This is a genomic window from Acidobacteriota bacterium, assembly GCA_039028635.1.
In the GTDB taxonomy this organism is placed as follows: Bacteria; Acidobacteriota; Thermoanaerobaculia; order Multivoradales; family JBCCEF01; genus JBCCEF01.
In genome coordinates this window covers 1-57,671 of record JBCCHV010000004.1, presented here as the reverse complement: position 1 = coordinate 57,671, position 57,671 = coordinate 1, and the positions used below count along the sequence as shown (strand labels likewise).

43 protein-coding genes are annotated in these 57,671 nt (G+C 68.3%); 22 read left to right on the top strand and 21 right to left on the bottom strand.

The window, feature by feature from the left end; all coding sequences use genetic code 11:
- Window positions 1-28: 28 nt before the first annotated feature.
- The 14 genes from ftsZ to AAF604_02760 form a co-directional block, all read right to left on the bottom strand.
- A complete protein-coding gene (gene ftsZ / locus AAF604_02825) occupies window positions 29-1,360 on the bottom strand; it encodes a cell division protein FtsZ (protein ID MEM7048560.1) in 1,332 nt (443 codons plus the stop codon).
- Between the two features lie 124 nt (window positions 1,361-1,484).
- Window positions 1,485-2,720 carry a cell division protein FtsA gene (gene ftsA, locus AAF604_02820; GenBank protein ID MEM7048559.1) on the bottom strand — a complete coding sequence of 412 codons (1,236 nt, stop codon included), beginning with the start codon at window positions 2,718-2,720 and terminating at the stop codon, window positions 1,485-1,487.
- A gap of 25 nt (window positions 2,721-2,745) precedes the next feature.
- Entirely contained in the window at window positions 2,746-3,567 is an 822-nt protein-coding gene (locus AAF604_02815) for an FtsQ-type POTRA domain-containing protein (protein ID MEM7048558.1), read from the bottom strand.
- Entirely contained in the window at window positions 3,564-4,961 is a 1,398-nt protein-coding gene (gene murC / locus AAF604_02810) for a UDP-N-acetylmuramate--L-alanine ligase (protein ID MEM7048557.1), read from the bottom strand. The genes AAF604_02815 and murC overlap by 4 nt, the downstream gene beginning before the upstream one ends.
- The gene (murG, locus tag AAF604_02805) at window positions 4,958-6,076 is read right to left on the bottom strand and encodes an undecaprenyldiphospho-muramoylpentapeptide beta-N-acetylglucosaminyltransferase (GenBank protein ID MEM7048556.1); all 1,119 of its coding nucleotides are present in this window, start codon (window positions 6,074-6,076) and stop codon (window positions 4,958-4,960) included. Before murG ends, murC begins: the two co-directional genes overlap by 4 nt.
- Window positions 6,073-7,158: a putative lipid II flippase FtsW gene (gene ftsW, locus AAF604_02800; protein ID MEM7048555.1), complete on the bottom strand. Its 1,086-nt coding sequence runs from the start codon at window positions 7,156-7,158 to the stop codon at window positions 6,073-6,075. The genes murG and ftsW overlap by 4 nt, the downstream gene beginning before the upstream one ends.
- Entirely contained in the window at window positions 7,136-8,569 is a 1,434-nt protein-coding gene (gene murD / locus AAF604_02795; protein MEM7048554.1) for a UDP-N-acetylmuramoyl-L-alanine--D-glutamate ligase, read from the bottom strand. Before murD ends, ftsW begins: the two co-directional genes overlap by 23 nt.
- Window positions 8,566-9,651, bottom strand: a complete 1,086-nt coding sequence (mraY, locus tag AAF604_02790; GenBank protein ID MEM7048553.1) for a phospho-N-acetylmuramoyl-pentapeptide-transferase — start codon at window positions 9,649-9,651, stop codon at window positions 8,566-8,568. The genes murD and mraY overlap by 4 nt, the downstream gene beginning before the upstream one ends.
- Entirely contained in the window at window positions 9,651-11,045 is a 1,395-nt protein-coding gene (gene murF, locus AAF604_02785) for a UDP-N-acetylmuramoyl-tripeptide--D-alanyl-D-alanine ligase (GenBank protein ID MEM7048552.1), read from the bottom strand. The genes mraY and murF overlap by 1 nt, the downstream gene beginning before the upstream one ends.
- Window positions 11,038-12,525, bottom strand: coding sequence for a UDP-N-acetylmuramoyl-L-alanyl-D-glutamate--2,6-diaminopimelate ligase (locus tag AAF604_02780; GenBank protein ID MEM7048551.1), 1,488 nt, complete (start codon window positions 12,523-12,525; stop codon window positions 11,038-11,040). Before AAF604_02780 ends, murF begins: the two co-directional genes overlap by 8 nt.
- Window positions 12,522-14,279 (bottom strand): penicillin-binding protein 2, encoded by a 1,758-nt coding sequence (locus AAF604_02775; GenBank protein MEM7048550.1) that lies wholly within the window; start codon window positions 14,277-14,279, stop codon window positions 12,522-12,524. Before AAF604_02775 ends, AAF604_02780 begins: the two co-directional genes overlap by 4 nt.
- On the bottom strand, window positions 14,276-14,572 hold the full coding sequence (locus AAF604_02770; GenBank protein MEM7048549.1) for a hypothetical protein: 297 nt from the start codon (window positions 14,570-14,572) through the stop codon (window positions 14,276-14,278). The genes AAF604_02775 and AAF604_02770 overlap by 4 nt, the downstream gene beginning before the upstream one ends.
- Window positions 14,573-14,628: 56 nt before the next feature.
- Window positions 14,629-15,537, bottom strand: coding sequence for a 16S rRNA (cytosine(1402)-N(4))-methyltransferase RsmH (rsmH, locus tag AAF604_02765; protein MEM7048548.1), 909 nt, complete (start codon window positions 15,535-15,537; stop codon window positions 14,629-14,631).
- Between the two features lie 111 nt (window positions 15,538-15,648).
- A complete protein-coding gene (locus tag AAF604_02760) occupies window positions 15,649-16,089 on the bottom strand; it encodes a division/cell wall cluster transcriptional repressor MraZ (protein ID MEM7048547.1) in 441 nt (146 codons plus the stop codon).
- 277 nt (window positions 16,090-16,366) lie between these two features.
- Between AAF604_02760 and AAF604_02755 the strand changes: the two genes are divergently transcribed.
- The 9 genes from AAF604_02755 to AAF604_02715 all read left to right on the top strand — a co-directional run bounded on the left by AAF604_02755 (window position 16,367) and on the right by AAF604_02715 (window position 24,736).
- A complete protein-coding gene (locus AAF604_02755) occupies window positions 16,367-18,052 on the top strand; it encodes a hypothetical protein (GenBank protein MEM7048546.1) in 1,686 nt (561 codons plus the stop codon).
- Window positions 18,053-18,082: 30 nt separating this feature from the next.
- Complete coding sequence (locus AAF604_02750; GenBank protein ID MEM7048545.1) at window positions 18,083-18,469, top strand: RidA family protein; 387 nt, start codon at window positions 18,083-18,085, stop codon at window positions 18,467-18,469.
- A 423-nt stretch (window positions 18,470-18,892) separates the two neighbouring features.
- Window positions 18,893-19,294, top strand: coding sequence for a thioredoxin domain-containing protein (locus tag AAF604_02745; GenBank protein ID MEM7048544.1), 402 nt, complete (start codon window positions 18,893-18,895; stop codon window positions 19,292-19,294).
- Window positions 19,295-19,306: 12 nt separating this feature from the next.
- Window positions 19,307-19,771, top strand: coding sequence for an RNA polymerase sigma factor (locus AAF604_02740; protein MEM7048543.1), 465 nt, complete (start codon window positions 19,307-19,309; stop codon window positions 19,769-19,771).
- Window positions 19,768-20,373: a hypothetical protein gene (locus AAF604_02735; GenBank protein ID MEM7048542.1), complete on the top strand. Its 606-nt coding sequence runs from the start codon at window positions 19,768-19,770 to the stop codon at window positions 20,371-20,373. The genes AAF604_02740 and AAF604_02735 overlap by 4 nt, the downstream gene beginning before the upstream one ends.
- Window positions 20,374-20,543: 170 nt before the next feature.
- Window positions 20,544-21,602 (top strand): WG repeat-containing protein, encoded by a 1,059-nt coding sequence (locus tag AAF604_02730; protein ID MEM7048541.1) that lies wholly within the window; start codon window positions 20,544-20,546, stop codon window positions 21,600-21,602.
- An 11-nt stretch (window positions 21,603-21,613) separates the two neighbouring features.
- Entirely contained in the window at window positions 21,614-22,546 is a 933-nt protein-coding gene (locus AAF604_02725; GenBank protein MEM7048540.1) for a hypothetical protein, read from the top strand.
- A 14-nt stretch (window positions 22,547-22,560) separates the two neighbouring features.
- On the top strand, window positions 22,561-23,940 hold the full coding sequence (locus AAF604_02720; GenBank protein ID MEM7048539.1) for a M23 family metallopeptidase: 1,380 nt from the start codon (window positions 22,561-22,563) through the stop codon (window positions 23,938-23,940).
- Window positions 23,941-23,956: 16 nt separating this feature from the next.
- Entirely contained in the window at window positions 23,957-24,736 is a 780-nt protein-coding gene (locus AAF604_02715) for a cobalamin-binding protein (protein ID MEM7048538.1), read from the top strand.
- A 176-nt stretch (window positions 24,737-24,912) separates the two neighbouring features.
- On the opposite strand, the gene AAF604_02710 is transcribed toward AAF604_02715, so the two are convergent.
- Complete coding sequence (locus tag AAF604_02710) at window positions 24,913-25,641, bottom strand: hypothetical protein (GenBank protein MEM7048537.1); 729 nt, start codon at window positions 25,639-25,641, stop codon at window positions 24,913-24,915.
- 127 nt (window positions 25,642-25,768) lie between these two features.
- On the opposite strand from AAF604_02710, the gene AAF604_02705 reads away from it, so the two are divergent.
- Window positions 25,769-27,952 carry a prolyl oligopeptidase family serine peptidase gene (locus tag AAF604_02705; protein MEM7048536.1) on the top strand — a complete coding sequence of 728 codons (2,184 nt, stop codon included), beginning with the start codon at window positions 25,769-25,771 and terminating at the stop codon, window positions 27,950-27,952.
- A gap of 166 nt (window positions 27,953-28,118) precedes the next feature.
- Here the strand turns inward: AAF604_02705 and AAF604_02700 are convergent, their stop codons facing one another.
- The 5 genes from AAF604_02700 to AAF604_02680 all read right to left on the bottom strand — a co-directional run bounded on the left by AAF604_02700 (window position 28,119) and on the right by AAF604_02680 (window position 38,997).
- On the bottom strand, window positions 28,119-31,259 hold the full coding sequence (locus AAF604_02700) for an efflux RND transporter permease subunit (protein MEM7048535.1): 3,141 nt from the start codon (window positions 31,257-31,259) through the stop codon (window positions 28,119-28,121).
- A 17-nt stretch (window positions 31,260-31,276) separates the two neighbouring features.
- A complete protein-coding gene (locus AAF604_02695; protein MEM7048534.1) occupies window positions 31,277-32,947 on the bottom strand; it encodes an efflux RND transporter periplasmic adaptor subunit in 1,671 nt (556 codons plus the stop codon).
- Window positions 32,948-33,060: 113 nt separating this feature from the next.
- A complete protein-coding gene (locus tag AAF604_02690; GenBank protein MEM7048533.1) occupies window positions 33,061-36,171 on the bottom strand; it encodes an efflux RND transporter permease subunit in 3,111 nt (1,036 codons plus the stop codon).
- 152 nt (window positions 36,172-36,323) lie between these two features.
- Entirely contained in the window at window positions 36,324-37,862 is a 1,539-nt protein-coding gene (locus AAF604_02685; GenBank protein MEM7048532.1) for a right-handed parallel beta-helix repeat-containing protein, read from the bottom strand.
- A 298-nt stretch (window positions 37,863-38,160) separates the two neighbouring features.
- Entirely contained in the window at window positions 38,161-38,997 is an 837-nt protein-coding gene (locus AAF604_02680) for a DUF2520 domain-containing protein (protein MEM7048531.1), read from the bottom strand.
- 17 nt (window positions 38,998-39,014) lie between these two features.
- Here AAF604_02680 and hrcA point away from each other — a divergent pair, with 17 nt between their 5' ends.
- The 10 genes from hrcA to alaS all read left to right on the top strand — a co-directional run bounded on the left by hrcA (window position 39,015) and on the right by alaS (window position 51,477).
- Complete coding sequence (gene hrcA / locus AAF604_02675; GenBank protein MEM7048530.1) at window positions 39,015-40,091, top strand: heat-inducible transcriptional repressor HrcA; 1,077 nt, start codon at window positions 39,015-39,017, stop codon at window positions 40,089-40,091.
- Between the two features lie 137 nt (window positions 40,092-40,228).
- Window positions 40,229-40,795, top strand: coding sequence for a nucleotide exchange factor GrpE (gene grpE, locus AAF604_02670; GenBank protein MEM7048529.1), 567 nt, complete (start codon window positions 40,229-40,231; stop codon window positions 40,793-40,795).
- 42 nt (window positions 40,796-40,837) lie between these two features.
- Window positions 40,838-42,652 (top strand): molecular chaperone DnaK, encoded by a 1,815-nt coding sequence (dnaK, locus tag AAF604_02665; protein MEM7048528.1) that lies wholly within the window; start codon window positions 40,838-40,840, stop codon window positions 42,650-42,652.
- 89 nt (window positions 42,653-42,741) lie between these two features.
- Window positions 42,742-43,863 (top strand): molecular chaperone DnaJ, encoded by a 1,122-nt coding sequence (gene dnaJ / locus AAF604_02660; GenBank protein ID MEM7048527.1) that lies wholly within the window; start codon window positions 42,742-42,744, stop codon window positions 43,861-43,863.
- Between the two features lie 39 nt (window positions 43,864-43,902).
- Window positions 43,903-44,751, top strand: a complete 849-nt coding sequence (locus tag AAF604_02655; protein ID MEM7048526.1) for a 50S ribosomal protein L11 methyltransferase — start codon at window positions 43,903-43,905, stop codon at window positions 44,749-44,751.
- A 13-nt stretch (window positions 44,752-44,764) separates the two neighbouring features.
- Window positions 44,765-45,463 (top strand): RsmE family RNA methyltransferase, encoded by a 699-nt coding sequence (locus AAF604_02650; protein ID MEM7048525.1) that lies wholly within the window; start codon window positions 44,765-44,767, stop codon window positions 45,461-45,463.
- A 147-nt stretch (window positions 45,464-45,610) separates the two neighbouring features.
- Window positions 45,611-46,714: a Fic family protein gene (locus AAF604_02645; GenBank protein MEM7048524.1), complete on the top strand. Its 1,104-nt coding sequence runs from the start codon at window positions 45,611-45,613 to the stop codon at window positions 46,712-46,714.
- A gap of 417 nt (window positions 46,715-47,131) precedes the next feature.
- Window positions 47,132-48,298, top strand: coding sequence for a type IV pilus twitching motility protein PilT (locus tag AAF604_02640; GenBank protein ID MEM7048523.1), 1,167 nt, complete (start codon window positions 47,132-47,134; stop codon window positions 48,296-48,298).
- Window positions 48,295-48,759, top strand: a complete 465-nt coding sequence (locus AAF604_02635; protein ID MEM7048522.1) for a regulatory protein RecX — start codon at window positions 48,295-48,297, stop codon at window positions 48,757-48,759. The genes AAF604_02640 and AAF604_02635 overlap by 4 nt, the downstream gene beginning before the upstream one ends.
- 75 nt (window positions 48,760-48,834) lie before the next feature.
- Complete coding sequence (gene alaS, locus AAF604_02630) at window positions 48,835-51,477, top strand: alanine--tRNA ligase (GenBank protein ID MEM7048521.1); 2,643 nt, start codon at window positions 48,835-48,837, stop codon at window positions 51,475-51,477.
- 71 nt (window positions 51,478-51,548) lie between these two features.
- On the opposite strand, the gene AAF604_02625 is transcribed toward alaS, so the two are convergent.
- Window positions 51,549-54,188, bottom strand: coding sequence for a hypothetical protein (locus AAF604_02625; protein MEM7048520.1), 2,640 nt, complete (start codon window positions 54,186-54,188; stop codon window positions 51,549-51,551).
- Window positions 54,189-54,383: 195 nt separating this feature from the next.
- Between AAF604_02625 and AAF604_02620 the strand changes: the two genes are divergently transcribed.
- Window positions 54,384-54,725, top strand: a complete 342-nt coding sequence (locus tag AAF604_02620; GenBank protein MEM7048519.1) for a PadR family transcriptional regulator — start codon at window positions 54,384-54,386, stop codon at window positions 54,723-54,725.
- On the top strand, window positions 54,725-57,361 hold the full coding sequence (locus tag AAF604_02615) for an ADOP family duplicated permease (protein ID MEM7048518.1): 2,637 nt from the start codon (window positions 54,725-54,727) through the stop codon (window positions 57,359-57,361). The genes AAF604_02620 and AAF604_02615 overlap by 1 nt, the downstream gene beginning before the upstream one ends.
- The last annotated feature ends 310 nt before the right edge of the window (window positions 57,362-57,671 follow it).

Genomic DNA, 57,671 nt, shown 5'->3' with positions numbered 1-57,671 from the left:
CCCTGCTCACCTCCTGCCGGGCGGCGGCTCAGTCCATCTGCTTGCGCAGTACGGTCGGAATGTCGTAGTCGTCGACACTCGACCAGTTGGGTCCATAGCCACCGCTGTCGTCGCCGCGGTTGTGGGCGATGGCCTTGCGGTAGAAGGGCACCTCCGGAGCCTCCGCCGCGACCACCTCTTCGAGCTCCGGCTCGGCTGCCGGAGCCGGCGCCGGCTCCGGCGCGCGCGCCGTCTGCACCGGCCGCTGGGCAGCCGCCGGAGTCCGGGGCTGGGGCTGCGGGATCGGCTCCGCCTCGGTGAACACTGGTTCCTGGCGCAGGCTCGGCCGCGCCTTGGCGGCCCGCTCCTCGCCGTCATGGTCGAAGCCGGTGGCGATCACGGTCACCTTCATGGCCTCGTCGAGGGTCTCGTCGATCACCATGCCGGAGATGATGTTGGCCTCCGTGTCGACGGACTCCTGGATGATGCGCGCCGCCTCGGCGACCTCGTGCAGGGTGAGGTCGTGACCGCCGGAGATGTTGAGCAAGACGCCGCGCGCGCCCTGAATCGAGGTCTCCTCGAGGAGCGGCGACGAGATCGCCCGCTGCGCCGACTCGATGGCGCGGTTCTCGCCCTTGGCGATACCGGTGCCCATCAGCGCCATGCCCATTCCGGTCATGATGGTGCGGACGTCGGCGAAGTCGACGTTGATCTCGCCCGGCACGGTGATCAGATCACTGATGCCCTGCACCGCCTGGCGCAGCACGTCATCGGCGATGCGGAAGGCCTCCGACAGGGGCGTGCCGCGCTCGACGAAGGACAGCAGGCGCTCGTTGGGGATGGTGATCAGGGTGTCGACGGCGGAGCGCAGCTCTTCGACCGCCTGCTCGGCGTAGCGCATGCGGCGCTTGCCCTCGAAACCGAAAGGCTTGGTGACCACCGCCACCGTCAGGGCGCCGATCTCAGCCGCCAGGGAGGCGATGATCGGCGCGGCGCCACCGCCGGTGCCGCCGCCGAGACCGGCGGTGAGGAAGATCATGTCGGCCCCGTCGAGGAACTCGAGAATCTTCTCGGTGTCCTCGAGGGCCGCCTTGCGGCCGATCTCCGGGTCGGCCCCGGCGCCGAGGCCGCGGGTGAGCTGACGCCCGATCTGCAGCTTGGTGGGGGCGCGGCACTTCTGCAGCGACTGCAGGTCCGTATTGGCGGCAATGAACTCGATGCCGCGCAGCTCGGCGTCGATCATGCGGTTGACGGCGTTGCCGCCGCCACCGCCGACACCGATCACGCGGATCTTGGCCGGAAAGGTCTCGCCGGTGTCCTCGTCCAGGCTGATCGCCAGGTCGAGATCCTGCAGCGCGTCCTCGTCTTCGAAAAGGATCATGGGTTAACCCCCTCTCGGGTCGATAATTGCGAAGTCGAAAGCCATGGGCCGCGCCGAGGGCACGGCGAATGCTGGAAGAAACGAAGCTGCGGCGCGGTGCGCCGAGCGAGATCGTGGGCCGGGCTCACAGCAAGTCCTCGAACATGCCCCGCAGGCTGCCCATCATGCCCTTGACGCTGAAGGTCGGTCGGCGCTTCGGCTCGCGCCGGCGCTCGGCGTCGCGACCGTAGAGCAACAGTCCGGAGGCGGCACACCAGGCCGGTGAATTGATCACGTCGACCAGACCTCCGAGCCCCCGCGGCAGGCCGTAGCGCACGCCGGTATCGAAGATCTGGGAGGCCATCTCGGCCAACCCGTCGAGCTGGGCACCGCCGCCGGTGAGCACCACGCCGCCGCGCAGGCGCTCATCGAAGCCGTGCTTGCCGAGATCGTCCCGCACCAGGCAGAAGAGCTCCTCGGCCCGCGGCTGCAGGATGCCGCAGAGCTCGCGCTTCGGCACCACCCGTTCGGCACCGCCGGCGACGCTCGGCACCGCCACGCCCTCTTGATCGGTGACCATGGTGGCGAGGCAACAGCCGCTTTTCACCTTGATGCGCTCGGCTTCGGCGAAGGGGGTGCGCAGCACCATCGCCAGGTCATTGGTGAAGTGGCCGGCGCCGATCGGCAGGACGGCACTGTGGTAGGGCTCGGCATCGAGGAAGAGGGCGTACTCGCTGGTGCCGCTGCCGATATCGAGCAGCAACACGCCGAGCTCGCGTTCGTCCGGCGTCAGCACCGCCGACGCCGAAGCCAGCGGCTCGAAGACCATCTCGATGACCTCGATGCCGGCCCGGTTGACGCAGGTCAGCAGCGTCTTCGAGCGGGTGACGTTGCCGGTCACCAGGTGGACCGTCACCTCGAGGCGGCTGCCGAGCATGCCCAGCGGATCGCCGATGCCGCCCTGCTCGTCGACCAGGAACTCCTGCGGGATGGCGTGCAGGATCTCGCGATCGGAAGGCAGGGCCGCCGCCTGGGCGGCATCGAGCACCCGCTGGATGTCCTGGCGGGTGATCTCGCGGTCGCGCCGCGCCACCGACACCATGCCGCGAGCGTTGACGCTGCGGATGTCGGCCCCGGCAACCCCGACATAGGCGCGCGAAATCTCCACCCCGGCCATCACCTCGGCCTCTTCGCTGGCTGCTTTGAGGGCATCGACGGTCGCCTCGACATTGACGATGTTGCCCTTGCGGGTGCCGCGATTGGGCGCCTCGCCACGGCCGACCACCTCGAGGGCGCCCTGATCGTCCATCTGACCGATCAGCACACCGACCTTCGAAGAGCCGATGTCGATGCCTACGTAATAGTCCTCAGGCTTGCTCATGAGCCCACCCCGTCTCGTGTTCCAATCATGCTTCGTTCCCCGCCGGCCGGAGCACGATGCGCTCCGCGTATCGCAAATCCAGAGCCACCAGACCCGGATATCGCAGTTCGATTTCCCCAACCAAGGACGCCAGGCGTCCCGCCTTCGGCGCGATCTGCCCGGCCCGCACCAGCAGCGGGAAGGGCAGCGACTCGGTGTGCAGCCGAGCCCCACCGTCAGACAAAACCTCGACCGCCGTCACTCCCTCGGCCCAGCGCGGCTCACTGGCCTCGAGCTCGGCGAGCACCTCGAGGGCCCGGGGCACCGCGTCTCCGCCGCCGGAAACCCGCGGCAGGCGGGCGGCGGCGCGGCCGGCGAGGGCCTCGATCGGCTCGCCGGAGGCATCCGCCAGCCAGTCCTCGCCCTCCCGTTCGATCACCGCCACCGGCTGCCGTTCGACCACCGCCACGACCAGCCGGTGGGGCAGCTCCTTCGACACCTCGAGGCCGGCAATCCAGGGATGACGCGACAAAGCGGTATCGACCTCGGCCAGCGAGAGGGTCAGCAGATTGCGACCCACCAAGGGCTCGAGGGACTGCTCGATCCAGCCGTCGGTGACCTGGGCGGTGCCCTCGACCACCGTTTCGCGCAGTGCGAAGTGCGGCGAGCTCAAGGCCCAAGACCCGGTCGCCACGGGCAGCCCGACGAGCAGCACGGCGAGGGAGAAGGGCCGCCACAGGGAGAGCGCCAGGCTGCGCTTCTTGCGCTTCGGCTTGACCGCCCGGCGGCGGAAGGGCAGCACCTGACCACCGGTCGGGCGCACCGGCCCGAGGACGGTACTCGGCCGCTGCCGCGGATCGTCGCTCACGACGAGCCTCCTTCCTCTTCGACCAGGGCGATGCCGAGCTTGTAGATATCGCCGGCGCCGAGGGTGATGACCAGATCGCCCGCGGCGATGTCGTCGGCGAGCAAAGCCGGGGCGTCCTGCCAGCGCGGGCAGTGCACCACCTGGCGGTGACCGCTGGCCTTGGCGGCGTCCAGGATGAGCTGCGCCGAGACCCCCTCGAGGGGGTCTTCGCGCGAGCCGTAGATGTCCGTCACCAGAGCCCGGTCGGCTTCCAGCAAGGCGCGTCCGAAGGCTTCTCCCTGGTCGCGGGTGCGCGAGTAGAGATGGGGCTGGAAGACCGCGTGGACGCGCGCCTTGGGATAGCTCTGGCGCGCCGCTCGCAGGGTCGCCACCACCTCCGTGGGATGGTGGGCGTAGTCGTCGACGACGTCGGCGCCGCGCCAGCGGCCGAGACGCTCGAAGCGACGGTGGACCCCTCCGAAGGTCGACAGGGCCTCGCTGATGCGAACGAAATCGAGCTCCATGGCGAGGCCGACGCCGACCGCCGCCAGGGCGTTGCGCACGTTGTGCTCGCCGGGCATGGGCAGGTCGACCCGCCCCAGCAAGCCGTGCTGCGAGCTGCGCACCTTGAAGCGCATGCCATGACCGATGGCCTCGAGATCGAAGGCGGCGAGCTCGGCCTGCGGCGACAGGCCGTAGGTGACGACGCGGCGCTCGCGCAGGGCCGGCAAGAGCGACTGAATGTTGGGATCATCGAGGCACAGGATGACGCGGCCGAAGAAAGGCACGCGGTTGGCGAACTCCTCGAAGGCGTCGCGAATGGCATCGAGATCGGGGTAGGTGTCGAGGTGCTCGCGATCGATCGAGGTCACCACCGCGATCACCGGATGGAGGCGCAGGAAGCTGCGATCGAACTCGTCCGCCTCGGCCACCAGATAGTCGCTCTGGCCGAGACGTGCGCCGGTGCCGAGGGCGCGCACCCGACCGCCGACGATCACCGTCGGATCGAGGCCGGCTTCGGTGAGCACGGTGCCGACCAGCGAGGTGGTGGTGGTCTTGCCGTGGGTGCCGGCGACGGCGACGCCGTACTTGAGGCGCATCAGCTCGGCGAGCATCTCGGCCCGCCGCACCACCGTGATGCCGCGACCGCGGGCAGCGCGCACTTCCGGGTTGTCCTCGGAAACGGCCGAGGAGATGACCAGCAGATCGACACCACCGTTGAGGTTCTCGGCCGCGTGGCCCTGGCAGATCCGGGCTCCGAGGCGCTCCAGCCGGGCCGTCACCTCGGACGCCACCAGATCGCTGCCGCTGACCTCGAAGCCGTTGTCGAGGAGAACCTCGGCGATGCCGCTCATGCCGGTGCCGCCGATGCCGACGAAGTGCAGCCGGCGCAGGCCGAAGCGCTGAAAGATCATGCCGCCCTCCGATCGTTGGCGAGGGCGTCGATGTGATCGGCGATGGCACCGGCGGCCCCGCGCGGGGCGAGCTGGCGCGCCGCCCGCCCCATCACCGCCAAGCGCTCGGCATCCGCCAGCACCGGGGCCAGCACCTCCGCCAGGCGGCCACCGTCGGCGTCCTCGGAGGACACCACCAGCGCGGCACCGGCATCGGCGAGATGGCGGGCGTTGTTCATCTGATGGCCCCCCGCCAGGGACAGGGGCACCAGCACCGAGGCGCGGCCGGCGGCACAGATCTCGGCCGTCGTCATCGCCCCGGCGCGCGAGATCAGGAGATCGCTGGCGGCCATCTCGGCAGCGACATCGGCGAGAAAACCGGTGATCTGGAACTGCTTCTCCGAGCCGGTGCCGGCGTCGAGACCGGCTTCGCCGTAGGCCTCGAGGGCGGCTTCGACCTTCTCGCGACCGGCCTGGTGGAGAACCCGCAGGCCAGCAAAGCGCTCGCCGAGGGTCGCCAAGGCGCGCGGCACCTCGCGATTGAGCTGCACCGCTCCCTGACTGCCGCCGAGGACCAGCAGGCGCAGCGCCGAAGGATCGACGGCACGGTCCGGAACGTCGTGGAAGACGCTCCGCACCGGCACTCCCGTCACCCAGGCCGGACACTGCAGCCGGTCGACGGTCTGGGGGAACGCCACCACCGCACCACTCGCCCAGCGCGACAGCCAGCGGTTGGCCACGCCGGCCTCGGCATTGGGCTCCACCAGCAGGCTCGGCCGGCCGGCGAGGCGACCGCCGATCATCGCCGGCGCCGAGACGTAGCCGCCGGTGCCGACCACCACCGCCACCTGGAGGCGCCGGATTCGGCCGGCGGCCTTGAGGGCCGAGCGCCCGACGGTGAACAGTGCCTTGACCTGGCTCCACGGCCCGCGTCCGACCAGGGGCCGCGCCGGCAAGGCGTCGAAGACCCCGCCGCGCTCCTCCACCAGGCGCGCCTCGAGGCCCTGGGGCGAGCCGGTGAAGCGGGTGCGCCAGCCGCGCGCCTCGAGCTCGTCGGCGATCGCCAGGGCCGGGAAGACGTGCCCGGCGGTGCCGCCGCCGGCAAAGTAGGCCAGCTTGTCCGGCGCCGCCGTCATGAGTGCTCCGAGATGTTGAGCAGCAGACCGCAGGCGGCCAGGGTGGCCACCAACGACGATCCGCCATAGGAGATCAGCGGCAGAGGAATGCCCTTGGTGGGCAGCAGCGCGACGGCGACGCTGGCATTGATCATCGCCTGGATGACGATGGTGGCGGTCAAGCCCCAGGCGAGGTAGCGGCCGAAGGTGTCCGGCGCCCGCAGGCCGGCGCGCACGCCGCGCCAGAGGAAAACCATGAACAGCGCCACCAGCCCGAGAGCGCCGATCAGGCCGAGCTCCTCGGCGACGATGGCGTAGACGAAGTCCGAATGGGGATGGGGCAGGAAGTACTGCTTCTGCATGCTGTCGCCCAAGCCAAGCCCGAAGACTCCGCCGGAGCCCACCGCGATCAGCGACTGCAGGGCCTGGAAGCCACTCCCCAGGGGATCCTTCTCGGGGTCGAGGAAGGCGAACAGGCGCTGCCGCCGGTAGGGCACCGAGATCACCAGGAACCAGATCAGCGGCGCCAGCACCACCCCGGCGGCGAACAGGTAGCGCCAGGCGAGACCGGCGAGGAAGACCAGCACGAAGGTCACCGTCAACATCAGGACGGCGTTTCCGAGGTCCGGCTCCAGCAGCACCAGAAAGGCGCACAGCCCCGCCACCAGACCACAGGGCACCAGTAGCTGAGGCTGGTTGACGCGCTCGATCTTGCGATCGAGCTGGTAGGCCAGAAACAGCACCAGCACGATCTTCGCTCCCTCCGAGGGCTGAAGCGAGAAGGGACCGATGAAGAACCAGCGGCTGGTGCCGTTGAGCTCCGGCGAGAACAGCACCGCCACCAGCGAAGCCAGCGACAGGCAGAGCAGGCCGTAGACCACCACCATCGGCCGGAAGCGGCGATAGTCGAAGTGCATCAGGGCCACCATCAGCAGCAGACCAACGACCGCCGCCACCCCCTGCTTGAGGAGGAAGGGATTGATCCCCTGACCGTGATCGCGCGCCACCGCAGCACTGGCCGAATACACCATGATCAAGCCAAAGCCGAGGAGCGCAACGATGACGGTGAAGAGCCATTTATCAAAGGCGAGCTTTTTCGCCATGGGGCCCTCCTACCCGTCGTTCGGTGCCGGCGACCACTTCGGCGACCAGCTGCTGGAAGCGCTCGCCGCGGTGGGCGAAGCTGCGGAATTGATCGAAGCTGGCACAGGCCGGCGAAAGCAGCACCAGATCGCCGGGCTGAACCCGCGACGCGGCCGATGCGACGGCCCGCTCGAGGGTGCCGCAGGGCTCGAGGGGAGCCGCCCCGTCGAGGGCCACCGCCAGCTGCGACGCGGCCTCGCCGATCAGATAGACGCGCCGAGCCTTGCGCGCCACCATCGGCGCCAACACCGCCGGATCGTCGCCCTTCGACTGACCGCCCAAAATCAGATGAACAGCCCCGTCGGGCAGATCTTCGAGGGACTTGAGGGTCGCCGCCGCGTTGGTGCCCTTGGAGTCGTCATACCAGGCGACGCCGCGCTGGTGGGCGATGCGCTGCATGCGATGGGGCAGCCCCCGGAAGCTCGCCAGGCCACGCCGGACCGCCTCCGGCGAAGCGCCAACGGCGCGCGCCAGCAAGGCCGACGCCATGGCGTTCTCGAGGTTGTGCAGGCCGGCGAGGGGCACCTCGGAGCGTCGGAAGAGCTCGATCGGCTCCTCTCCCGGGGCCACCTCGAGGATCCGATCGTCGTCCAGACAGCAGCCGTCTTCGACCCGCCGTCGCGACGAGAACCAGCGCAGTCGTGGCCCCTCGCCGCCGGCGAGATCGGCAGCGATGCGCTGTCCGTAGGAATCTTCGGCGTTCAGCACCGCGAGATCGCCGCGGCGTTGGCGGCTGAAAATGCGGGCCTTGGCGGCGGCATAGGCGTCGAGATCGGGATAGCGGTCGAGGTGGTCCGGAGCCACGTTGAGGAGCGCCGCGGCAGCCGGCCGGAAGCGCTCGACGGTCTCGAGCTGAAAGCTCGACAGCTCGACCACGAAGGCGCGCTCGGCGGTGCCCTCGACGCGCGCCGTCAAGGGCTCGCCGATGTTGCCGCAGACCTCCGTCTCGCGGCCGGCGGCGCGCAGCATGGCGCCGGTGAGAGCGGTGGTCGTGCTCTTGCCGTTCGAGCCGGTGATCGCCACCAGCAGTCCGCTGACCAGCGGATAGGCGAGCTCGACCTCCGCCAGCACCGGCACCCCCTGCTGGCGAGCCGAGGCCAGCAAGGGACGATCGAGGGGCACGCCCGGGCTGAGGATCACGGCATCCACCGAATCGGGCAAGGTCTGCGGGTCGCAGCCCGCCAGCAGCCGGAAGTCCGGTCCCTCCTCGAGGGCCAGGGCCTCGGCGCTGCGGCGGTCGACACCGATCACCGCGACGCCGTGGGCGCGCAGCAAGCGCATGGCGGCGACGCCGGAAACACCCAGGCCGTAGACCAGCACTTGCCGCCAGTGGGCGGGAGGCCAGGACGGGGAGGAGCCGTTGGTGTTCATCGCAGTTTGAGGGTCGAGAGGCCGAACAGGGCGCAGAGGCCGGCCAAAATCCAGAAGCGAACGATGATCTTGGGCTCGGCCCAACCGGCGAGCTCGAAATGGTGATGCAGGGGCGCCATGCGCAGCACCCGTTTGCCGGTGAGCTTGAAGGACGCCACCTGCAAGATCACCGACAGGGCCTCGAGAACGAAGATGCCGCCCACCAGCACCAGCACGATCTCCTGCTTGGCGAGCACCGCCACGATGCCGATGGCGGCCCCGATGGAGAGCGAGCCGACATCCCCCATGAAGACTTCCGCCGGATGGGCGTTGAACCACAGGAACCCGACCCCCGCCCCGACCAGGGCGGCGCAGAAGATGGTGACCTCCCCGGCACCGGCGACGTACTCGACCTGCAGATAGCTCGCCACCACGCGGTTGCCGGCGACATAGGTGAAGACGGCGTAGGTCGACGCCGCGATCAGGGTCACGCCGATGGCCAGGCCGTCGAGGCCGTCGGTCAGGTTGACGGCGTTCGACGAACCCACCAGCACGAAAGCGACGAAGGGCACATAGGCCAGGCCGAGGGGCAGCACCACCTGCTTGAAGAAGGGGAAGGCGAGGGTGTCGCTGAAGTCGTAGGGATGGGGCAAGGCGCGCAACGCCACCGCCGCCAGGCCCGCCGCCAGCACCTGCAGGATGAACTTGCTGCGTGCCGTCAGGCCGAGGTTGCGACGGTTGCGCACCTTCATGTAATCGTCGGCGAAGCCCACCGCGGCGAAGGCCACCGTCACCCCGACGGCGATCCAGACGTAGTAGTTGGTGAGGTTGGCCCACAGCAGCGTCGACACCACCACCGAAAAGATGATCAGGAGGCCGCCCATGGTGGGCGTGCCGGCCTTGATGTGGTGCTGCTCCGGTCCGACGTCGCGAATGTTCTGGCCGACGCTCAATCGCCGCAGGGTGCGGATGAAGCGCGGCCCGAGGAGCAGCGAGATCAACAGCGCCGTCACGATCGCCCCGGCGCCCCGGAAGGTGATGTAGCGGAAGACATTGAAGATCGCGAACTGCTCGCTCAGCGGATAGAGGAGGTGGTAGAGCATCAGGCCTCCCCTCCGGCCAGGCGCAAGCGCTCGACCACCGCCTCGAGGGCGACGCCGCGAGATCCCTTGATCAGCACCGTGTCGCCGGCCCCGAGCTCGGCGGCGGCGAAGGACGCGGCGGCGGCGGCATCGGCGAACCAATGAGTGACCGCTCCGGCCTCCTTGGCGCCGGCCACCAGGTCGCGCGCCAGCTCCCCCACCCCGATCACCGGCGAGAAGCCCGCCTCGGCGGCGTGGCGGCCGGTCTCGCGATGGAACCGGGGCGTTTCCGGCCCGAGCTCGCGCATCTCGCCGAGCACCGCCCAACGGCGCCCGGAGCCCAACGCGGCCACGGCACTCAAGGCGGCAGCCGCCGCCTCCGGATTGGAGTTGTAGGAGTCGTCGATCAGCCGACCACCGCCGGGCAGATCGTGGACTTCGCCGCGGCCGGCGGCGGGCTCGGCTTCACCGAGGGCGACCGCGATCTCCTCCATCGGCACCCCGAGGGCAGAGGCACAGGCGGCCGCGGCGACCGCGTTGTCGACGTTGTGGCGACCGATCAGCGGTAGCTCGACAGCGATCTCGCGCTCGCCCAGGCGCAGCCGAAAGCGGCATCCCGGCCGATCACCGGTCAGCGGTGCCAGATCCTCGGCCCAGGCGCTGAGGGTCTCCGGCGCCCCCGGGCTACCGAACCACACCACCCGACTCGGCACCTCGCCGCTGTCGGCGAAACGACGCACCACCCGCCGCACCTGGGGATCGCTGGCATTGGCCACCACGATGCCGCCTCGGGTGAGGCCTTCGAGGATCTCCGCCTTGGCTTCGGCGATCGCCTCGAGGGTGCCGAAAAACTCCAGATGGGCCGGTCGGACATTGGTCAACAGCACCACCTCGGGCTTCCCCAGGCGGCTGATCTGGCCGAGCTCGCCGGGGGTCGACATGCCCATCTCCGCCACCATCCACTCGCTGTCTTCGGGAATGTTGAGCAGCGCCAGCGGGAAGCCGTAGAGGTTGTTGAGGTTGCCGGGGCTCTTGGCGACCCGGAACCGCTTCGCCAACACTCGCGCCAGCAGCTCCTTGGTCGAGGTCTTGCCGGCCGAGCCGGTGATCGCCACCAGCCGTTCGGGCACCTGCCGGCGCACCGCCCGAGTGAGATCGTGGAGCGCCTGGTAGGTGTCCTCCACCTGGATCAGCACCGCATCGGACGGCGCATCGACGGGGCGATGCACCACCGCCGCGGCGGCTCCGGAGCGCAGCGCCGAGGTCACGAAACGATGGCCGTCCGTCTGCTCGCCGGCGAGGGCGAAGAACAGCTCGCCGCCGCGGATGCGCCGGGAGTCGATCGCCACCCCTTCGTAGACCGCCCCGGCCATGCTGACGCCGGTCGCCCCCATCGCTGCTGCCGCCTCAGCCACGGACCGCCTCACCGCACCTCCCTTCGAGAGCCCGTCGGGCCTCTTCGTGGTCACTGAAGCGAATCTCGCGGTCGCCGATCGTCTGCACCTGCTCGTGGCCCTTGCCGGCGATCAACACCGCCTGATCGTCGCGCGCCACGGCGATCGCCCGGCGAATCGCCTCGCGCCGGTCGGGCACCACTCGGTAGGACCGATTGCCACTCTCGGCCAGTCCCTTCTCGACCTCCGCCAGGATGTCGTGGGGATCCTCGCCGCGTGGGTTGTCGGAGGTCACGATCGGGAGCTCGGCGAGCTCGCCGGCGATGCGTCCCATGGTGTGGCGCTTGCCGCGGTCACGATCGCCGCCGCAGCCGAAGACCACGATCAACGAGCGGCCGGTGATCTCCGCCAGCGAGCTGAGGGCGGCGCGCAAAGCCTCTTCGGTGTGGGCGTAGTCGACGAACACCGGCAGATCGTCCGGCGCCGAAACGCGCTCCATGCGGCCGGTGATCGGCGCCACCTCGGCGAGGCCGTCGGCGATCACCTCGTGGGCCACGCCGAGGGCTTCGGCACCGGCGGCGGCGGCCACCAGGTTGGCGAGGTTGAAGCGCCCGAGGAGGGGCGAGCGAAAGGCCAGATCGCCGCGCGGCGTCCGCAGGGTGGCGCGGGTGCCGGTGAGGTCGAGATGGGCATCGACCACGGCGACATCCGCCGCCGCCCCCTGGGCCGAGTAGGTGCGCAGGCCGGGACGCTCCTCGACCATCCGCCGGCCGAAGGAATCGTCGACATTGACCACCCCGACACCGCCATCGCGCAAGCGATCGAAGATCGCGGCCTTGGCCTGGAAGTAGCTCTCGAGATCGCCGTGGAGGTCGAGATGGTCGCGGGTCAGGTTGGTGAACACGGCGAGGTCGAGGGCGAGCTCTCCCAGGCGCCCCAGGGCGAGGGCGTGGGACGACATCTCCATCGCCACCGCGGCGGCGCCAGAATCGGCCATGCGGCGCAGCAGGCGGAAGAGGTCGGACCCTTCCGGCGTGGTGCGGGCAGCGCTCTCGACCCATTCGCCGAAGCCGTAGCCGAGGGTGCCGAAGATGCCGCACGGCCAGCCGGCTCGGGTCAGGATCGACTGCAGCAGGGCGACCACCGTCGACTTGCCGTTGGTGCCGGTGACGCCGGCGACCCGCAGCTCACGCCCAGGCCAATTCCACAGGCGGTCCGCCAGCGGCGCCAGCAGGCGATGGGGATCATCCGCCGTCAGCCAGGGCACGGCCTCGGTGCCGGCGGGCCGGGCGCTGGCGGTGGCGGCGAGCACGGCGCGAGCGCCGGCAGCGATCGCCTGGGGCGCGAACTCGGCACCGTCGAAGCGCTCCCCCTGCCAGGCGACGAAGAGGTCCCCCGGCGCCACCCGCCGGGAGTCGTGACTGACCCCCGTCACCTCGGTGTCGGCGGCCTGGTCGCGGCCGACGACGGGCTGGTCGGCGAACAGCTCGCGAAGCTTCACGACGGCTGTCCTCCCGCGCCTTCGGCCACCCCCTGCGCCGCCACCTCCGGAGTCTCGCCGGGCCAGCGCTGCGGCCGCGGGCGCTCCGGCGGCACCCCGAGGTAGAGCAAGATCGGCTCGATCATGGCCGAGAACACCGGCGCCGCCACGTCACCGCCGTGGTACCAAGGCGGCTGCGGCTCGTCGACCACCACCACCGCCACCACCGCCGGCCGGCGCGCCGGAGCGAATCCGGCGAAGCTCGCCACGTAGCGCCCCGGCAGATACTGGCCGTTGGGCGACACCTTCTGGGCGGTGCCGGTCTTGCCGGCCACCGTGTAGCCAGGGATGGCCGCGGCCTTGCCGGTGCCGCCCTCGAGAACGACGCCTTCGAGCAAGCGCTCGACCTCGCGGGCAATGCCCGAAGACACCGGCCGACCGATGATCTCGGTCTCGGCGCGATGCGACACCCCCGCCGGCGAGCGGCCCTCGGCCACGATGTACGGACGGTAGAGAACGCCGCCGTTGGCGATCGCGGCGAAGGCCGAGGCGAGCTGCAGCGGCGTGATCGAGATCTCGTGGCCGAAGGAGACATAGGCCTCGCTGAGATTCCACCAACGCTCCAGGGGATGGACGATGCCGGAGCTCTCGCCGGGCAGATCGATCCCCGTCTTGCGACCGAAGCCAAAGGCTCGCACCGCCTCGTGGAGGCCTTCCTCCCCGACCCGCAAGCCGGTCTTGATCGCCCCCACGTTGCTCGACTTCGCGATCACCTCACGGAAGGTGAGCTCACCGAAGGGCTTGTGGTCCTTGATGCGCGTGCGGCCGAAGTTGATGCCACCCATCTCGCAATCGAGGACGTCACCGGGGTCGATCAGGTTGGCCGACAGGGCGGCGGCGGCGGTAACCATCTTGAAGGTCGATCCCGGCTCGTAGGCGGTCTCTATGGCGTTGTTGCGGCGCTCCTCGGCAGTGGCCTCGCCGAAGTGGTTGGGGTCGAAGGCGGGCAGCGAAACCAGCGCCAGCACGGCACCGGTCGAGGGATCGAGCACCACCGCCTGGCCGGCGCGAGCCTTGAAGCGCGCGATGGCCTTGCCGAGCTCGCGCTCGACGTGATGCTGGATCGAAGCGTCGAGGGTGAGCACGAGATCGTTGCCCGGCCGAGCCGCCGAGCCGTCGAGATTCGGCGACACCGCCGCCTGCCGCCGGGCATCGCGCAGCACCGTGCGATGGCCGACCTCACCGGTCACCGAGCTCTCGTACTCGAGCTCGAGGCCGGCGAGCCCCTGATTGTCGGTGCCGACATACCCCAGAACCGACGCCGCCAGACGCCGGTTGGGGTAATAGCGCTTGCTCTCTTCCTGGAAGCCGACGCCGGGCAGGTCGAGCTGGCGAAGCTCCGCCACCCGCGGCGGGTCGAGCTTGCGTGCCAAATAGACGAACTCCCGGTCTTCGGCGAGCTTGGCCGCCACCTTGGCGGGGTCGAGCTCGAGCACCGCGGCGATCGAGCGCGCCACCTGCGGGCGATCCTGATCCGAGATCTTGGCCGGATCGGCCCACGCCGAGTGCACCGGAACGGAGACCGCCAAGGAGCGCCCCCGGGCGTCGAGAATGGCGCCGCGGGCCGGCGCCGTCTCGACCACCCGCTGCTGCTGCCGACGCGCCTTCTCGCCATATTGGTCGTGCTGCACCACCTGCAGCGCCACCAGCCGAGCGGTCAAGGCGACGCACCACAGCACCACCCCCACCACCAGAAAGCGCAGGCGACCCTTCACCGCAGCTCTCCCCAGAACAACACCTGGTCGACGGAGGAAGGCACCATGCCGAGCTCCTCGCTGGCCCGCGCCTCGACCCGATGGGGACTCGACAGATAGGTCGCTTCGAGCTCGAGCTGCTTCTGGCGACGGGACTTCTCGTGCAGCGCCTTTTCGAGGCGATCCACCCGATAGCCGGTTTCGAGCACCTGGAGATGCAGCCAGGTGAAGGCCAGCAGGCCGAGGCCGAGGGGCACCACCAACGCCAACACCACCGCCAGCTCGCGCAGCCGGCGGCGATCGCGCTCACGCACGAGATAGTCGTTCTCGACCGGACGCCGGTAGGCGTAGGCGTTGGCGTTGGCCAGGGTCAGATCCTCCGTGCCGCTCGCAGCCGCGCCGAGCGCGAGCGGGGATTGAGCGAAACCTCTTCGCCGCTCGGACGAATCGGCTTCTTGGTCAAGGTCTCGATCAAGCGGGTCTCGGCGAGGGGGCGCCCGGTGACCTGATCGACCTCGCCGCGGCTGTGGTCGCGCAGCCCGTTCTTGACGATGCGATCTTCGAGGCTGTGGTACGAGATCACCACCAGGCGCCCGTCCTGATCGAGCAACCGCACCGCCTCGTCGATGAAGTCGCGCAGTCCTTCGAGCTCGCGGTTGACCTCGATCCGCAAGGCCTGGAAAACCTGCGTCGCGGCATCGATGCGGCCTTCCCGGCGCTTGGCCTCGCGAATCACCTCGGCAAGCTCGGTGGTGGTGCGAAAAGGCTTGCCACGGCGCGCCTCGACGATCGCCCGCGCCACCCGCTTGGCCTGCCGCTCTTCGCCGTACTCCTTGAAGATTCGAACCATGTCCGCCTCCGAAGCCCGGTTGACGATGTCCGCAGCGGTCATTTCGCTACCTCCCATGCGCATATCGAGCGGACCTTCCCGCCGAAAGCTGAAACCGCGCTCGCCGCGATCGAGCTGCAGCGACGAAACGCCAAGATCGGCGAGCACTCCGGCGGGTCGCTCGGCAGCGCCCACCAGCTCGCCGAAATCATGAAAGTTCCCCGCGACGAACCGCACCCGTTCGCCGTAAGGAGCCAGTCGCCGGGCTGCCAGATCGAGCGCCTCCTCGTCCCGGTCGATACCGAGGAGGCGAGCTTCCGGAAAGCGCGCCAAAAGGGCCTCGGCATGCCCACCGAGGCCCAAAGTGCAGTCGACGAAAAGGCCTCCTCGCTCCGCGGCCAGGAACGACAAGCTTTCCTCCAGCAACACCGGCACATGCTGATCATCCAAGGCCTCGAATCCTCTTCCGGGGGCCTTCCCCCAGGCGGCCGAGAAAAGCGTCTGCCGCCGTCGGCTGATCCGAGGGCGCGGATCGCTCCGCCCACCCCGAGCGACGACCCGCTAAATCCCCAGCTCGCTCAATTCACCAAAGTCCTCCTCGGTCATCGGCTCCTCCAGCAGACGGCGCTCGAAGCGCTCGCGATTCCAAACCACCAAATGATCGATCTGCGCACTAACCACCACTTCGCCGCTCATCTCGGCGCTATCGCGCAGGATGGGCGGCAGCACGATGCGACCCTGGGCATCGAGTCGGCCCTGTTGGCCGAAGTAATTGACCCGCTCCAAGTACCTCGCCTTGGCGCGGTGCGTCGAGGGCAGTGCCTGCAGCTTGTTTTCGATTTCTTCCCACACCGCCAGGGGATAGAGGAAAGCGCAATCCCCCTGAATCGACGTCACGAAGAGATCGGCGCCGAAACGCTCTTCGATCACCCGCCGAAAGGCCGTCGGCAGCTTGAGCCGGCCCTTGACGTCGATCTTCGCTGGAGCACTACCTCGGAACATAGAAATCGCCCACCGTATAAAGGTGATTACGCCGCACCGTAGCAGGTAACTCCACTTTTGTCCACAATAGTCCACTCTCGGCCCCATGGCGCCTCATCGCGCCCCTCGCGGGTCCACTTTCTGCCCGAATTCAGCCCGATTCACCGGCAAAAGTCCCACTCGACGCGTAAATGAGGCGTAAAAAAAACCCAGGAGCTGCTCACCTCGACATGCCCCTCCCGCCTCGTCCTCCGGAGACCGAGAATCCCACCCAGCCGCAGGCTAAGATCGACCGATCATGTTGCGCTCGTTGCTCACCCTCGGCCTCCTCTTCGGCACCGTCGCAACCGCCTTCGCGGCGCAATGCCCGAGCGGCAGCAGCCAGCCCCGCGCTCTTCTCGCCGGCGATAGCTGGGCCAACTTCATGTGGACGGACGGCTCCTACAACCAGCTCTTCGACCACTTCGGCCACGCCGACCAGGCGATGCTCAGCCGCGCGGCGGACAATCAGGATCCGGGGTACGACGGCCCGGAGTACGCCATCTCCGGCAGCGAGGCCCGCGACTGGGCCAATCGCCAGGACTTTCCCTGGATCTCGAATGTGGTCGACGAGCTGGTCGCCAACCCGACCATCGACCTGGTGGTGTTGAGCATCGGTGGCAACGACGTCCTGGCCGGCCGCACCGAAGGAGGCTGGTACAAGGACATGGACCTCGACGCCCCCGGTTCGGAAGCGGCCCTGTTCCAGCGCCTGGAGGACGACACCCGCGCCATCGCCGATGCGGTACAGGCGGTGCGGCCGGATATCGAGGTGCTGCTCAGCAGCTACGACTACCCCAACCTCAACGTCAGCTTTCTATGGTGCTGGGCCTTCGCCTGTCCGCTGCGCGATCGTCTCAGTCGCGATCCAGTGGGCGATGAGATCAGCGACGCCGAGATCAACGCCATGATGGTCGATGTCGAAGGCCGGCGCATCGGCTGGTCGAATGCCGACCCGCGAATGAGCTTCGACAACGCCCTCGGCCTGATGCACGCGCTCTACGGCGACGGCGTCGCCGCCCCCGGCGTTCTCCCCCGTCCCGGACTCACGCCGCCGGACTACTCCCCCTTCCCGGGCGGCAACCCGGCCCTGCCGACGCTGCGCCAGAACTTCCGCCCTTTCCTCGGGGCCGACGCCGACCCGATCCACCTTTCGGTGGCGGGCTATCGCGACAAGATTCGCCACCAGATGGAAGGCTTCTTCCTGCCGCGCTTCCGGGGCCAACCGGATCTCACGGTCTCCTCCGAAGGCCAGAGCCGCGATGGCTGGAGCAACGGCGCCACCGCCGGCACGGACGCTGTGCGCGTCGGTGACGACGCCACCGGCCCGGTGGCCGGCATCGCCTCCTTCGACCTCTCGGACCGGCCGGCCGGCGCCCGCATCACCGCCGCCAGCCTCTACCTGCAGCGCCGCGGCCAGCGCGGCGACAACCCGTTCGCCAGCGGCGACCTCGGCACTCCCATTCTCGACCTCGTCGCCGGCACCTTCGGGGCGCCCGAGGTTGAAGCCGGAGATGCCACCGCTGCCGCCGACGCCAGCGACGTCGGCTGCTTCCACGGCCGCGTCGAGGAAGACGGAGCAGCCCTCCGCATCGACCTGACCGGCCCAGCCCTCGACTTCCTCGAGTCGGCCCAGAGGGTGCAGATCCGCATCACCTTCCCAACCATCGATGGCGGCGAGGACGGCGTCGACTTCGCCACCGGCGACGACCTCCTCGGCCCGCCGACGGAGTGGCGCACCCTGGTGGTGCCGCAAACCCTCGCCGATGGCCGCGTCGAGATGGTGGAAACGGTCCTGGAGCTGCCGCGCGAGCGCGGCCTGGGAGACGTGCTGGGCTCTCCGGCGCCGATTCTCGACCTCTACTTCGAGGCCGGCAGCGGTCCGCTGTTCGCCGATGGCTTCGAAAGCGGCGACCTCGGCGCCTGGAGCGCCAGCCTGCCCTGATGCTGCGCCCACCCGAGGAGTAGCCCGATCATGAGCCAACGCCGATTCATCGCCGACGGCCCCGGCCTGCCCGCCTGGAGCAACCCGATCAGCCACGCCGTGGTGGTCAACGGCCTGTGCTTCATCAGTGGCCAGCTCTCCGTCGATGCGGCCGGTCAATACGTTCCGGGCACGATCCGCGAAGAGGCCGAGCGCGCCTTCGGCAACCTCTTCGCCGCCGCCCGCGCCGCCGGATTTTCGAAGGAAGAGATCGTCTTCGTCGACCTGGCCTTCGCCGACCTCTCCGAGCTCGAGCCCGTCAACCAGCTCTATTGCGAGCTCTTCCCGGCCGGCCGGCGCCCCGCCCGCACCATCTACGAGGCCGCCCGCCTACCCTTCGACGGCAAGATCAAGGTCACCGCCACAGCCGCCCGCTAGCAGACTGCTGAAAAAGCCGCGTGGCGGCTTCTTCAGCAGTCTGCTGTTTATTTCAGGGGCGCCCGGCCAGGGGGGCTAAAAGGCGCCCCCCTCAGGCCTACGCGGCCCGGCTTCGCGCATGTCGCGCGCCTTCACCCCCGTCCAGGATTGGACCGAGGACGGGGCCGCCTGCCGGCAGTAGGCACCGTCTGCTACTCCAGCAGACGGTCTCCGAGCCCAAAGGGCGAGGCGGCGGCGAAGGCGCCGAGGTCGGGGGCGCCCGGCCAGGGGTGAGAGCCAACGACATGTGCGTTGGCTCGAGGGGGGCGCCTTTTAGCCCCCCTGAGACAGCCTGCTAGCAGGTCGCAATCAAATGGCAGCCTGGCTCGTTCTGCCTACGAGGGAATGATCCCTCGACTTTTCCGGCATCGCCAGGAGGCCGTTATGGCTCGATCGATCCTTCTTTCTCTCGTGTTGCTCGTGGTCGCACTTCCTTTGGCGGCGGCCGATGGTCCGGCGGAGCCGGAGATCGTCGCCGTCAAGTTCCACGCCGACTGGTGCGGTAGCTGCAAGAAGATGGGCAGCCTGTTCGAGGACCTGACCAACAAGTACGACGGCAAGTCGGTGCTCTTCGTCACCCTCGACCTGACCAACGGCACCACTCGCGCCCAGGCCGAGTACCTGGCGGCGGCCCTCGGCTTCGGAGAGGCCTTCGCGGCTCATCCCGGCACCGGCTTCGTGCTCCTGCTCGACGGCGAGACCCGCAAGCCGCTGGTCAAGCTGACCGCCGATCAGAACATCAAGCAGATGGGCGCCGAGCTGCTGCGCCAGCTCGAGAGCAGCTAGACTTCCCAATCGATGAGCGACCAGGAGCTGCTCCAGCGGGGATACCGCTACGCCCTCTCCCTGTGCGGAGAGGCGGCCGAGGCCGAGGACCTCGTGCAGCAGGCCTGGCTGCGCATCTACCAACGCTACGGCAAGGGTCGCCGGCTGGCGGCCCTGTTCCCGACCCTGCGGCGCCTGTTCATCGATCGCTACCGGCGCGATCGGGTGGTCGAGTTCGTTCCCCTCGAAGAGGTGGCGGAGGAGCCCGAGACCCTCGCGGTGCCGGTGCTGGCGCGGGTCGATCTCGAGCGTCACCTCGCCGCCCTGCGCATGGCCGAGCGGGAAGCGCTCTTCCTGCAGGTGGTGGAAGGCTGGACAGCGGCCGAGATCGCAGCCTTGACGGAGCAGAGCCGAGGCACTGTCCTGAGCTTGTTGTTTCGCGCCCGCCGCAAGCTGGCCGCGGCCCTCGAGGCGCCGGCCCGGGGAGAGGCGCGATGAGGCGCACGATGGGCGAGCAGCGGCCGATCGACGATCAGGTGCGAGACTTCTATCTCGCCGAGGGTCTCGACGACGAACGGCTCGCGTCCCTGCTGGCGGGGGCCCGTCGTCGGCGTCGTCGGCGGGTGCTGCGATTGGCCGCGGCGGCGGTGGTCACCGCCGTCGTCACCAGCCTGCTGTGGTGGCTGCCGGGCTCCGACCGCGCCGACGCGGTGGCCGCCGAGGTGCTGCTCAATCATCAGAAGAACCTCGACTCGGACTTCGAGGCGGCCTCCTGGACCGCCCTCGATCGCGGCCTCGACCGTCTGCCTTTCACCTTGGTGCGGCCGCGGGCGCCACAGAATCGCCTCGCCGGCTTCGAGCTCCTCGGGGGGCGTTACTGCTCGATCCAGGCGCAGCTCGCGGCCCAGGTCAAGCTCGCCGGCGATGGTGGTCGGCGCGCCACCCTCTATGTCACCGAACGCTCCGGCGCTCTCGACGGGCTGGATGGCAAACGGCGGCCCCAGGAAGGTGCCGTGATCGACTTCTGGGTTCAGGGCGACCTGTTCTACGCCCTGGCCATCGATCAGCCCGCCGCCACGAGCGATCCCGGAAGTACCTGACGGCCCTGCCCGCTCGGCGGCTCGACGGGGGCTCGAGGGCGGCCTGACGGCGGCAGTCGCCGACGCGGCAATTTTCTGCCCGCGACGACGGTTGTGGACGAGGTGCGTCGAAGAGCGATAATGCCCTTCGACCGACCGTCCGAACTCATCCGACCCGCGGAGCAGACTCCATGGCCCGATTCTTCTCGATCGCGTTTCTCGTCTTTCTGGCGCTCAATCTGGCGTGCGCCGCGCCACCGCCGGCGGAGCCGCCTTCGGACCTGCTCTTCCCGGTGCGGGTGAATGGATCCGTCGGCCTGATCGATGCCCTCGGCCGGATGGTGGTCGAGCCTCGCTTCGAGGTCGCGGGCACCATGCACGAGGGCTTGATCGCGGCCGCCGAGGGTGGCGTTTGGGGCTTTCTCGACCGCTCCGGCAACTGGGCTATCGCCCCGACCCTGGGGGACGTCGATCGCTTCCAGGAGGGGCGCGCGGCTTTCGTCTCCGGCGGCTCGCAGCGCATCGAGCATCGCGACGGGCAGGTCATGGACCTCACCGGCGTCTCCACCCGGGCGCGGCGCGGTGGTTACATCGATACCGGCGGTGAGGTGGCGATCGATCCCGCCTTCGAGGGCGTGACAGCCTTCTCCGAGGGGCTGGCGGCGGTCAAGGCCGGCGGACGGTGGGGCTTCGTCGATCCGGACGGCCAGTTCGTCATCGAGCCGACCTATGCCGAGGCGGGGCCGTTCCACGATCGTCGGGCGGCGGTCAAGCGGCAGGACGGCGTTGCCGGCTTCGTCGATCCCGAGGGGCGATTCATGGGCGACTTCACGCAGGTCTACCGCTTCGGAGAAGGGCTGGCGGCGGCGCGCGTCGAGGACGGCACCTGGGGCTTCGTCGATGCCGAGGGGGAGTGGGTTCTGGAGCCCGGTTACTACTGGGCCGGGCACTTCTCGGAGGGCCTCGGGGCGGTCCGCATCGGCGCCAATTGGGGCTATGTCGACCGCCAGGGCACGGTGATCATCGAGCCCCAGTTCGAGCACGTCACCGCCTTCTCCGAAGGTCTGGCGGCGGTCAAGGTGCGAGGCAAGGAATGGGGCTATGTCAATATGTCTGGCGAGATGGTGGTCGAGCCCGTCTACCAGCGCGCCGAGCCCTTCGTCGGCGGCTTGGGGGCGGTCAAGGAAGGGGCCAGTCTATGGGGCTACGTCGGACTCGATGGCTCGGTGGTTTGGGAGCCGTCGAGCTGAGGTCGCATGCGATGGCGGGATTGGCCCGGCGCTGCGCTCGCCGATGGCTCGGCCTGCTGGTGACCGCGGCGCTGGCGACCGCGGCGCTGGCCCCGGCGGCCTTGGCCGTTCCGCACCTCGACATTCGGACGCCGGAGCGTTTCGAGCGTCAGGCCGAACGCATCCGGAACTTTGATCCGCAGCGTTTGCGCGTCGCCATGCGCCTGGCCGGCCTCGAAGAGCCGGGCGCGCCGATTCCGGTGATCCTGGCGCCGGAGGACAGCCCCCAGGCTCGGATGGTGCGTTCCTGGGTGGCGGGCTATGCCCTCGGCGACCAGGGGCCGATCGTGCTCTTTCCGACCCGCAGCCCGACCTACCCGGAAAGCTCCCTCGAGGAGTTGCTACACCACGAGGTGGCGCATATCCTCATCGCTCGCTCGGCGGCCGGCCACGAAGTGCCCCGGTGGTTCAATGAAGGGGTGGCGATGGTCGCCGGCGGGGCCTGGAATCTGGGGGATTCTTCGCGCTTTTCCCTCGATGTCATGCGGCGCGGCGAGACGCCGCTGCACGTTGTCGATCGGCTGTTCCAAGGTGGTGGTGGGGCGGCATCGCGCGCCTATGCCATTTCCGGGGCCTTCGTCCAGGGATTGCGTGATCGCCATGGCCCCTGGGTGAGTGGCGACATCCTGCAGCGGGTCGGTCAGGGAGTCGAGTTCGAAGCCGCCTTTCGCGAGGTCATCGGGCGCGATCTGGCGACCGAAGAGGAAGCCTTCTGGCGGCGGCAGACCTTGTGGCGCCGCTGGCTGCCGTTCTTGAGTAGCGGGACGGCCCTGTGGCTGGGGGTGACCCTGCTGGCCCTGTGGGCCTTCAAGCGGCGACGCGATCGCGATGCCGCCCTCGCCGCCGAGTGGGAGCGGCACGAGCGTGGAATCTGGCGGGAGGATCCTCCCGAGTGGATCAACTGAGAATCGAGAAGACCATGGAACGAAGCACGAAGAAGCGACCGCTACGGCGGTTTCTCTGGCTCGGTGGGCTGGTGGCTCTGGTGTTCTGTGGCCTGGCCGGACTGCGTTCCGGCGCCGCCCCGAAGATCGAGATCGCCCCAGAGCTGCCCGGTATCGGCCCGCGAACGCCGGTGATCGTCACCCTCGAGGAGCCCAAGCGCGGCCTGGTGAAGGCCGCCGTCGACCTGATCCAAGGGGAACGCACTCATCGCCTTTTGGAGCAGGCTTGGAAGCCGCAGGCGGCCTGGAAACCGTGGGGCGCGAAGACGGTGCGCGACGAGCTGCGCTTCGAGGTCGGGGGCGAAACCCTGGCCGACCTCGAGTCCGGCGAGGCCACTCTGCGGGTGATCGCCGAGCGCGCCCCGAGCTGGTTCCGGCGGCCGGTGCCGCAGATCGCCGAGAAGGTACTGCCGGTGCACCTGGCGCCGCCCGCCATCGGCTTGGTTTCGGACCAGCACAACGTCATGCAGGGGGGCAGCGGGGTGGTGGTCTATCGCCTCGGCGCGAGCGCCAGCGAGAGCGGCGTGATGGCCGGCGAGCGCTGGTTTCCGGGCTTCGCTCTGCCCAATGGCGACCACTTCGCGCTCTTCGCCCTGCCCTATGACCTCGACGACTCGGCGCGAGTTCGCCTGGTGGCCGGCGACGCCCTGGGCAATCGCGCCGAGCGCCGCTTCCTCGACAGCTTCACGCCGCGACCCTTCGCCGAAGGCACGATTCGCCTCGACGACGACTTCATGGCGCGGGTGGTGCCGGAGATCCTCGCCAACACCCCCGAGCTGCGGGCCGGGGACACGGTTCTCGACAGCTACCTGGCGATCAACGGCGAGCTGCGCAAGGCCAATCGGGCCTACCTGGCGGAGCTCGCCGACTCCAGCGCCGAGGAGTTCCTCTGGCGGCAACCCTTCCTGCCGATGCGCAACGCCAAGGTGATGTCACCCTTCGCGGTGCGGCGCACCTACTCTTACGACGGCAAGGCGGTGGACGAGCAGTTCCACCTCGGCTTCGACCTCGCCTCGGTGCGCCGGGCGCCGATCGAAGCGGCCAACGACGGCGTCGTGTTGGCGTCTCGCTACCTCGGCATCTACGGCAACGTGGTGGTGCTCGATCACGGCTACGGTCTGATGACCCTATATGCCCACCTGTCGTCCCTGGAAGTCGCCGAGGGCGATCGGGTACGACGCGGTCAGGTGGTCGGGCGCAGCGGCGAGACCGGCCTCGCCGGCGGCGATCATCTGCACTTCGGCATCCTGATTCGAGGCCTGCCGGTCAACCCGGTCGAGTGGTGGGACGGCCGCTGGATCCGCGATCGGGTGGCGTCCAAGCTGGGTTCGGCCCTGACCTTCGATGGCCCCTGATTCGGCGGGCTCCACGATGCGCATCGTCTCCCTGGCCTGCTCGAACACCGAGATCGTTTGCGCCCTGGGCTGCGCTCACCTGCTGGTGGGGGTCGACGATCACTCGGACTACCCGCCGGAGGTGGTCGCGGAGCTGCCCAAAGTCGGTCCCGACCTCGGCATCGACATCGATCGCGTGGCGGCCCTCGAGCCGGACCTGGTGCTGGCGACCCTCACCGTCGACGGCCACGAAAAGGTGGTCGCAGGGCTCGAGCAGGCGGGCTTGCCCTACATCGCTCCGGAGCCGGTGTCTCTCGACGACGTCTACCGCGACATCGCGGATATCGCCGATCGCCTCGGAGTGCGCCCGCGAGGGGACGACCTGGTCGCCCGCATGCGGGCGACGCTGGCGGCGGTGCCGCCGGTCGAGCGGCCGCCGCGCATTCTCCTCCAGTGGTGGCCCAAGCCGGTGATCTCGCCGGGGCGGCTGAGCTGGATGACGGACGTGATCGCCGCCGCCGGTGGAGTCAATCCGCTGGCGGAAGAAGAGGTCAAGAGCCGCCCCCTGAGCCTCGATGAGGTGGCGGCCCTCGAGCCGGACGCGATGGTCCTCTCCTGGTGTGGCGTCGCGCCCGACAAGGTGCGGCCGGAGGTCGTGCGGCGCGAGGCTGCCTGGCAGGACTTGCCGTTTCTGCGCCGGGACCACATCTATTGCATCCCGGAGGCGGTCACCGGTCGCCCCTCTCCTCGTCTGATCGAGGGTTTTCGTGCCTTGCGTCAAGTGGTGGCGGCGGTCTCTTCGGGTTCGAATTCCTAACCCGCCCTTCTCACGAGCTTTCCGCTGCGCGTCCGTATGTCCCGGAATCTGCTGCGTTATCCGTCGCCTGCTCTCCTCGCAGTACGGCGAGTACGGCGTCGTCGTGGCAGCGACGGATGCCTTGCATCTTCAAGAACCCAAGGCCTCTCGCGAGGAAACTTCGTGAGAAGGCCGGGCTAAACGAGCAGACTCTCGAGGTGGCGATCGAGCCACCTGCGGGCGGCCTCGGCAGCCGGGAAGGCCTGCTCGTGGGCGCGAAACTCCGCCGTGTGGATGCGGCGCCGACCGCTGGCCGTCTCCTGGGGCGGGAATGCGGCATGCAACATTTCGTGGTGAATCACCGTCTCCAGCACGTAGCCCGGCACATGGGGAGCATCGAGCGCCGGGTGGATACGAATCACGCGGTCGATGGCCTGATAAGAGCCCAGGCGAATGCTGCGCCGCCGGCGCCGCCGAGGCGGCCGCCGGCCCCAGGTGATGGCGGCCGTGATGGTGCCTGCGAAGTGATCGCCGTTGAGGCGGTCGAAGACCTCCTGCAGGTCGAAGTGGTGGCCGGTGGTTCGCAGCCGCGGACGGCGGCGCGGTGGTGGTGCGACGTGGGTTTCGAAGTGGCTCCTCACGGTCGCCCGGTCGGCTGATCGTGGCGCTTCCGGGCGGCACAGGCGGGCCACCGCGGCGAGCACCTCGCAAGGGGCGTCGAGAAAGCACTCGTGGAGGCGAACGACCAGGCCGGGGACCGTGCGGCGCGGTCGCGCCGAAAGGATTCGCGACCGGTTTCGCGTCATCGTGAGCGACACCGGCTGGTCGTCGAGCCGTGCCGAGAGGTGCTCGGCGAGCTGTCGCGGAGAGCGCCCGGTGGACTGCGGAGTCGAAATTCGCTCTGCGGGGTTGCCGGAAGAGTTCACAGGATCGATACTATGTCTCTTTACTCGCAATCGGGGCTGGGCGTCGGGTCACGCATCAAGGTCTTCGAAAAGAGAGACATAGAACATTATTTAAGGCTACAATTGCTGACGATGGGGAGAACACGACATGAACACGAGAACGGCAATCCGTTGGCTTCCCCTGGTGGTCGCCGCTGAGATGGTGGCGTTCACGGGTTTGGCGTCGACCCCGTCGACGGAAGTGGAGCCGGTGAAGTCCTCCCTCCATGGGGTGGTCGTGGAAGATCCCTATCGCTGGCTCGAAGGCAGTGCAGCGCCGGAGCTGGGCGCCGATGACCCGGCCCTCGATCGCCGCGTGTCCGACTGGACCGACGACCAGAACTCCCACACCCGCCGCGTGCTCGACGCCCTGCCCGGGCGTCAAAAGCTCGAAGAGCGTCTGCGCGATCTCATGGAGGTGGGCTCGGTGAGCTCGCCGACCATGCGCCAGAATCGCTATTTCTACTGGCAGCGGGACGGCAACCAGCCGCAATGGGTGGTCTACATGCGGGAAGGCCACGACGGCGAACCGCGGGTTCTGATCGATCCCAGTCAGCTCGACGATGAGGGGCTGACCAGTATCGGCTGGACCTCGCCGAACCACGACGGCACCCTGCTGGCCTTCGGCCTCTTTCGCGCCGGCGACGAGAACACCACCCTGCACGTTCTCGATGTCGATCGCGGTCGTTGGCTGGCCGACGAGATCCCCGGCAAGGTGCAGCAGGCGAGCTGGCTGCCCGACTCCTCGGGATTCTTCTACCGTCGCCTCGGCGACATCGAGAACCCGTACTCGGGGCAGATCAAGTTTCATCTCTTGGGCGACCACCATCGCCAGGATCCGGTGCTCTTCGAGCAGTACAAGGAGGGGCCCCTCGCCACCACCTGGGGGCCCTATGCCTCGGCGAGCCGCGATGGTCGCTGGCTGACGCTGATCTACTGGACCGGCACCGACTCCAACGACCTCTGGGCGGTGGATCTCGATCGCTGGCGGCGCACCGGCGAGTTCGAGCGCATCGAGATCGTCACCGGTGCCGACGCCCGCTGCTTCGGCGATGCGGTCGGTGACACCCTCTACCTGCACACCACCCTCGATGCCCCCAACGGTCGAGTGGTGGCCGTCGATCTCACCGACCCGCGACCCTCCGAGTGGCGCGAGATCGTTCCCGAGAACCCGACGGCGGTGCTCGAAGCGGTCTCCCTCGGCCGGGGCGTGGTGGCGGCGAGCTATCTCGAGAACGCGGTCAGCCGGATCGAGCTCTTCGACCTCGACGGGGAATCCCTCGGCGCCCTCGATCTGCCGGGTATCGGCTCCGCCGACGTGGTCACCGAGCTCGATCGCACCGAGGCCTTTCTCTCCTTCACCAGCTACAACGAGCCGGCGAGCATCTACCGCATCGACCTGAAGAGCCGCGAGCGCGCTTTGTGGGCGCGTCCCGAGGTGCCCGTCGATCCCGACCAGGTCGAGGTCAGGCAGGTGCGCTTCCGCTCGAAGGACGGCACCCTGGTACCGATGTTCGTGGTGCACAAGAAGGGCTTGAAGCTCGACGGCAACAACCCCACCCTGCTCTATGGCTATGGCGGCTTCAACATCTCGATGACGCCGTCCTTCACGGCCACCTTGTTCCCCTGGTTCGAAGCCGGCGGGGTCTACGCGGTGGCCAATCTGCGGGGTGGCGGCGAGCTGGGCGACGACTGGCATCGGGCAGGGATGCTGGAGCAGAAGCAGAACGTCTTCGACGACTTCATCTCGGCGGCCGAGTACCTGATCGGCGAGGGCTACACGCGGCCGGAGCGGCTCGGCATCACCGGCGGCTCGAACGGCGGCCTGCTCACCGGCGCCGCCCTGACCCAGCGGCCGGAGCTGTTCGCGGCGGTGATCTCGAATGTCCCGCTACTCGACATGCTGCGCTATCACCACTTCCTGATGGCCAAGTTCTGGGTTCCCGAGTACGGCTCCGCCGATGTCGCCGATCAGTTCGAGGTGCTGCGCAAGTACTCGCCCTACCACAACGTTCAGAAGGGCACTCGCTATCCCGCCGTGTTGCTCACCGCCGGCGAGAACGATGCCCGGGTGCACCCCCTCCATGCCCGCAAGATGGCCGCCCTGCTGCAGGCCTCGACCACCAGCGACCGGGACCAGGATCCGGTGCTGCTGTGGGTCGAGCGCAGTGCCGGCCACGGCGCCGGCAAGCCCTTGGCGGACCGCATCCGCGAGACCGCCGATCAGCGCATCTTCATGATGTGGCAGCTCGGCATGCTGCAGCCCGCCAAGGCGGCCCCGGCCAGTCGCTGAGCGAGCCCCAGAAAGACGAGCGGGCGAACATCCCGGAGGCCGATTCGGCAGAGAGGCCGGAAGTCGGTATGAAAGGGGTGTTTCATTCCCGCGAGGCAATTGAAATTTTTGGGTGAACGTCTTTAATTGAAGGTTGAATTCGCGCTGCTCGAACTCCTGAGGAGGTCTACTCGCCCCGCTCGACCAGGCGATAGAAGGCCGGCAGCACGATCAGGGTCAGGGCGGTGGAGACCAGCAGGCCGCCGATGACGGTGAGGGCCATGGGGGAGCGCAGCTCGCTGCCTTCGCCGACGCCGAGGGCCATCGGAGCGAGGCCGAGGACGGTGGTGGCGGTGGTCATCAGGATCGGCCGCAGGCGGGCCTTGCCGGCGGCGATCAGCGCCGAGTCGACGTCGTCGCCGTCGCGGCGCAGGCGGTTGGCCGTATCGACCAGCAGGATGGCGTTGTTGACCACGATGCCAGCGAGCAGGACGACGCCGATCAGCACCACGATGCTGATACTGACGCCGGCGATCCACAGGGTCGCCAGGACGCCGACCAGGGAAAACGGCACGCTGCACAGAATCACCAGGGGATGGATGAAGGACTCGAACTGGGAGGCCATCACCAGGTAGACCAGGAAGACCGCCAGCAGAAGAGCTGTCGCCATGCTGCCGTAGGAGGTCGCCATCTCTCGCCGCTGACCACCCAGCTCCCAATCGAAGCCGGCCGGCAGGGCCAGTCCTGCGAGCAGCTCGCTGAGCTGCTTCGAGACCGACGCCAGATCGCGGCCGGCGAGGTTGGCGGTGATCACGGCGACGCGCTCGCCCTCGGCGCGCCGGATCTCGGCGGGACCTTCGATCTCCTCGACGGTGGCCACGGCGGATAGCGGGATGGCGGTCTTGCCCTGACGATCGACGGCGAGCTGGAGCAGGTCGCCGCTGCTGTCGCGGTAGCGCTCGTCGGCGCGCACCCGGATGTCGATGGTGCGGTCGCGACGCTGGATGTCGGTGGCGACGGTGCCGTTGACCTTGGTGCGGATCGCCGCCGAGGCCTGCGCCAGGGTGATGTCGAGGGTGGCCAGGCGCTCGCGATCGAAGCGGATGCGCAGCTCAGGATTGCCTCCTTCGGTGGAGCTCTTGACGTCGCGCAGGCCCGGAATCTCCTGCATGCCGCGAAGGACATTGCCGGCGAGGCGCTCGAGCAGCTCGAGGTTGTAGCCGCGGAGCTCGAGCTCGAGGGGCGTTTGGAAGCTGAAGTAGCTGGGCCGGCCGAAGCGATAGGCCAGGCCCGGCTGGCGATCGAGGATCGGCCGGAGGTCGGCCATCAGGGCCTCTTCCCGTTGGCGCGCCACCGGTGGCGTCAGGCGAAGGGTGAGCTGGCCGAGATTCTCGCGCAGCTCGCCCGCCACGCCGCCCTGCTCGTTGGAGGTCCCGGCGAGGGCGTAGACGGAAGCCACCGCGGGATGATCGTCGGCGGTGGCTTCGATCTCTCGCAGCGTGTTGGCGGTGGTTTCGAGGGGAGTGCCGGGGGGCAGCTCGAGGTCGAGGTAGAGCTCGCCCTGGACCAGCTCCGGAATCAGCTCTTGGCCGAGGCGCGGGAACAACGTCAAGCTAGCCGCCAGCCCCAGCAGGGCGGCGAGGAGCACCCGGCCAGGACGCTTCAACACCGGCGGTAGCAGTTGGCCGTAAAGCCCGTTGAGAGCGTCGAAGGCACGCCGAAAGAGCCTTGCCAGCGGGTGGATGAGGGCGTGGATCAGCTGGCCGATGGCTCCGAACAGGGTGCGCAGCGCCCGCACCAGCCGGACGGCCAGGCGAAACAGCACGCCACCCTCCAAGTCGGCCTGAGCTGGTTTCGGCCGAGAACCCCGCGAGACCGCCATCGGCAACACCGTCAAAGCGACGGCCAAGGAGACCACCAGGGAGAAGGTGACGGTGAGCGCCTGATCCCGGAAGAGCTGGCCGCCGACCCCTTCGACGAACACGATGGGGAGGAAGACGCACAGGGTGGTGAGGGTGCTGGCGACCACCGCGCGGCCGACCTCGCTGGTGCCCCGACGGGCCGCTTCGATGAGCTCGAGGCCCTGATCGCGGCGGCGCTGAATGGCTTCGAGGACGACGATGGCGTTGTCGACCAGGAGGCCGATGCCGAGGGTGAGCCCTCCCAGGGACATGATGTTGAGGGAGACGCCGAAGGAGAACATCAGGAAGAAGGTGGCGACGACGGAGATCGGGATCGCCAGCGCCACCATCAGGGTGCTGCGCCAGTTGCCGAGGAAGAGATAGAGCACCAGGACCGCCAGCAGGCCACCGAAGAGCGCCGCTTCGAGCACTTGTCGCACCGCGCTGCGGATGAAGCCGGCCTGATCCGAGATGATGGTCAAGGAAAGGTCCGGGGCGAGCTCTTCGAGGCGGCCGCCGAGGCCGGCGAGGCTCTCCTGGACCGTGTCCGAGACCGTCACCGTGTTGGTGCCACCTTCCTTGAAGATGGCGATCTCGACACTCTCGCGTCCGTCGATGCGGGTGATCACCTCGCGCTCGCGGTGGCCTTGGCGGACCTGGGCGACGTCCTCGAGGAGGATGTTGGTGCCGTCTTCCCGCGCCACGATCAGGCGCCGGAGATCTTCCGGCCGCAGCAGCTCGTTGACGGTGCGCACCAGGAACTCGGCGTTGCCTTCGCGTAGGCGGCCGCCGGTGAGATTGATGTTCTCTTGCCCCAAGCGCTCGGCGATGCGCTCGGCCTCGAGGCCGAGGTTGGCCAGCCGTCGTTCGTCGACCTCGACCTGGATCTCCTCCTCGAGGCCGCCGCTGACCACCACCGCGGCCACCCCTTCGAGCCGTTCGAGGTGTCGCTGGACCTCTTCCTCGGCGATGCGGCGCAGGCGGAAGAGGTCGTCCTCGCCGGCGAGGGCGAGGCGCAGGATGGGATCGAGGGAGGGGTCGTAGCGCAGCAGGATGGGGCGCTCGGCGTCGTCCGGCAGGTCGAGGACGTCGAGGCGTTCGCGCACTTCCAGGCCGGCGATGTCCATGTCCGTGCCCCAGGCGAACTCGAGGGTCACCTCGCTGCGGTCGGCGCGCGAGCTCGAGGTCACCCGGTTGACGCCGTTGACCACGCCGACGACGTTCTCGACCGGTCGCGTCACCAAGCTCTCGACCTCGAGGGGGGCCGCCCCTTCGAAATCGGTGCGCACGGTGAGGGATGGGTAGGTGAGATCCGGCAGCAGGTCCGTGGGCAGGCGCGAGAAAGCGACGCTGCCGAAGACGATGCCGGCGAGGGCGCAAATCGCCACCGTCACCGGTCGGCGAATCGAGAAGTCGACGATCTTCACGCTGGAATCGGCACTCGCTAGCGGGGTGGTTGCGGCGCCGGTCGGCGGTTGCCGCCTTGGCGCAGGCGTTCCAGGCGCTGCTCGATCTGTTCCGGCGTCAGGCCGCGCTCTGCCATGCGGCGGCGCATGCGCTCGAGCTCGGCGGCGTCCGGACCTCCACCCTCTCCGGCGTTCCGAAAGCGCTCGATGCGCTGCTCGATCTCCTCTTCCGAAAGGCCTCGCTGGCGCATGCGCTCGCGGGCCTGTTCGATGCGTTCCGCGATCGGCGGTCCATCTCCGGTGGGAAGTCGCCTCGGCGCTTCGTCGGCGGCCGCAGGTCCGCTGCTGGCGGGCGCTTCCGGCCGGCGGCCGGCGCCTTCCCGGAAGCGCTCGATGCGCTGCTCGATCTCCTCCTCAGAGAGGCCTCGCTGGCGCATCCGCTGGCGGGCTTCTTCGATCCTGGCGTCGCGGTCTTCCCCGGCGCGCGGTCCGGATCGCGGCGGGCCGCGGCGCTCGCCTCGCGCTGTCGTCGGATCGTTCGCTGCTGCGCTGTCGGTGGCTGGACGCTGGCCAGTGTCGGAGCCTTGGGCCTGTTGCGCTTGCGGATCCGCATCGCCGCCGCCGGACAGGATCTCGACCGGCGTGCCGTCGGCGAGGCCGTCCTGGCCGACCACCACCACCTGGTCCCCGTCAGTGAGACCGTTGAGGACCTCGACCGAGTCCCTCTCGCGAAAGCCGAGGTCGATCTCCTGCCGAACCGCCAGCCCCCCCTCGACGACGTAGACCGAGTCCCCGAGGCGGTCGAGGGCGAGGGCGGCGAAGGGAATCACCAGGGCGTCGGCGCGGCGGTCCGTCTCGAGAAAGACCGAGGCGAACATGCCGGGGCGCAGCAGACCGCGGCCGGTGACCTCGAGGGTGACCTCGACGGTGCCGGTGGCGGCGGCGATCACTGGGCTGATGCGTAGCACCCGGGCCGCGAAGCTCTCGCCGGGCCAGGCCTCGACCTCGAGGCGCGCCGGCTGGCCCTCGCGGAGCCGCGACAGCTCTCGCTCTGGAACCTGGATCGGGCACAGCAGAGGGTCGAAATCGGAGAGGCGAAACAGCGGCGTGTTGACGCCGACATTCTCGGCCTGCTTGACGTAGCGCCGGACGATCAGGCCATCGAAGGGCGCCCGCACCTCGGTGTAGGCGAGCTGGATCTCTCGCCCCTCGAGCTGAGCACGGGCCGACTCGGCCCGGCCACGCGCCTGCTCGAGCTGCTCGAGGCTGACCAGGCCGCCGTCATAGAGGCGCTGCAGCCGTTGATAGGTGAGCTCGGCCTCGTTCTTCTCGACCAGGGCGATCTCGCGTTCGGCACGCACCTCGTCGGGATCGATGCGGGCGAGGAGATCGCCCCGGCGCACCCGACGACCCTCCTCGGTGGCCACCTCCACCAGCGGTCCGCCGATGCGGGCCACCAGATCGACCTCGTTTTCGGCTTCGAGGGTGCCGTGGGTTTCGAGATAGGCGGACACCGCCCGCCGCACCACCGGTGCGACCTCGACCGGCACGGCGGCGTTGGCGACCGCGCTGCCACCACCCCAGGCGCCGCGGCCACCGGGAGGTCCGCCGCCGCGCTGCGCACCCTCTTCGGCACCTCGACCGCCACCACAGGCCAGAACGAAAATCAGGGACAGCAAGAGATTCGCCTTCGAAAAGGCTTGAAACATCGAGTTGTTCCTTTCACCGCGGAGCCGGAGGCTGGCCGCAGGCAGGCCGGTCATCGGACGCCGGCCGCCATGGGTGCGGTCAGTTTGGTGGCGAGCCATCGCAGAGTCGGATCTCACGCCGCGTCGGCGACGCGGCGGGCGAAGGCCGTCAGGTCGTCGATCAGCGAGTAGACCGTCGGGATGATCAACAGGGTGAGAAAGGTCGAGGTGGTCAGGCCGCCGAAGATCACCAGCCCGATCGGTGCCCAGGTGGCGGCGCGTCCTTCGAGGGGGCCGAACCAGGCCGGGAAGAGCAGCGGGGCGACCATCGGCAGCAGGCCGACGAGGGTGGTGATGGCGGTGATCAGGATCGGCCGCAGGCGATGGCGTCCGCCCTGCAGGATGGCCTCCTGGCGACTCAGCCCGGCGCGGCGCAGGCCGTTGATGTGGTCGATCAGCACGATGGCGTTGTTGACCACCACGCCGAGCAGGATGATCAGCCCGAGGGAGGTCATGGTGTCCCAAGGCTGGTCCGCATAGCGCAGGGCGAGGGCGACGCCGAGCAGGGCGAAGGGTACCGACACCAGGATGACCAGCGGCTGGACGAAGCTTTCGAAGAGGGCGGCCATCAGCAGATAGACCATCACCAGGGCCAGGAAGATGGCGAAGTCGCTGCTCTCGCGGTCCTGAGCTTCGAGGCGATTCCAGCGCCCGAAGCTCCACGAGACGCCGGGGGGCAAGGGCGTCGCCGCCATCAGGGCTGCGACCTCGCGGGTGGCGGTGAAGGAGTCGCGAGAGCTCAGCGTGTTGGCGGTCACGGTGACCTGGGAACGCCGATCTTCGCGCTGAATGCTGCGCGGCCCCGGCAGAGTTTCGAAGTCGGCGTAGGTGGCCAGCGGCAGCCCCGCGAGGGGAAAGCTCTTGAGCTGGTCGAGGGTCTCCCGCCGATCCTCGCGATAGCGCAAGACCAGATCGATCTCGCGGTCGTCGCTCTTGATCCGGCTCACCGGCCGGTCCGACAGGGCGCTCGCCACCGTCGAGGCGACGGCGAGGGTCGACAACCCGGACGCCGTGGTGCGGGGGCGCGACACGGCGAGGTGAATCTCCTCGTCGCCGCTGTCGAGAGAGGTGTCGACGTCGCGGATGCGGGGCACCTGGGCCAGGCGGTTGGCGAGGTTTTCGCTGATTCGGGCGAGCTGCACCGGGTCGTCACCGGAGAGCTCGACCTCGACGCCGGCGACGCTGCCGCGGCCTCGACCCTGGCTGATGCGCAGGCCGACACCGGGGTAGCGCGGCAGCTGGGCGCGCAGGCGGTTGCGCACCTCGGCCGTGCTCTGGCCGCCGGCGGCCTCGTCGACGAGGTAGATCTCGAAGCGCCGATCTCGGCCCCAGCCGCCGCGGGAGCGACCGGTGCCGCGGTCGAAGCTGTGTGAGATGTCGGCGATCTCGAGCTCCTCGCGATGACTCTCGAAGAGGTCGTAGAGCTCGCCGTAGAGGGCTCGGGTCTGGGCTTCCGAGAATTGCCGCGGAGTGTCGACCAGGACGGTGATCTGGCGTTCCTCGCTGCGCGCCGAGAAGGAGCGATCGATGCTGCTCAGAAGGTGGATCGAGCCGGCCAGCAGAATCACCGCGACGGCCAGAAAGGCGGCGCGGTGGCGCAGGGTGAAGGCGAGCAGGCGCAAGTAGAGGCCGCTCAGGCCGATTTCCCGCGACGGTCGTGCCGATTGCCCGGCGAACAGGCGGGCTGCGACCGCCGGCACCACCGTCAAGGCGACCACCAGGGAGGAGGCGATGACGATGGCGAGGGTGGTGGCGATGTGCTGAAAGTACAGCGCCAGGCGTCCGCTGCCGGTGAGGAAGGCGAGGGGAAGAAAGACGCAGAGGGTGGTCGCGGTCGAGGCCAGAATCGGCAGGGCGACCTCGCTGGTGCCTTCGAGGGCGGCGCTTTCGGCGTCTCGGCCGAGATCGTTGCGATGACGAAAGATCGACTCGATCACCACCACCGAGTTGTCCACCAGCATGCCGAGGGCGAGCATCAGGCCGGCCAGGCTGACGACGTTGAGGGTGATCTCCGACAGGCCGCTCTGGCGCAGCAGGAAGATGAGCACGAAGCTGGCGACGACGCTCACCGGAATCGCCACCGCCACCAGCAGGGTGGGGCGCGGGCGGCGCAGGAAGAGGAGGATCGCCAGGATCGCCAGGACGCCGCCGAAGAGGCCGCTGTTGCGGAGCTGCCCGAGGCCCTGGCGCACGTCCCTCGAGGAATCGCGGTAGATGCGTGCCGAGTAGCCCTCGGCGGCGGGCAACGCGAGGACCGCATCGAGCTCCCGGCGCACGGCGTCGGCGACCTCCAGGAGGTTGGCGGTGGAGGCCTTGTAGACCTGCACCTTGAGGGCCTCGACGCCGTTGAGATAGGTGAAGGACTCTTGCTTCGGGAGCTTGTACTCGATGCTGGCGACATCGGCCAGCCGCAGGCCGTCGGCGCCGACCGGTAGGCGCCGGATCTGGTCGACGGTGGCGACCTCGCCGAGGGCCCGCACCAGCAGCTTGCGGCCGCCCTGGCGGACCTCGCCGACGGAGAGATTGCGGTTGTCGCGCTGAAGAGCTTCCCGCAGGTCTCGAACATCGAGGCCATGGGCGGCGAGGCGGGCGGGATCGAGGTCGATCTCGACCCGCGGCGTGCGCAGCCCGTCGAGGCGCACTTGGGCGACCCCGTCGAGACGCTCGAGACGCCGCTGCAGGACGTTTTCAGCGAAGTCGAAGAGCTCCTCGAGGGGACCCGAGGAGCTGAGCTGCAGGCGCAAGACGGGAAGATCCGAGGACTGGAACCGTCGAATGGTGATGCGGTCGATGTCCGTCGGCAGGTACTGCCGAGCGCGGTCGATGCGGTCGCGCACCTCGACGGTGGCGAGGTCCATGTCGGTGCCATCGAGGAAGGACAGGCGCACCTGGGCCGAGTCGGCAGCGGCGGTGGCGGTGAGGCGCTCGAGACCGTTGAGGGTGCCGAAGGAGTCTTCCAGTGGGCGCACGATGGTGCGCTCGATCTCCGCCGGCGAGGCCGAGCGGTAGGGCACCTGCACGGAGATGTTCGACGATGAAAAGCTGGGCAGAAACTCGAGCGGTAGGCGGGTCAGGGCGACGACGCCCAGCACCAGGATGCCGGCCACCGCCATCGCCAGGGTGACCGGACGGTCGATGGCGGCTCGGACGAGGCTGGCGAGGGGGGCGTCGGGCGGGTTCTTCATGGTGGCGGAGGTTCGCAGCGCACCTCAGTATGGCACCGAAGATCGTCTCCAGTGGGCATACCTCCACCCATGAAACCCGCCAACCGGCGAATTCTTGCGCTCGGCGTGCGGGAAATCTCGCAGCTACGAGAATCTCCCGGACGCCGAGGTGATCAGGTCGCCCGACGGCGCAGGGTCAGCAGGCCGGCGAAGGCCAGCAGGGCACCCAGGCCGAGCATGCCGAGGGGCGAGATCACCGGGATCTCGAACTCCACCGGGGCGGCCTCGTAGGCGCCGAGATCGACCGCCGCCCCCTGGATGCGGGGGTTGCCGTCGCGGTCGGTCAGCGGCAGCGGAATCGCCGCGCCGCGATCGATGGCCGGTGACCCCGCCCTCAGGTGCAGGTCGCCGCCGGCCTGGTCGACGTAGCGCGGGTCGGCGAACAGGGCATCGAGGCCGGGGGCCAGTGGCGCCTGGACGTCTCCCATGGCGTTGTTGAAGTAGCCGTTGTTGTCGATGCTGTCGTTGAGGGTGACACCGGGCGAAGGGAAGATCGAGATGCCCCAGCCCTCGTGGTTGGTGAGCAGGTTGTTGGTGATCGAAAGGGTGATCTCGGAGCCGTCCTGCCCGCTGATCGAGATGGCGGAGCCGTTGGAGCCATCGATGGTGTTATTGGCCAGATTGGCGTTGACGGTCGGTGCCGGAGGGCCTCCGGGGGAGGACCCCTGGGGATTGAAGGAGAAGCCCCTCATGCCTGCGATGACGTTGTTGATGGCGACCAACTGGACCTGGCCGCCGGCGAAGGGGCTGGCGCTCAGGGCCCGTCCGCCGGGCTGACCGACGCGCCGGAAGGTGTTGGCTCGCATTTGAATCGTGATGTTGCCGGGGCCGGGGCTGCCGGGACTGGTCCGGATGCCGTCGGCGCTGCCCTCGGCCTCGTCGATGAGGGTGAAGACGTTGCGCTCGAGGGTGGCGGAGACGTCGTTCAGGAAGATCCCGACCTGTGACGAGAAGGGGCCGGCCGGGGAGGAGATGTCGACGGTGGAGTCGAACAGCTCGAAGACGATCCCCGCGCCGCGCGAGCCACGGATGTCCCAGGCCTCGCCGCTGCTTTCGGAAATGTCGAAGCTGCAGCGTTCGACGGTCAGGCTGCCTTCTTCCAGCATGGTGATGGCGGAGGTGCCTTGGCCGGGGGTGCCGCCCAAGGTGATGGCGCTATCGACTATCGTCGCATTGAGGGCGCCGGTGGCGGCGAAGGCCGAACGCAGATTGACCGCCCCGGCGCCGGAGCTCTCCGGATCCTCGACGGTCAGCCGGTCGAGAAACACCGTGATCGGCTGGTCTCCGTCCTTGATCACATTGACGACGTCGACCGAGCTGTTGGCGCCAGGGAAGGGCAGCAGGCGCAGGCCGGTGAGCTCAAAGCTCTCGCCGCCGGTGCCGGCGAGCTCGACGTCGACGGTGTTGTCGCCGACTCCTCGGATCGTCGGCTGACGCCCGGCGGCGGCGCGAATGGCGACCGAGTCGACGATCGTGAGGTCTTCGTTGAAGGTGTCGTCGCTGTCGATCCAGACGAGGGCTCCGGCGGTGCCCTGGACATCGTCGATGGCGGCTTGAATGGTGGCGTGGTCCGTTGGCACGGTCACCGTGTCGGCCAAGGCTCCGGCAGCGACCAGGCTGGCCGCGAGAAAGACTCCGTGAATTCTGCGCATAGCTCCCCCGTGAGAACAGGTTGATCGTTCTTGCTCTCTGTCGAGAATCGGCGTTCCGTCGTTACATACGGATTTCTGTATCGGGAGCCGCCACCGGTTGACTGGCGGACCGGGCTAGCAGGCTGCTGAAAAAGTCCGATTCGCGACTTTTCCAGCGCTGCTAGCTGTTTATTTCAGGGGGCTGAGCGCCCCCTCGCCCGAAAAAGTGCGATTTTTCGGGCTCACCCCGTCTCACGGCTTCGCCGCCGGGCCCTCTCGGGCCCGGTCGCAGGTTGCCGACGAGTTTTTCAGCAACCTGCTAGGCGTCGCGTAAGCGCCGCGTCGCCGCGGCGAGCTCCTCGAGCAGCGGCTTGAGCTCGGGTGCGCTGCCGGCGAGGGCTTCGAGGTGCTGGCGGAAGGTCGCCTCGTCACCGCGCGCCACCGGCCCGGTGATGGCTCGCTCGAAGTCGGGTGCGGCCGTTTCGGCCTGATCGAGGGCTCCCCGTGCCAGGGCCAAGTAGCCTTCGGCGACCTCCGCCGGCAGGCCGAGGCGCCGACCGAGGTCGGCGGCGGCGGCCAGCAGGGTGACCACGCCGCCGGCGGCGAGGGTCGCCGCCGCGTGGTAGGCCAGCCGTTTGTCTTCTGAGATGACCGCCGCTCTGCCGCCCCAGAGGTGGGCCAACTCGAGACCGAGGGCGACGGCCGGCGGGTCGCCGTCGAGGGCGAAAAAAACGCCGGCGGCATCGGCGACATCCGGCCGCGGCGTCGGAAAGGCTTTCAGTGGATGGAGGCTGCCGAGGGCGATCTCGGGAGTCCCATGGCGCAGGGCAGCGAGGGCGCTGGCCCCACGGCTGCCGGCGGTGTGCAGGGCGACATCGGCCTGTGGCCGCTGGGCCAATCCGGCGACCACTTGGTCGAGGGCGGGGTCGGCCACCGCCAGCAGCAGGAGGTCGCTACCCGCACTCGAGAAATCCTCCAGCGGGGTGGCCCTCGCACCGTAGCGGCGGGCGAGCTGCTCGCCGCCATCGCCGGAGCGCCGCGTCGCCACCTGTGCGACCTGTGCGCCGTGGGCATGAAGCCAGGCCACCAGGCTGGTTCCGACCTTGCCCGCGCCCACCAGGGCGATGTTGCTCCAAAGCCTTTGCTTGCCGTTCACTGCGTTACAATAGTTCGGTGAGCCGTGAATCCCCAAAGGTCGATCTCGACACCCGCCATCGCGAGATTCTGAAGGCGATTATCGCCACCTACGTTCTCGATGCGGAACCGGTGAGCTCGCGGGCCGTCGCCAAGCAGGGCGGACTCGGCCTGTCGGCGGCGACGATTCGCAACGTGATGGCCGATCTCGAAGACTGGGGATTCCTGATTCAGCCGCACACTTCGGCCGGCCGGGTACCCACCGGCGAGGCCTACCACCTGTTCATCGACTCGATGATGTCCGGACGTGGAGTGCCGGCGCGCCACCGGCGCTTTGTTCACGAACACCTCAAGGCTTCGTCGGAAGATCCGGAAGAGCTGATGGCGGCCACTTCCCACGTGCTCTCGGAGCTCACCCAGCAGGTCGGCATCGTGGTCGGCCCGGCCCTCGGCGAGGCCGTGCTCGAGGCGATCAACTTCGTGCCGATGAGTGGCCGCAAGGTGCTCTGCGTGGTGGTTTCGGCGGCGGGATTCGTCGACAACAAGGTGATCGAGACCAGTGAGCCGATCGCCGGTGAAAAACTGGTCGAGATCTCTAACTACCTGAACGCCAACTTCTCCGGCGTGTCGATGCAGGAGATCCGCAGCCGGATTCTCGCCTTGATGAATGAAGAGCGCGCCCAGATGGACCGTATGCTGTCGACCGCCATCGAGCTCGCCCGCGAAGGTTTGCGGGTGCGATCGGTGCCGGAAGTGCGGGTCGACGGTGCTTCGACGGTGCTCGGTCAGCCGGAGCTGGCGGACCTCGAGCGGGTGCGCACCCTGATGGAGACCTTCGCCGATCGCGTGCGGCTGGTCGATATGCTCAATCGCTGCATGAGCGGCACCGGCTTGCGGGTGTTGATCGGTGCCGACAGTGACCTGACCTCGCCGCTGGATTTCTCTCTGGTGGCGACGACCTACCGGGTCGGCGACCGCCCTCTCGGAACGCTCGGCGTCTTCGGACCGTCGCGGATGGCCTACCAGCGCATCATTCCGCTGGTCGACTACGTCGGCGAGAGCCTGAGCCGAGCCCTCGACGAGGGAGTGGAATCGAAGGTTCGCGATTCGAGTTGATTTCGTTTCGCTCCGTCGTTGGGCGGAGCTTCTATTGCGCCGAGTGAGATTATTTACCGATGAGTTGAGACCGAATCATCATGAATAAGTCGAAGATGCGGTCGGATGGGCTGGAGGAGTCCTCCGCGGAGTTGAACTTGGAAGAGACCGGAGGCGACGATCTGGAAGCGGTCGTGAGGGATGCCGTCGCGGCCGTCGAAGAGGTCGAGGAACGGGGCGGGAGCCGGCGTGCCGGCGAAGGCTTCGAGGAAGAGGTGCTGCGTCTGCGCCAGGAGGTTCGGGAAGTGCGGGAGCGCTCCGTCCGCACCCTCGCCGACTTCGAGAACTACCGCAAGCGCTCCGAGCGCGAGCTGCGGGAATCGAAGCGCTACGCCCTGGTGGAGTCGACCCGCGAGATGTTGGCGGTGGTCGACAACTTCGAGCGGGCGCTGACTGCCGGCGGATCGGCGGACGATCTGCGCCAAGGGGTCGAGCTGATCTTGCGTCAGCTTCTGGACGTCCTCAAGCGCCAGGGCGTCGAAGAGGTCGCCGCCGAGGGAGAGCCCTTCGACCCCTCGATTCACGAGGCGGTATCGAAGCGCGAGGACCCGGCGGTGCTGGACCCGGTGGTGGTCCAGGAGATGCAGAAGGGCTACCGGCTGCACGATCGCCTTCTGCGCCCGGCCATCGTCGAGGTGGCCGTGCCGGTGGAGAGCAAGGACTAGACACGGCGCGCCGAATTTTGGCGCGCCGGAGGCTTTAGAGCGATGAGCAAGATACTGGGCATTGACCTCGGGACGACCAATAGCTGCGTCGCCGTGGTCGATGCATTGGCGCCGCGGGTGCTTTCGAATCGCGAGGGCAGCCGCACCACGCCCTCGATCGTGGCCTTCACCGAAGACGGTGATCGGCTGGTGGGGCAGATCGCCAAACGGCAGGCGATCACCAACCCGCGCAACACCGTCTTCGCCGTCAAGCGACTGGTGGGGAGGAAGTTCGAGGACGACGAAGTTCAGCGCGCCATCGACCTGCTGCCCTACCCGCTGGTGCGCGCCGGCAACGGCGACCTCAAGGTGTTGATCCGCGATCGCCAGTACAGCTCCCAGGAGATCTCCGCCTTCATCCTGCGCGAGATCAAGGAGTTCTCCGAAGAGGCCCTCGGCGAAGAGGTCGAAGAGGCGGTGTTGACGGTGCCGGCCTACTTCGACGACTCGCAGCGTCAGGCGACCAAGGACGCCGGCCGCATCGCCGGTCTCGAGATCCTGCGCATCATCAACGAGCCGACGGCGGCGGCCCTCGCCTATGGTCTCGACCGCCAGGCGGAGAAGAAGACCGTCGCGGTCTACGACCTCGGCGGCGGCACCTTCGATATTTCGATTCTCGAGCTCTCGGAGGGCATCTTCGAGGTCAAGTCGACCAGTGGCGACACCTATCTCGGTGGCGAGGACTTCGATCGCGCCATCATGGAGTGGCTGATCGCCGAGTTCAAGAAGGAGACGGGCGTCGATCTGCGCGAGGATCGGATGGCCCTGCAGCGCCTCAAGGAAGCCGCCGAGCGCGCCAAGTGCGAGCTCTCCTCGGAGGCCGAATCGGCGATCAACCTGCCCTTCATCTCGGCCGACGACAGCGGCCCCCGGCACCTCGCCCGCACCCTGACCCGGTCCCATTTCGAGGATCTGGTGCGCGATCTGGTGCGGCGCACCGAGGATCCCTGCCTCGACGCTCTGGCCCAGGCCGGGCTGCGGCCGGATCAGATCGACGAGGTTCTGCTGGTCGGTGGTCAGACCCGCATGCCGCTGGTCTGGGACACGGTACGGCGCATCTTCCAGCGCGAGCCCAACCGCGAGATCAATCCCGACGAGGTGGTGGCGATGGGAGCCGCCATCCAGGGCGGCATCCTGCGCGGTGACGTCAAGGACGTCGTTCTCCTCGACATCACGCCGCTGTCCTTGGGAATCGAAACCCATGGCGGCCTGTTTACCAAGCTGATCGACCGCAACTCGGCGATTCCGACCAAGAGCACGCAGATCTTCACCACCGTCGTCGACAACCAGGACACGGTGGAGATCCACGTCTTGCAGGGTGAGCGCGAGATCTCGAAGGAGAACAAGTCCCTCGGTCGATTCGAGCTGGTGGGTATTCCGCCGGCACCACGCGGCGTACCGCAGATCGAGGTGACCTTCGCCATCGACTCGAACGGAATCGTCAACGTGTCGGCGCGGGACATGGCGACCAACCTGTCTCAGAGTGTGCAGATCAACCCCGCCGGGGGCCTCAGTCAGGAAGAGGTCGCGCGGCTGGTGGAAGAGGCCGATGCCAACGCCCAGGCGGATCGCCACCGGCGCGAGATTCGGCAGCTCAAGAATCGCCTCGAAGGGTTGATTTACAACAACCAGCGGGTGTTCGATCAGTTCCGCAGCATGCTGCAAGAAGGCGATCGGCAGCACATCCACGAGGTGTTGATCCAGGCCCGCAGCGCGCTGTCGAAGGAGGAGCGGGGCGAGCTCGAGGTCGCCATGTACGACCTCAACTCAATCTCTCGCACCCTCTCCGAGGTGATGCTGAATTCGACCGACAGCTAGATTCCCGACGGGAATCGGCCCGGTTCGATCTTTTTTCTGGAATTTCGTCCGCCCCACGATTCGAGGGCGGCTGAGTGAGTCGACGCGATATGGCTTCGAAACGTGACTACTACGAGGTGCTGGGCATCGAGCGCGGCGCCAACGATCAAGAGATCAAGTCCGCCTACCGCAAACTGGCGGTCAAGTACCACCCGGATCGCAATCCCGGAGACACCGAGGCGGAGGATCGCTTCAAGGAGGCGACGGAGGCTTACTCGGTGCTGTCGGACGCCGATAAGCGAGCTCGCTACGACCGCTTTGGCCACTCCGGTGTGGGCGGCGGCGGAGCCGGTGCCGGGGGCTTCGATCCCACCATCTTCGCCGACTTCTCGGACATCTTGGGTGACATCTTCGGCCTCGGCGGCAACCGGCGGCGCGGTCCGCGGGCGCCGCGCCGCGGTGCCGATCTGCGCTACGACCTGGTGCTGAGCTTCGAGAAGGCAGCCTTCGGAACGCCCGAGAAGCTGCGCATTCCGCGCCTCGAGACCTGCGACACCTGCGAGGGCTCCGGGAGCGCCGGCAAGGAGCCGCCCAAGGCCTGTGCCACCTGCGGTGGCCACGGCCAGGTGCGCTTCAACCAGGGCTTCTTCTCGGTGGCGCGGACCTGTCCTCAGTGTGGTGGACAGGGCACCTTGGTGACCGACCCCTGCATCGCCTGTCGCGGCGAGGGGCGCCGCGAGCAGGAGCGCACTCTGGAAGTCAACATTCCCGCCGGCGTCGAGGACGGCTCGCGTTTGCGTCTCACCGGTGAAGGCGAGCACGGACGCTTCGGCGGCCCGCCGGGAGACCTCTTCGTGGTGATCGGCGTCGAGCCTCACGAGCATCTGCGGCGCGAGGGGCCACACGTCTTCAGCCGCCTCCCCATCAGCTACCCGCAGGCGGTGCTGGGGGCTACCTGCGAGGTCGAGACCCTGCATGGCAAGGTCTCCCTCGAAGTGCCATCCGGCACCGAGCACGGGCGCGAGTTCCGCATGCGCGGCAAGGGCATCGAGCGCCTCGACCGCGCCGGTCGCGGCGATCACATGGTGCGGATCGAGGTGGAAGTGCCGCGGCTGCGGGACCTCAACGAAGAGGAGGTCGACCTGCTGCGGCGTCTGGCCGAGATCTCCGGCAGCAAGGTCGGAGATGGCCAGACGGTGCTCGACAAGGTCAAGAAGAAGGTCTTCGGCTAGCGGCGGCGACGCTGCGAGAGCCCGCCCCGGCGGCGGCCGATGAGCGACTACCAACAATTGCGATTTCAGCTGCCTCCGGCCCTCGAAGAGGAGCTGGTGGCCTGGCTGTGGGATCACGGCACCCTGGGAGTTCAGTGCGACTCCGTGGGCTCCGACCTGATGCTCACCGCCTACTTTCCGCGACAGGCGGCGCCGGCGGTGGATGCCGTCTGGCAAGCGCGAGGCGTCCGGCTGGCGGAGACGCGGGCCTTTGCAGACCAGGATTGGCTCGCCACCTACTGGGCTCTGGCGGTGCCCTTCGAGGTCGGTCGCGGTTTCGTGATCGATCCGCGGGATCCTGCCGCCGGTTTGGACCGTCCTCCGGCGACGGCCGATCGGTCGTCCGGGCGATCGCTCTTGCGGATCCCGGCCCGTGAGGCCTTCGGCGTCGGCAGCCACGAGACCACTCGCCTGGCCATCGCGTTGCTCGAAGACGCCGGCTGCGCAGGGGCTCGGGTCCTCGATGTCGGCACCGGCAGCGGAATCCTCGCCTTCGCCGCCGAACGCCTCGGGGCCGCTGCGGTGGTGGCTTTCGACCTCGATCCGGTAGCGATGATCCACGCTCGCCACAACGCTTCCCTCAACCATTGCGCGCCGCGCTGTTTCGCCGGCTCGGCCGCCGCTCTGGGGGCCGCGACCTTCGATCGCCTGGTGATCAACGTCCTGCCGGAACGCATCGACGCGGATCTCGCCGGACTCGTGGCTCGTTGTCGCGACGGTGCCGAGGTGATCCTCTCCGGAGTGCTCACGGTTCGTCGCGACGAAGTCTTGGCGCGCTGGCGCGGCCTCGGCTTCGAGCCCGCCGGCGAGCGCACCGACGGTGACTGGATCGCTTTCCGACTGCGATGACCACGGGGCGACCATGATCACCACCCTCGTCGACCCCGAAGAGCTGGCGGCCGAGGAGGCGGTCATCGAGGGCGACCGCTACCGTCACCTGTTTCGCGCCCGCCGTCTGCCGGTGGGGGCCGCCCTGCGTCTCACCGACGGCCACGGCCGGGCCCGCTGGGGAAAGGTCGCGGCGGTCGACAAGACGAGCGCCCGCGTCGCCTTGGGCGACGCCGCTCCGGGGCACGAGGCCGCTCGCCGCGTCGAGCTGCTGGTCTCGCCCTTTCGCCGCGAGCGCGCCGCCTGGCTGGTGGAAAAGGCCACCGAGCTCGGCGTCGCGGCGGTGCGCTTCCTCGCTACCGAGCGCGCCGCCCGCGACCTGCGGCCCAAAGACTTCGATCGCCTGCGCCGCGTCGCCGCCTCGGCCCTCGAACAAAGCCATCGCTCCCGGCTCCCGGAGATCACCGGCGTCCATGACTGGCAAGAGCTCTCGGCCCTCGCGGCCTTCGCCGATCCCAAGAGTCGCTGGCTCCTCGATACCACCGGAGCCTCCCCGCCAGCGGTCGCCGATGCCGCCCCCGCCGTTCTCCTCATCGGCTCCGAAGGCGGCTGGTCCGACGCCGAGCGCCAACACCTCGCCGACCAGCCCTGGCATCGCGTCTGCTTCGGCGAAAGAGTCCTCAGAGTAGAAACCGCCGCCCTCGCCGGCGCGGCCTTACTCCTCTGCCGCTGACAAGGTCCGTCGGAACCTTCTAGAGGATTTGCCGAAAGATAAAGGTCATCATGGTAATAATAAATCGGCCATGATGGGTGTTATGATTCGGCCATGGGCCGAGTTGACCTCTTTGTTCCTCCGGAGCTAACGAGCTCCGAGACCTCTGTGCTGGCTCATGTCGATGAGCTGAAGCGCCAGATGGTTTATCGCTTTCAGCCCAAGCGCTGGTTTGGGTTGCTGCGACGCAATACCTTTGCCACGGCGGTCCGGGCCTCCAACAGCATCGAGGGTATTGTCGTTTCGGTAGACGATGCCGTGGCCGCCGTCGAGGGCGAAGAGCCGATCGACGAGAAGTCAGAGAACTGGTTTGCCGTCGCCGGATACCGGCGAGCCATGACGATGGTCCTACAGCAAGCCGGGGTGCCCTACTTCGAGTACTCGGTCGGCTTCCTCAACTCGTTGCACTTCATGATGCTCGATTTCGATCTGGTGAGGCGACCGGGCAATTGGAGAACCGGGCCGATTTTCGTTGTCGATGGTGAACGAAACGAGATCGTCTACGATGCGCCGCCGGCAGAGTCTCTGAGCGATTTGATGCAGGCGCTGATCGAGGATTTACAGAGGCACGAGGATCTTCATCCGGTGGTGAAGGCGGCCATGGCCCACCTCAATCTGGTCATGATTCATCCCTACTCGGATGGCAACGGCAGGATGGGACGCTGCCTTCAGAGCCTGGTTCTCGCCCGCTCCGGAGTCCTCCATCCAGCTTTTGCGAGCGTCGAAGAGTATCTCGGCCGCAATACCCGCGACTATTACCGCGTCCTGGCCGAGGTTGGCCAGGGCCGCTGGAATCCGATGCGAGACACCCGAGCTTGGATTCGCTTCATGCTGACGGCTCACTACCGTCAAGCCACGACTCTGATGAGGCGCTCGACCTTTTATCAGCAGCTCTTCGACGTGCTGGATGAGGCTGCAGAGCGACTTGATCTTCCCGAGCGAACCGTTCAGGCGATGGCCGATGCGGTTCTCGGGGCAAAGGTCAGAAACGCCACCTATCGCAAGCTGACCGATGTCTCCATGCGGGCCGCGGGGAGGGATCTCGGCCTCCTGGTCGAGGCAGGCTTCCTCGAGCCCATGGGAAAGAAGCGAGGCCGTTACTACCTGGCGGCGCCGAGCCTCTTCGAACTCACCCGAGCCGTGCCTCGTCCGGCTCCTGTCGACGACCCCTTCGAAAGCCTGGAAAAGGGAGAGCTTTCGTTCGAGTCTTGAAGGATCGCTGACCAGTTTCTCCCCTGCACCCGTCGGTCCGAGAAGGTCGCGTCGGCGGTCTGGAGCGCAGCCTGAGCCCGCGTCCGAGGTCTTGGGGAGTCCGGGCTTCCGGGCCGTGGAGGAAAAGCGGAGGCATCTGTCTGAGCCGCAGGCGAGTTGTGCCTCCGCCCGCAACGGGCCGGTGGAAAGTCCGAGCTGGTGCGACGGGGGCGGTTCGGCGGAGCGGAGGGCCGTCGATGCGACCTTCCCGCGCCAGTCGATCTGGAAAACTCCACCGCCCCCTTGTCGACCTTCTTGCCGGGTGCCCCTGGCCGGGCGCCCCTGGGCGGGCCCCTCTGGCCGGGCGCCCCTGGACGTCGTTTTCGGCGACCTGCTAGCATCGATATTTGTTCATATTCTCTACCGGCGGAGGCTCTCATGAATATCAATGATCTGCTGAAAATGGCGGTCGAGCGGAAGGCATCGGATCTCCACCTCAAAGTGGGGAGCCACCCGGTCATCCGGATCGACGGCGACCTCCACCAGCTCAACGAGATCAAGCGCTTGATGCAAGAGGACACCATCGCGATGGCGTTCTCGATCATGAACGCGCGCCAGAAGCAGCGCTTCAAAGAAGACCTCGAGATCGACATCGCCTACTCCGTGCCGGGTCTCGGCCGCTTCCGCTGCAACATCTTCCAGCAGCGCGGCACCGTCGGCCTGGTGCTGCGCGTCATCCCGGCGCGCATCCTGGGAATCCGCGAGCTCATGCTGCCGCCGGTGCTCGAGAAAATCTGCGAAGAGCGCCGTGGCCTGGTGCTCTGCACCGGCACCACCGGCTCCGGAAAGTCGACCACCTTGGCGGCGATGATCGACTACATCAACGCCTCCCGCACCGAGCACATCATCACCATCGAGGACCCCATCGAGTTCCTCCATCGCGACAAGCGCTCGATCTGCAACCAGCGCGAGATCGACGTCGACACGCGCGCCTTCTCGAGCTCCCTGCGCGCCGCCCTGCGTCAGGACCCGGACGTCATCCTGGTCGGTGAGATGCGTGACTACGAGACCATCGAAACCGCCCTGCTGGCGGCCGAAACCGGCCACCTGGTGTTCTCCACCCTGCACACCCTGGATGCCACCGAGACCATCAACCGCATCATCTCGGTCTTCCCGCCGCATCACCAGAAGCAGATCCGCATCCAGCTCGCCCAGGTGCTCAAGTCGGTGATCTCCCTGCGCCTGGTGCCGCGGGCCGACGGCATCGGCCGAGTGCCGGCGGCGGAGGTGATGATCGCGACGCCCTACATCCGCGACTGCGTCGAGAACAAGGACAAGAACAAGTTCATCCGTGAGCAGATCTCCCTCGGCACCAGCCAGTACGGCATGCAGACCTTCGACCAGTCCCTCTACCAGCTCTACCGCAACGGTCTGATCACCCTCGACGAGGCGCTGCGACGGGCGACCAATCCGGACGAGTTCCGGCTCAAGATCCAGGGCGTCCAGTTCACTGCCGACATCTCGCGCGAAGAGATGGAAGAGTCGCTGCAGAACCAGGAAGGGGATCTGCTCACCGAAGAGTCGCCCTTCGAAATCGAGCGTTGAGCGACCGCGAGGACGCGCCACGCGCCTGCCTGCAGAAAGCTGTCGATCTGCTCGCCCGGCGGCCGCATTTTCGGGCTCAGCTCGCCGCCAAGCTCGCCGGCCGAGGGTTCGACGAAGAGATTGTCGGAGCTGCCCTCGAGCGTCTCCAGGAGCTCGGCTATCTCGATGAGCGGCGCACCGTCGAGGACTTCGTGAGCCGGCGCCTCGAGCGCTCGGCAGTGGGGTCGCGGCGGCTGCGGGCCGACCTCTTGCGGCGTGGCGCGGCGGCCGATGTGGTCGATGCCGTGCTGGCCGAACATCGCGACAGCGACCGCCCCGACGCGGTCCGTCAGGCGGCCGCTGCCTGGCTCGCCCGCGGCAAGCGCGATCCGCGAGCGCTGGCGCGCTTTCTCGACCGCCAGGGCTTCCCGGGCCATGCTATCTTCGAGGTCGTTCGCGAGCTCGAAGCGGACCTGTCCTGACCGCTCGCGATCCGACCCATTCGATAGCAGTTCCCCCATTCGACAGTAGGTCCTCCCTGCGACAGTGGATTGGTGATGAAGAGTCAAGAGATCCGTACCCGATTTACCCAGTTCTTCGAGGATCACGGCCACCGTGCCGAGGCCAGTGCGCCGCTGGTGCCCCATGGCGATGCCACCTTGCTGTTCACCAATGCCGGCATGGTGCCGTTCAAGGATTTCTTTCTCGGCGCCGCCACGCCGCCGTCGCCGCGCGCCGTGTCGGTGCAGAAGTGCCTGCGCGTCTCCGGCAAGCACAACGACCTCGAGAACGTCGGGCCGAGCCCGCGTCACCACACCTTCTTCGAAATGCTGGGCAACTTCTCCTTCGGGGACTACTTCAAGGAGGAGGCGATTCGCCTCGCCTGGAAGCTCGTGACCGAGGTCTGGGAGCTGCCGCCGGAGCGCCTCTTCGCCTCCGTCTTCTTCGAGGACGACGAGGCCTTCGACCTGTGGCGCAAGCTCTCGACCCTGCCCGAGGAGCGCATCGTGCGCTGTGGCCACAAGGACAACTTCTGGGCGATGGGCGAGACCGGGCCCTGTGGGCCGTGCAGCGAGATCTTCGTCGATCTCGAGCCGGAGGCACCGGCGGTGCCCTTCGCCGAGGGCGACGCCAGCGGCCGCTACCTCGAGATCTGGAATCTCGTCTTCATGCAGTTCGACCGCGATGGCGAGGGCGTGCTCCACCCGCTGCCGAAGCCGTCCGTCGACACCGGCTCGGGCCTCGAGCGGGTGGCCTCGGTGCTCGCCGGCGCGCGCTCGAACTACGCCACCGACCTGTTCCAGCCGGTGTTGCGGGCCGCTGCGACCCTCGCCGGCACCGAGTATCAGGAGGCCAGCGGGACCTCCCTGCGGGTGATCGCCGACCATCTGCGAGCGGTGACCTTCCTGCTCGCCGATGGCGTCATCCCGAGCAATGAAGGGCGCGGCTATGTGCTGCGCCGTATCCTGCGTCGGGCGGTGCGTCACGGCATGCGCCTGGGCTTCGAAGAGCCCTTTCTGCATCGCCTGGTGCCGATCCTCGGTGAGGTGATGGGACCGGCCTATCCCGAGCTCGGGGCCACCGAGTCGGCGTCCGTGGCGACCGTCCAGGCGGAGGAAGAGAAGTTCCTGGGGACGGTGGCGAGCGGCGCGCGGCAGGTCCAGGAGGAGATCGAGAAGGCTCGCCGGGAGGGCGAGTCGGTGCTCGCCGGACCGCAGGTATTCCGCCTTTACGACACCTATGGTCTGCCCCTCGAGGTGATTCGCGAGATCGCCGAGGAGGAGCGTTTCCGTCTCGACGATGGCGGCTTCGAGGAGGCCCTCGAGGGGCAGCGGGCGCAGTCGCGCCAGGCCTCCGATACGGGCGGCCAACGGCTCGGCGAGCTACGCCGCCTTGTCGAGGGTGAGAGCGAGACGGTGTTTTCCGGCTATCGCGATCTCGAAGTCCAGGACGCTCGAGTTTTGCGCACCGTCCGCTTGGCCGATGACGCGATGCAGCGCGCCGACCTGCAGGCCGGCGATGACGGCGTGGTGGTGGTGGACCGCACGCCCTTCTATGCCGAGTCCGGCGGCCAGGTGGGGGACCGCGGCGCGATCACCTGGGACGGTGGCCACGGCACGGTGACCGACACCAAGAAGGATCGCGGTCTGTTCTTCCACTTCGTGCGCGTCGCTGCCGGCTCCCTGGCGCCGGATCAGAGCGTCACCTTGACGGTGGCGCCGCAGCATCGGTCACCGACAGAGCGGCATCACACGGCGACCCACCTGCTGCACGCGGCCTTGCGCAACACCCTCGGCGAGGGGGTGCGCCAGGCCGGCTCCCTGGTGGCGCCGGATCGCCTGCGCTTCGACTTCACCCACGGCAGCCCCCTGTCCGAGGAGGAGAAGGACACCATCGAGGCCGAGGTCAACGACTGGGTGCTGCGAGCCTGCCCGACGCAGATCGTCGAGGATCGCGACTTCGACGAGGCGGTGGGGGCCGGGGCGATGGCGCTCTTCGGCGAGAAGTACGGCGAGCGCGTCCGGACCGTCGAGATTCCCGGCTTCAGCCTCGAGCTCTGCGGCGGCTGTCATGTCGCCAATACCGGCGAGATCGGGCCCTTCGTGTTGACCTCTGAGCGCGGTACCGCCTCGGGCGTGCGCCGCATCGAGGCGATCGTCGGCCAGCCGGCCTTGGACCTCTTGCGCCGGCGCGACCGGCAGCTCGCCGCCGCCGAGGAGTCCCTCGGGGTGAGCGGCGAGCGCGTCGGCGATGAGATCGCCGAGCTCAAGGCGCGCCTCAAGGAGGCCCGCGACGAAGCCTCCAAGCTGCGCCTCGAAATGCTCTCCGGCGGCGCCGGTGGTGGCGGTGCCGGTGGCCCTGAGGATGTCGAAGGCGTCGCCGTCCTGGTGCAGGAAGTGCCGCCGGCTCCGACCAACGAGCTGCGCAATATGGCCGACACCCTGCGCAGCAAGGTGGGCTCCGGGGTGGTCGTTCTGGGCACCCGCGGCGAGGGCAAGGTCACCCTCATCGTCGCCGTCACCGAGGACGTCAAGGAGCGGGTCAAGGCCGGCAACCTGGTGCGTCGCCTGGCACCGATCGTCGGTGGCGGTGGTGGCGGCCGGCCGGACTTTGCGCAAGCTGGCGGCAAGCAGCCGGAAAAGCTCGAAGAGCTGCTGGCGGCGGCTCCGGACGCGGTGCGCCAAGAGCTCAGCGCCTGATCCTCGACCCTCGCCTGCTGTCTTCTACAGCGGTGATTCGGCAGCTCGGGACTTCCGCAGCCTGCCGCCCCTCAGCGGATTTTCACCATCCGCAGGGCGTACTCGACGGGCCGGCCCTCGAGGGTCTCGACCACGAGTTGATAGGTACCGGTGGGTTCTAGGCTGAGCGGACCCTCGTCCGAGCCATCGCTGGTGAAGACCGTCCCACCGGTCGGGTCGACGAGGCGGTAGCGGGCCCGGGCGCTCGCCGAGAGGACGTCAAAGAAGACCAGCGAAGGTGCGGTCACCTCGAGGCGATAGCGGTTGGCTTCGCCGCCGGTCACGGTGCCCGCGCGGCTTTCGCCGAAAGCGAGGGCCGGGGCGCCATCGGCGGCCGGAGGTGTCGCCGAGCCGGACTCCGGCGGCGCGATGTCTCGGGGAACGATCGCCCTCTGGCGTTGCCGTCCCGGGATGGTGGTCGCGGCCTTTTCGGATCGCTCCGTCGGCGATTCCACGATCGGCGAAGAGCTGCGAGCGGATTTCGTTTTCGTGGCGGTCGCTGGGCTCGTTGCAGTGGCCGCAAGAGCGCCGGCCCTCGGGTCGCGCGAGGCGGATTGGTTTGCGGCCGGTGCCGGGGCGACGGTTGACGTGGCAGCGTCGAGGGTGGCGGAGATCTCGTCTTCACGACCCTGGGAAGTCAGCCAGAAGATCAATCCCGTGGGATCTGATTGCAGGCGGTCCAGGATGGCGAAGACCTCGTCCTCGAGGGTGCCCTGGCCGACGTCCTCGAGGGTAAAGCCTGACTTGGCGAGCTGATCGCTGTAGAGCTGCTGCGCGAAGTCGATCTCGCGGCCGAGGATGGCCCGCGCTGCGCCGCCCGCGGGACCCTCGGAAGAGGGCTGACGGGCATTTTCGACGGCCTCCCGGAAGGCATCCTCGACGCGTTCGGCGACGGCTTCGACCTGCTCCTGGGCTTGCGCCATGGTCGAGCCTTGGCGGCGGAAATGCTCCTTCAGGGCGCTGTCGAAGGGCATGCTGCGGAAGGAGCTCCCCAGCCGCTCCTCCATCGCCTCGATGTGCCGCTGCTGGATCTGCCGAGCCATCTCCGTGTCGACCTGACCGCCTTCGCCGATCTCCCGCCGCCAGGTCGACAAATAGCCACCCAGGCCGCGGTCTGGAGATGCTGCCGCGGCCACCCGCCGGGCTGCCTCGACAAGCTTCGCCTCGCCGAGCTCGTCGGCCTGGGTCCGGTAGGTGTCGAGGGCCAGCTCGAGACGCCGTAGGGGGTGGTCGGCCTCTTCACCCTGGGCGATCAAGGCGAGGGCCAGACCCCTCGGGTCGTCGGCGGCGGCGAAGAGCTCGAAGGTTCGAAGCTCTTCTTCGAAGGGCTGCCAGTCGCTGTCTCGGCCGCGGCCGGCGAGCAGTCGTGGAATGCCGTGCTCGCTCTGGTGGGCGAGGGCGGCGAGCAGCACCGGTTCGTCGATGACGCCGACGAGCTTGCGATAGCGCTCGCTGGCGTCGCCCGAGCCGACCTTTCCCAGGGCTTCGAGCAGGCGTCGTCGCTGGGCTTCGGCGTCGAGGTCGCCGCGAGCGATCTCGAGAGCGTCCGCCCACAGCGTGATCGGTCCGAGTTCGAGGGTGACGCAGTCCAGCAGGAAAGTGGTCTTGCGGTCTTGCAGCACCGGATCCCCAACGCACTCCGCCTGTGGGTCGTCGGCGGCCGCGAAGGCTCGGGCCACGGCGTCGTGGGCCTGTGTCCCATGACGCTCGAGACGTGCCCGATGGGCGGCTTCGGCCCACGGCCACGGCGCTTTGGTGGCGCGTCGGATGAGATAGATGGCGTAGAGGGTTGGATCGTGGCGGGTCGCTACCCAGTCGAGGGCCTGCGGCCGGCGGCCCCGAGCGATGACACGGCTCGGGTCGTAGGGGCCCCGAGGCTCGGTTTCAGGAACCAGGCGTTGCGCACGAGCTGCCTCCGCCGCCCGTCCAAAGGCGTCCTCGCCCACCAGCCGGTGCATCGCCTCGACCTGATCGAGGGCGGCGGCGATGTCGTCCTGAGCGCGGGTCGCGAGCAGCCAGCCGGTGACGAACTGGCGCGGGTCGTCCGAGCCCAGCGGGGTGTTTGGATTGCGGAACAGGTACTCGGCCAGGCTGCGACATTCGACGTACTCCGCATAGCTCTCTCTGCCGGCCACGAGGGTGGCGGGAAAGTCGAAGTCATGCTTTGGCCAGAGGTTCTTGAGGTGTCCGACCCAACCTTCGAAAGAGCCGGTGCAGAACCGGTGGACCTCCTCGAGTTGGCCGCGACCGCCGGAGAAGAGGGTCGACAGGCTGTCCATCAGGGTGCCGAGCTCGGCCTTGTCGGGCCCTCCGATGCCGCCGGCGATGTGGTTGATCCACTCGATGCCGAGGGTATGGAAGTCACGCTCCCAGAGTGCCTTGAAGTAGCGCTCCTCGAGCTCCCTCGGTGGCTCTCCGGTGAGCGCTGCCGCCCAGTATTCGCGGCGGGCCGTCTCGATGTCTTGTTGGATGCGCTCTTTGTCGAGGACGTAGGCCCCCATCTGACGACCCACCTGCTCCCACATGGCCCGTCCGCGAGCGTTTTGCTGCGCCCGCTGGAGGGCTTGTCCATAGGTCCGTCCAAAGCCGATGCCTTGGGCAGATACCGGTGGCGCCGGGAAGCTGGTCAGCAGGATGAGCCCGCAAGCCAGGAGTACCAGAGAGCGTTGCATCGTCGGGGCCGGCCTTTCCCGCGGTGGTTTCGGGACCTCAGCGGGGACTCTGCCGCTCTGTCGTCTGAGGGCTGTACCGCGATTGCTTGGTTTCGAGGTTCAAGGATATCCGAGTCAGGTGGTTGCGGACTCTCTCCTTGATTATCTAGGGGAAGGGGTTTATGCTCTCTCCTAGATAAACAAGGGGAGGGTTCGATGGCCAAGTCCAATGATCTTCTGCAGGGTACCCTCGATCTGCTGATTCTGAAGACCGTTTCGCTGCAGCCGATGCACGGCTACGGCATTCTGCTGCGCCTGGAGCAGCTTTCCGGCGGTGCTCTCAATGTGCCGCAGGGATCCCTCTACCCGGCCCTCTATCGGCTGGTCCACCGCGGCTGGCTGGAGACCGAAATGGGGGTCAGCGAGAACAATCGCAAGGCCAAGTTCTACTCGCTGACCGCCGCCGGACGGCGCCAGCTCGAGGTCGAGGAACGCCAGTGGATGCGACTGTCGCAGGGGGTGGCGCTGGTGTTGAAGGCGGCTGGGGAGCCGGCGTGATGGGGCGCTTGTGGCGGTTCTTCTCGGTGGCGCGGCAGCGCGACCGCTTCGAGGCCGAGATGGCCGAGGAGATGGCCGATCACCTGGCGCGCCGGGCTGCCGATCTCGAGCTCGCCGGGTGGTCGCCGGCGCGGGCGCAGCGGCAAGCGAGGCTGGAGTTCGGCAGTGTCGAAGGCTTCCGCGAAGCCTGCCGCGAAGCGCGCTGGCTGCACCTGCTCGATGAGCTGCGGCGCAACCTCAAGCACGGTCTCCGGGTCCTGGCCCGCACCCCGGTGCTGACCGCCACGGTCACCCTCACCCTGGGCCTCGGAATCGGTGCCAACGTCAGCATCTTCAGTCTTCTCGACGCCGCCCTGTTGCGTCCGCTGCCCTATCCGGAGTCGGAGCGCTTGGTGCTGGTCGAGACCAAAGTCGGCCAGGACGGCGTGTCGTCGTCGAGCAATCTGTCGCAGAACGGGCGAACCTGGGAGGCGCTGGCGGCGGGCGTCGACCGCCTCGACCTGGCGGTGTTCTCGGACTGGTCGTCGGGCGCCAACGTGGTGGTCGACGGGCGGGCCGACTACCTTCAGCAGCAGCGCGTCGGGGCGGGATTCTTCCGGGTTCTGGGCGTCGACCCGCTGATCGGGCGGGAGTTCAGCCGCCGCGAAGACGTGCCCGGCGGTCCTCGCCTGGCGGTTCTCAGTCACCGCCTCTGGCAGCGCCTCTACCGCGGTCGTCCCGGAGCCCTGGGGGGCACCCTGCAACTCCGCGGCGAGGCTTACGAGATCGTCGGCGTCATGCCGGCCGACTTTCGCACCGGGGTCGACGCCGACCTCTGGACGCCGCTGAGGCCTTCACCGGAGGGCGAGGGAGAGGGCGAGAACTACATGATTCTCGGTCGCCTGCGGGACGGCGCGACCCTCGAGTCCGCCGGCGATCAGCTACGGGCGATCGGTGCGCCGGCCCTGGCGGCCCTGCGAGCTCCTGCCGGGCGGCAGGTCTGGCTCGCCCTCGAGTCGCTGCAGCATGGCGTCGGGCGGGAGGTCGCGCCGCGATTGATGTTCACCTGGCTGGGAGCGTGGCTGCTGCTCGGGGTGTGCTCCTTCAACGTCACCGGGTTGGTGCTGGCGCTGGCGGCGCGCCGGTCGCGCGAGATGGCGACGCGTAGTGCTCTGGGAGGAGGCCGTGGCGCGATCTTCCGGCAGATGCTCACCGAGGGCCTGGTGCTGTGTGTCCTCGGTGGCGGTCTCGGTGTCCTCCTGGCGGCCCTCGGCGTGCGTTGGCTGGGAGCTACCCTGAGCGGATCCATGGGGTTGTGGCAGCCGTTGGCCCTCGATAGCCGGGCCCTCGCCCTGGCGCTGCTCCTGACCCTCTTCGCCCTGCTCGTGACCGGTCTCTATCCGGCGCTGGCGGGCTCTCGGCACCACGCCCGACAGGATGCGACGCGGGTTGCGGGCCAACGCAACCTGTCGTCGCGGCGGCTGCTGGTGACGGCTCAGCTGGCCCTGGTGGTGGCGCTGCTGGTCGGGGCCGGGCAACTCCTGCGGACGGTGCTCCACCTGCAGGGCCTGACGCCGGGATTCGATGCCGACGGCTTGGTGGCCGCGACCGTCTCGCTGCAGGATGCGCGCTATGGCGAGCCGGTGGCGGCGGATCGCCTGCTGCAGTCGGTGGCGACTCGCGTGGCCGCCGATCCGGCGATCGAGATCGCGGCGGCGGGCCTCAATCTGCCCTATGAACGCCCCCTGAACATGTCGTTCTCGTGGCCAGCGGAGGATGAGCGTCACATCACCAACCTGACCTACGTCACGCCGGGGTACTTCGAAGCCTTGCGAGTTTCTCTCCTCGCGGGGCGATACCTCGACTCCCGGGATGGTGCGTCGGCTTCGCCCACGGCGGTGGTCAACGCCGCCTTCGTGCGCACCTATCTCGGTGATCGCGAGCCCCTCGGAGCGAGGCTGAGGATCGCCGGCGCCGAGCGTCGGATCGTCGGCGTGGTCAGCGACACTCGGCAGACCCCGGGCTGGGGAGAGGACGAGCCGTTGGGGCACCGGGCGGCGATCTTCGTCACTTTGGCGCAGACCGCCGGACCCTTCCTCGAGCTGGTCCATAGTTGGTTCGAGCCCAGTTGGGTGGTGCGGCCGCGGGCCGGCGCCGTCGACGTCGAAGGAAAACTGCGCGCCGCCGTGACGGCGGTCGATCCGCAGCTTCCCCTGGCTGCCGTGCGCAGCATGAGCGCGGTGCGCGATCAGGTTCTGGCTCGGCAGCGCCTGCAGGCGTCCCTCCTCGGTTCCGCCGCCGGCGGGGCGTTGATCATCGCCGCCGTCGGCCTCGGTGGCCTGATCGCGGCCTCCGTCGCGGAGCGGCGGCGGGAGCTCGGCATCCGCCTCGCCCTCGGGGCTTCGCCTTGGCAGGCTCTCGGCGAGGCGGTGCTGCCGGGGCTGCGCCTGGCCGTCCAAGGACTCCTCTGGGGGCTGCCGTTGGCCCTCGCTCTCGCCTACGGCCTGCGGGCCTTGGTTCACGGAGTCGGTCCGTGGGATTTGGTCACCTATGGCTGGGTGGCGGCGATTCTGGTGGCCGCCGCCGGGCTCGCCAGCCTGCTGCCGGCGCTGCGGGTGCTGCGCTTCGATCCCGCCCAGCTCCTGCGCGCCGACTAGCAGGCTGCTGAAAAAGCCGCGTGGCGGCTTCTTCAGCGCCTGCTGTTGTCTCAGGGGGGCTCAAGGCGCCCCCCTCGCCCGCACGCACATGTCGTGCGGGCTCACCCCCGCCCTCGGCGCCCCAGGGCGCCGCCTCGCGGCTTCGCGCTCGGGAGCCGTGTGCGGAAGTAGCACACGGCTGCTTTGTTGACGGATTGCCTTGGTCTACAGCCGCTCCTGTCGCCCGCACGCACATGTCGTGCGGGCTTACCCCCGTCCTCGGCGCCCCCCGGGCGCCGCCGCGCCCCGGAGGCGCGGGGTGTCGGGCCGG

What these genes read in the sequence shown, in the direction of transcription:
- murC (MEM7048557.1), bottom strand. Translation starts at nt 4,961, where the DNA reads ATGATCTTTCAGCGCTTCGGCCTGCGCCGGCTGCACTTCGTCGGCATC.
- AAF604_02625 (MEM7048520.1), bottom strand. Translation starts at nt 54,188, where the DNA reads ATGCAACGCTCTCTGGTACTCCTGGCTTGCGGGCTCATCCTGCTGACC.
- AAF604_02615 (MEM7048518.1), top strand. Translation starts at nt 54,725, where the DNA reads ATGGGGCGCTTGTGGCGGTTCTTCTCGGTGGCGCGGCAGCGCGACCGC.
- ftsW (MEM7048555.1), bottom strand. Translation starts at nt 7,158, where the DNA reads ATGGCGAAAAAGCTCGCCTTTGATAAATGGCTCTTCACCGTCATCGTT.
- AAF604_02740 (MEM7048543.1), top strand. Translation starts at nt 19,307, where the DNA reads ATGAGCGACCAGGAGCTGCTCCAGCGGGGATACCGCTACGCCCTCTCC.
- mraY (MEM7048553.1), bottom strand. Translation starts at nt 9,651, where the DNA reads ATGCTCTACCACCTCCTCTATCCGCTGAGCGAGCAGTTCGCGATCTTC.
- AAF604_02685 (MEM7048532.1), bottom strand. Translation starts at nt 37,862, where the DNA reads ATGCGCAGAATTCACGGAGTCTTTCTCGCGGCCAGCCTGGTCGCTGCC.
- AAF604_02650 (MEM7048525.1), top strand. Translation starts at nt 44,765, where the DNA reads ATGATCACCACCCTCGTCGACCCCGAAGAGCTGGCGGCCGAGGAGGCG.
- AAF604_02720 (MEM7048539.1), top strand. Translation starts at nt 22,561, where the DNA reads ATGGAACGAAGCACGAAGAAGCGACCGCTACGGCGGTTTCTCTGGCTC.
- AAF604_02695 (MEM7048534.1), bottom strand. Translation starts at nt 32,947, where the DNA reads ATGTTTCAAGCCTTTTCGAAGGCGAATCTCTTGCTGTCCCTGATTTTC.
- AAF604_02725 (MEM7048540.1), top strand. Translation starts at nt 21,614, where the DNA reads ATGGCGGGATTGGCCCGGCGCTGCGCTCGCCGATGGCTCGGCCTGCTG.
- murD (MEM7048554.1), bottom strand. Translation starts at nt 8,569, where the DNA reads ATGAACACCAACGGCTCCTCCCCGTCCTGGCCTCCCGCCCACTGGCGG.
- AAF604_02750 (MEM7048545.1), top strand. Translation starts at nt 18,083, where the DNA reads ATGAGCCAACGCCGATTCATCGCCGACGGCCCCGGCCTGCCCGCCTGG.
- AAF604_02620 (MEM7048519.1), top strand. Translation starts at nt 54,384, where the DNA reads ATGGCCAAGTCCAATGATCTTCTGCAGGGTACCCTCGATCTGCTGATT.
- AAF604_02705 (MEM7048536.1), top strand. Translation starts at nt 25,769, where the DNA reads ATGAACACGAGAACGGCAATCCGTTGGCTTCCCCTGGTGGTCGCCGCT.
- AAF604_02760 (MEM7048547.1), bottom strand. Translation starts at nt 16,089, where the DNA reads ATGTTCCGAGGTAGTGCTCCAGCGAAGATCGACGTCAAGGGCCGGCTC.
- murG (MEM7048556.1), bottom strand. Translation starts at nt 6,076, where the DNA reads ATGACGGCGGCGCCGGACAAGCTGGCCTACTTTGCCGGCGGCGGCACC.
- ftsA (MEM7048559.1), bottom strand. Translation starts at nt 2,720, where the DNA reads ATGAGCAAGCCTGAGGACTATTACGTAGGCATCGACATCGGCTCTTCG.
- AAF604_02690 (MEM7048533.1), bottom strand. Translation starts at nt 36,171, where the DNA reads ATGAAGAACCCGCCCGACGCCCCCCTCGCCAGCCTCGTCCGAGCCGCC.
- AAF604_02715 (MEM7048538.1), top strand. Translation starts at nt 23,957, where the DNA reads ATGCGCATCGTCTCCCTGGCCTGCTCGAACACCGAGATCGTTTGCGCC.
- AAF604_02755 (MEM7048546.1), top strand. Translation starts at nt 16,367, where the DNA reads ATGTTGCGCTCGTTGCTCACCCTCGGCCTCCTCTTCGGCACCGTCGCA.
- AAF604_02735 (MEM7048542.1), top strand. Translation starts at nt 19,768, where the DNA reads ATGAGGCGCACGATGGGCGAGCAGCGGCCGATCGACGATCAGGTGCGA.
- ftsZ (MEM7048560.1), bottom strand. Translation starts at nt 1,360, where the DNA reads ATGATCCTTTTCGAAGACGAGGACGCGCTGCAGGATCTCGACCTGGCG.
- AAF604_02745 (MEM7048544.1), top strand. Translation starts at nt 18,893, where the DNA reads ATGGCTCGATCGATCCTTCTTTCTCTCGTGTTGCTCGTGGTCGCACTT.
- AAF604_02655 (MEM7048526.1), top strand. Translation starts at nt 43,903, where the DNA reads ATGAGCGACTACCAACAATTGCGATTTCAGCTGCCTCCGGCCCTCGAA.
- alaS (MEM7048521.1), top strand. Translation starts at nt 48,835, where the DNA reads ATGAAGAGTCAAGAGATCCGTACCCGATTTACCCAGTTCTTCGAGGAT.
- dnaJ (MEM7048527.1), top strand. Translation starts at nt 42,742, where the DNA reads ATGGCTTCGAAACGTGACTACTACGAGGTGCTGGGCATCGAGCGCGGC.
- AAF604_02730 (MEM7048541.1), top strand. Translation starts at nt 20,544, where the DNA reads ATGGCCCGATTCTTCTCGATCGCGTTTCTCGTCTTTCTGGCGCTCAAT.
- AAF604_02640 (MEM7048523.1), top strand. Translation starts at nt 47,132, where the DNA reads ATGAATATCAATGATCTGCTGAAAATGGCGGTCGAGCGGAAGGCATCG.
- dnaK (MEM7048528.1), top strand. Translation starts at nt 40,838, where the DNA reads ATGAGCAAGATACTGGGCATTGACCTCGGGACGACCAATAGCTGCGTC.